This is a genomic window from Rhodococcus sp. IEGM 1372, assembly GCF_030056835.1.
Classification (GTDB): Bacteria; Actinomycetota; Actinomycetes; order Mycobacteriales; family Mycobacteriaceae; genus Rhodococcoides.
Genome location: NZ_JASHKS010000025.1, coordinates 1 through 56,467, shown reverse-complemented (window position 1 = coordinate 56,467; position 56,467 = coordinate 1). Strand labels below are relative to the sequence as shown.

The 56,467-nt window shown below is 66.1% G+C and carries 59 protein-coding genes and 1 riboswitch (1 of these 60 cut by a window edge); of the genes, 39 read left to right on the top strand and 20 right to left on the bottom strand.

What is annotated here, in order from left to right:
- On the bottom strand, nt 1-594 hold the 5' end (the start) of the coding sequence (locus QM590_RS18455) for a Pls/PosA family non-ribosomal peptide synthetase (protein WP_269595921.1). It extends 3,339 nt beyond the left edge of the window; 594 of the gene's 3,933 nt are visible here — the first part of the coding sequence; the start codon lies at nt 592-594; the stop codon falls past the left edge of the window.
- A 208-nt stretch (nt 595-802) separates the two neighbouring features.
- Nucleotides 803-918: riboswitch (SAM riboswitch) on the top strand.
- 54 nt (nt 919-972) lie between these two features.
- On the opposite strand from QM590_RS18455, the gene QM590_RS18450 reads away from it, so the two are divergent.
- The gene (locus tag QM590_RS18450; protein WP_269595915.1) at nt 973-2,304 is read left to right on the top strand and encodes an aminotransferase class V-fold PLP-dependent enzyme; all 1,332 of its coding nucleotides are present in this window, start codon (nt 973-975) and stop codon (nt 2,302-2,304) included.
- A gap of 151 nt (nt 2,305-2,455) precedes the next feature.
- Nucleotides 2,456-2,956 carry a hypothetical protein gene (locus QM590_RS18445; protein ID WP_269595914.1) on the top strand — a complete coding sequence of 167 codons (501 nt, stop codon included), beginning with the start codon at nt 2,456-2,458 and terminating at the stop codon, nt 2,954-2,956.
- Nucleotides 2,957-2,986: 30 nt separating this feature from the next.
- Here QM590_RS18445 and QM590_RS18440 read toward each other — a convergent pair whose 3' ends face one another.
- From QM590_RS18440 to QM590_RS18430, 3 genes are read right to left on the bottom strand one after another with little or no spacing between them, the layout of a single operon-like run.
- Nucleotides 2,987-3,460, bottom strand: a complete 474-nt coding sequence (locus tag QM590_RS18440) for a YbaK/EbsC family protein (RefSeq protein WP_068053615.1) — start codon at nt 3,458-3,460, stop codon at nt 2,987-2,989.
- 27 nt (nt 3,461-3,487) lie between these two features.
- Nucleotides 3,488-4,453, bottom strand: a complete 966-nt coding sequence (gene alc / locus QM590_RS18435) for an allantoicase (protein ID WP_269595913.1) — start codon at nt 4,451-4,453, stop codon at nt 3,488-3,490.
- 4 nt (nt 4,454-4,457) lie between these two features.
- Entirely contained in the window at nt 4,458-5,462 is a 1,005-nt protein-coding gene (locus QM590_RS18430) for an ABC transporter permease (RefSeq protein ID WP_269595912.1), read from the bottom strand.
- A 52-nt stretch (nt 5,463-5,514) separates the two neighbouring features.
- Between QM590_RS18430 and QM590_RS18425 the strand changes: the two genes are divergently transcribed.
- Complete coding sequence (locus tag QM590_RS18425; RefSeq protein WP_179271959.1) at nt 5,515-6,159, top strand: TetR/AcrR family transcriptional regulator; 645 nt, start codon at nt 5,515-5,517, stop codon at nt 6,157-6,159.
- Nucleotides 6,160-6,187: 28 nt separating this feature from the next.
- The gene (locus tag QM590_RS18420) at nt 6,188-6,412 is read left to right on the top strand and encodes a DUF6480 family protein (protein WP_068283967.1); all 225 of its coding nucleotides are present in this window, start codon (nt 6,188-6,190) and stop codon (nt 6,410-6,412) included.
- Between the two features lie 36 nt (nt 6,413-6,448).
- Here the strand turns inward: QM590_RS18420 and QM590_RS18415 are convergent, their stop codons facing one another.
- On the bottom strand, nt 6,449-6,946 hold the full coding sequence (locus QM590_RS18415) for a 2-oxo-4-hydroxy-4-carboxy-5-ureidoimidazoline decarboxylase (protein ID WP_269595911.1): 498 nt from the start codon (nt 6,944-6,946) through the stop codon (nt 6,449-6,451).
- 119 nt (nt 6,947-7,065) lie between these two features.
- Between QM590_RS18415 and QM590_RS18410 the strand changes: the two genes are divergently transcribed.
- From QM590_RS18410 to QM590_RS18400, 3 genes are all read left to right on the top strand, one after another.
- Complete coding sequence (locus QM590_RS18410; RefSeq protein WP_269595910.1) at nt 7,066-7,893, top strand: crotonase/enoyl-CoA hydratase family protein; 828 nt, start codon at nt 7,066-7,068, stop codon at nt 7,891-7,893.
- Nucleotide 7,894: 1 nt separating this feature from the next.
- Nucleotides 7,895-8,359 (top strand): MarR family winged helix-turn-helix transcriptional regulator, encoded by a 465-nt coding sequence (locus tag QM590_RS18405; RefSeq protein WP_269595909.1) that lies wholly within the window; start codon nt 7,895-7,897, stop codon nt 8,357-8,359.
- A gap of 78 nt (nt 8,360-8,437) precedes the next feature.
- A complete protein-coding gene (locus tag QM590_RS18400) occupies nt 8,438-9,514 on the top strand; it encodes a GGDEF domain-containing protein (protein WP_269595908.1) in 1,077 nt (358 codons plus the stop codon).
- A 49-nt stretch (nt 9,515-9,563) separates the two neighbouring features.
- On the opposite strand, the gene QM590_RS18395 is transcribed toward QM590_RS18400, so the two are convergent.
- Nucleotides 9,564-10,013 (bottom strand): PAS domain-containing protein, encoded by a 450-nt coding sequence (locus QM590_RS18395; protein ID WP_032395173.1) that lies wholly within the window; start codon nt 10,011-10,013, stop codon nt 9,564-9,566.
- Nucleotides 10,014-10,076: 63 nt separating this feature from the next.
- Complete coding sequence (locus QM590_RS18390) at nt 10,077-10,568, bottom strand: inorganic diphosphatase (protein ID WP_068053642.1); 492 nt, start codon at nt 10,566-10,568, stop codon at nt 10,077-10,079.
- Nucleotides 10,569-10,710: 142 nt separating this feature from the next.
- Here QM590_RS18390 and dacB point away from each other — a divergent pair, with 142 nt between their 5' ends.
- The 19 genes from dacB to QM590_RS18295 all read left to right on the top strand — a co-directional run bounded on the left by dacB (nt 10,711) and on the right by QM590_RS18295 (nt 31,139).
- A complete protein-coding gene (gene dacB, locus QM590_RS18385) occupies nt 10,711-12,114 on the top strand; it encodes a D-alanyl-D-alanine carboxypeptidase/D-alanyl-D-alanine endopeptidase (RefSeq protein ID WP_411741361.1) in 1,404 nt (467 codons plus the stop codon).
- On the top strand, nt 12,099-13,196 hold the full coding sequence (locus tag QM590_RS18380; protein ID WP_269595907.1) for an Rv3626c family coenzyme F420 biosynthesis-associated protein: 1,098 nt from the start codon (nt 12,099-12,101) through the stop codon (nt 13,194-13,196). Before dacB ends, QM590_RS18380 begins: the two co-directional genes overlap by 16 nt.
- A 41-nt stretch (nt 13,197-13,237) precedes the next feature.
- Nucleotides 13,238-14,188 carry a tRNA lysidine(34) synthetase TilS gene (gene tilS / locus QM590_RS18375; RefSeq protein ID WP_269595906.1) on the top strand — a complete coding sequence of 317 codons (951 nt, stop codon included), beginning with the start codon at nt 13,238-13,240 and terminating at the stop codon, nt 14,186-14,188.
- Between the two features lie 11 nt (nt 14,189-14,199).
- Nucleotides 14,200-14,751, top strand: coding sequence for a hypoxanthine phosphoribosyltransferase (gene hpt / locus QM590_RS18370; RefSeq protein ID WP_032395535.1), 552 nt, complete (start codon nt 14,200-14,202; stop codon nt 14,749-14,751).
- A gap of 298 nt (nt 14,752-15,049) precedes the next feature.
- A complete protein-coding gene (gene ftsH, locus QM590_RS18365) occupies nt 15,050-17,941 on the top strand; it encodes an ATP-dependent zinc metalloprotease FtsH (protein WP_269595905.1) in 2,892 nt (963 codons plus the stop codon).
- 219 nt (nt 17,942-18,160) lie between these two features.
- A complete protein-coding gene (gene folE / locus QM590_RS18360) occupies nt 18,161-18,760 on the top strand; it encodes a GTP cyclohydrolase I FolE (protein WP_037195562.1) in 600 nt (199 codons plus the stop codon).
- A 19-nt stretch (nt 18,761-18,779) separates the two neighbouring features.
- A complete protein-coding gene (folP, locus tag QM590_RS18355) occupies nt 18,780-19,628 on the top strand; it encodes a dihydropteroate synthase (RefSeq protein WP_269595904.1) in 849 nt (282 codons plus the stop codon).
- Nucleotides 19,625-20,029, top strand: coding sequence for a dihydroneopterin aldolase (gene folB, locus QM590_RS18350; protein ID WP_068053664.1), 405 nt, complete (start codon nt 19,625-19,627; stop codon nt 20,027-20,029). The genes folP and folB overlap by 4 nt, the downstream gene beginning before the upstream one ends.
- Nucleotides 20,026-20,568 (top strand): 2-amino-4-hydroxy-6-hydroxymethyldihydropteridine diphosphokinase, encoded by a 543-nt coding sequence (gene folK, locus QM590_RS18345; RefSeq protein WP_269595903.1) that lies wholly within the window; start codon nt 20,026-20,028, stop codon nt 20,566-20,568. The genes folB and folK overlap by 4 nt, the downstream gene beginning before the upstream one ends.
- Nucleotides 20,565-21,035: a DUF3180 domain-containing protein gene (locus QM590_RS18340; RefSeq protein ID WP_149406707.1), complete on the top strand. Its 471-nt coding sequence runs from the start codon at nt 20,565-20,567 to the stop codon at nt 21,033-21,035. Before folK ends, QM590_RS18340 begins: the two co-directional genes overlap by 4 nt.
- Before the next feature lie 90 nt (nt 21,036-21,125).
- On the top strand, nt 21,126-22,451 hold the full coding sequence (locus tag QM590_RS18335; protein WP_269595902.1) for a DUF6779 domain-containing protein: 1,326 nt from the start codon (nt 21,126-21,128) through the stop codon (nt 22,449-22,451).
- Nucleotides 22,452-22,565: 114 nt separating this feature from the next.
- Nucleotides 22,566-23,477 carry a Rossmann-like and DUF2520 domain-containing protein gene (locus QM590_RS18330; protein ID WP_149406459.1) on the top strand — a complete coding sequence of 304 codons (912 nt, stop codon included), beginning with the start codon at nt 22,566-22,568 and terminating at the stop codon, nt 23,475-23,477.
- Entirely contained in the window at nt 23,474-24,376 is a 903-nt protein-coding gene (panC, locus tag QM590_RS18325) for a pantoate--beta-alanine ligase (RefSeq protein WP_269595901.1), read from the top strand. The genes QM590_RS18330 and panC overlap by 4 nt, the downstream gene beginning before the upstream one ends.
- Before the next feature lie 9 nt (nt 24,377-24,385).
- Entirely contained in the window at nt 24,386-24,817 is a 432-nt protein-coding gene (panD, locus tag QM590_RS18320; protein ID WP_068053679.1) for an aspartate 1-decarboxylase, read from the top strand.
- A gap of 4 nt (nt 24,818-24,821) precedes the next feature.
- Nucleotides 24,822-25,622, top strand: a complete 801-nt coding sequence (locus tag QM590_RS18315; protein WP_269595900.1) for a type III pantothenate kinase — start codon at nt 24,822-24,824, stop codon at nt 25,620-25,622.
- 137 nt (nt 25,623-25,759) lie between these two features.
- Nucleotides 25,760-26,329 (top strand): cysteine dioxygenase, encoded by a 570-nt coding sequence (locus QM590_RS18310; protein WP_269595899.1) that lies wholly within the window; start codon nt 25,760-25,762, stop codon nt 26,327-26,329.
- 11 nt (nt 26,330-26,340) lie between these two features.
- Nucleotides 26,341-26,763 carry a rhodanese-like domain-containing protein gene (locus tag QM590_RS18305; protein WP_149406462.1) on the top strand — a complete coding sequence of 141 codons (423 nt, stop codon included), beginning with the start codon at nt 26,341-26,343 and terminating at the stop codon, nt 26,761-26,763.
- A 36-nt stretch (nt 26,764-26,799) separates the two neighbouring features.
- Nucleotides 26,800-28,323, top strand: a complete 1,524-nt coding sequence (gene lysS, locus QM590_RS18300) for a lysine--tRNA ligase (RefSeq protein ID WP_269595898.1) — start codon at nt 26,800-26,802, stop codon at nt 28,321-28,323.
- A gap of 275 nt (nt 28,324-28,598) precedes the next feature.
- A complete protein-coding gene (locus QM590_RS18295; protein ID WP_094640916.1) occupies nt 28,599-31,139 on the top strand; it encodes an ATP-dependent Clp protease ATP-binding subunit in 2,541 nt (846 codons plus the stop codon).
- A gap of 189 nt (nt 31,140-31,328) precedes the next feature.
- On the opposite strand, the gene QM590_RS18290 is transcribed toward QM590_RS18295, so the two are convergent.
- Together QM590_RS18290 and QM590_RS18285 are read right to left on the bottom strand one after the other, a co-directional pair.
- Nucleotides 31,329-32,654 (bottom strand): serine hydrolase domain-containing protein, encoded by a 1,326-nt coding sequence (locus tag QM590_RS18290; RefSeq protein WP_269595897.1) that lies wholly within the window; start codon nt 32,652-32,654, stop codon nt 31,329-31,331.
- A gap of 175 nt (nt 32,655-32,829) precedes the next feature.
- Nucleotides 32,830-34,044 carry a lipase family protein gene (locus QM590_RS18285; protein WP_269595896.1) on the bottom strand — a complete coding sequence of 405 codons (1,215 nt, stop codon included), beginning with the start codon at nt 34,042-34,044 and terminating at the stop codon, nt 32,830-32,832.
- Nucleotides 34,045-34,145: 101 nt separating this feature from the next.
- On the opposite strand from QM590_RS18285, the gene QM590_RS18280 reads away from it, so the two are divergent.
- Nucleotides 34,146-34,583: an OsmC family protein gene (locus QM590_RS18280; protein WP_269595895.1), complete on the top strand. Its 438-nt coding sequence runs from the start codon at nt 34,146-34,148 to the stop codon at nt 34,581-34,583.
- Nucleotides 34,584-34,758: 175 nt separating this feature from the next.
- A complete protein-coding gene (locus QM590_RS18275; RefSeq protein WP_269595894.1) occupies nt 34,759-37,071 on the top strand; it encodes a putative bifunctional diguanylate cyclase/phosphodiesterase in 2,313 nt (770 codons plus the stop codon).
- 6 nt (nt 37,072-37,077) lie between these two features.
- Here the strand turns inward: QM590_RS18275 and QM590_RS18270 are convergent, their stop codons facing one another.
- Nucleotides 37,078-37,389, bottom strand: coding sequence for an antibiotic biosynthesis monooxygenase family protein (locus QM590_RS18270; protein WP_149406467.1), 312 nt, complete (start codon nt 37,387-37,389; stop codon nt 37,078-37,080).
- 36 nt (nt 37,390-37,425) lie between these two features.
- Here QM590_RS18270 and QM590_RS18265 point away from each other — a divergent pair, with 36 nt between their 5' ends.
- Together QM590_RS18265 and QM590_RS18260 are read left to right on the top strand one after the other, a co-directional pair.
- On the top strand, nt 37,426-38,163 hold the full coding sequence (locus tag QM590_RS18265; protein WP_269595893.1) for an alpha/beta fold hydrolase: 738 nt from the start codon (nt 37,426-37,428) through the stop codon (nt 38,161-38,163).
- Nucleotides 38,164-38,168: 5 nt separating this feature from the next.
- Nucleotides 38,169-38,978, top strand: a complete 810-nt coding sequence (locus tag QM590_RS18260) for an alpha/beta fold hydrolase (RefSeq protein WP_269595892.1) — start codon at nt 38,169-38,171, stop codon at nt 38,976-38,978.
- Between the two features lie 7 nt (nt 38,979-38,985).
- Here QM590_RS18260 and QM590_RS18255 read toward each other — a convergent pair whose 3' ends face one another.
- On the bottom strand, nt 38,986-39,870 hold the full coding sequence (locus tag QM590_RS18255; protein WP_269595891.1) for an HhH-GPD family protein: 885 nt from the start codon (nt 39,868-39,870) through the stop codon (nt 38,986-38,988).
- A gap of 90 nt (nt 39,871-39,960) precedes the next feature.
- On the opposite strand from QM590_RS18255, the gene QM590_RS18250 reads away from it, so the two are divergent.
- The 3 genes from QM590_RS18250 to QM590_RS18240 all read left to right on the top strand — a co-directional run bounded on the left by QM590_RS18250 (nt 39,961) and on the right by QM590_RS18240 (nt 42,313).
- Nucleotides 39,961-40,587, top strand: coding sequence for a carbonic anhydrase (locus QM590_RS18250; RefSeq protein ID WP_068053727.1), 627 nt, complete (start codon nt 39,961-39,963; stop codon nt 40,585-40,587).
- A 91-nt stretch (nt 40,588-40,678) separates the two neighbouring features.
- The gene (locus QM590_RS18245; protein ID WP_269595890.1) at nt 40,679-41,425 is read left to right on the top strand and encodes a hypothetical protein; all 747 of its coding nucleotides are present in this window, start codon (nt 40,679-40,681) and stop codon (nt 41,423-41,425) included.
- Between the two features lie 15 nt (nt 41,426-41,440).
- Nucleotides 41,441-42,313, top strand: a complete 873-nt coding sequence (locus QM590_RS18240) for an SCO6745 family protein (protein WP_269595889.1) — start codon at nt 41,441-41,443, stop codon at nt 42,311-42,313.
- On the opposite strand, the gene disA is transcribed toward QM590_RS18240, so the two are convergent.
- The 3 genes from disA to QM590_RS18225 all read right to left on the bottom strand — a co-directional run bounded on the left by disA (nt 42,310) and on the right by QM590_RS18225 (nt 45,600).
- Nucleotides 42,310-43,395, bottom strand: coding sequence for a DNA integrity scanning diadenylate cyclase DisA (gene disA / locus QM590_RS18235; protein ID WP_068053740.1), 1,086 nt, complete (start codon nt 43,393-43,395; stop codon nt 42,310-42,312). The genes QM590_RS18240 and disA overlap by 4 nt on opposite strands.
- A 155-nt stretch (nt 43,396-43,550) precedes the next feature.
- The gene (gene radA / locus QM590_RS18230; RefSeq protein WP_269595888.1) at nt 43,551-44,948 is read right to left on the bottom strand and encodes a DNA repair protein RadA; all 1,398 of its coding nucleotides are present in this window, start codon (nt 44,946-44,948) and stop codon (nt 43,551-43,553) included.
- Between the two features lie 43 nt (nt 44,949-44,991).
- On the bottom strand, nt 44,992-45,600 hold the full coding sequence (locus tag QM590_RS18225) for a copper chaperone PCu(A)C domain-containing protein (RefSeq protein ID WP_068053749.1): 609 nt from the start codon (nt 45,598-45,600) through the stop codon (nt 44,992-44,994).
- A gap of 288 nt (nt 45,601-45,888) precedes the next feature.
- Here QM590_RS18225 and QM590_RS18220 point away from each other — a divergent pair, with 288 nt between their 5' ends.
- From QM590_RS18220 to rlmB, 5 genes are read left to right on the top strand one after another with little or no spacing between them, the layout of a single operon-like run.
- Nucleotides 45,889-46,377 (top strand): CarD family transcriptional regulator, encoded by a 489-nt coding sequence (locus tag QM590_RS18220; RefSeq protein WP_027494344.1) that lies wholly within the window; start codon nt 45,889-45,891, stop codon nt 46,375-46,377.
- A 1-nt stretch (nt 46,378) separates the two neighbouring features.
- Nucleotides 46,379-47,056 carry a 2-C-methyl-D-erythritol 4-phosphate cytidylyltransferase gene (gene ispD / locus QM590_RS18215; RefSeq protein ID WP_094670027.1) on the top strand — a complete coding sequence of 226 codons (678 nt, stop codon included), beginning with the start codon at nt 46,379-46,381 and terminating at the stop codon, nt 47,054-47,056.
- Nucleotides 47,053-47,517 carry a 2-C-methyl-D-erythritol 2,4-cyclodiphosphate synthase gene (gene ispF, locus QM590_RS18210; RefSeq protein ID WP_094640924.1) on the top strand — a complete coding sequence of 155 codons (465 nt, stop codon included), beginning with the start codon at nt 47,053-47,055 and terminating at the stop codon, nt 47,515-47,517. The genes ispD and ispF overlap by 4 nt, the downstream gene beginning before the upstream one ends.
- A 23-nt stretch (nt 47,518-47,540) precedes the next feature.
- On the top strand, nt 47,541-48,956 hold the full coding sequence (gene cysS, locus QM590_RS18205) for a cysteine--tRNA ligase (RefSeq protein ID WP_269595887.1): 1,416 nt from the start codon (nt 47,541-47,543) through the stop codon (nt 48,954-48,956).
- The gene (rlmB, locus tag QM590_RS18200) at nt 48,956-49,939 is read left to right on the top strand and encodes a 23S rRNA (guanosine(2251)-2'-O)-methyltransferase RlmB (RefSeq protein ID WP_149406477.1); all 984 of its coding nucleotides are present in this window, start codon (nt 48,956-48,958) and stop codon (nt 49,937-49,939) included. The genes cysS and rlmB overlap by 1 nt, the downstream gene beginning before the upstream one ends.
- Nucleotides 49,940-50,041: 102 nt before the next feature.
- Here the strand turns inward: rlmB and QM590_RS18195 are convergent, their stop codons facing one another.
- Genes QM590_RS18195 through QM590_RS18170 form a run of 6 tightly spaced genes read right to left on the bottom strand, consistent with a single transcriptional unit; the run spans nt 50,042 to nt 55,017 of the window.
- Nucleotides 50,042-50,896 (bottom strand): 5-oxoprolinase subunit C family protein, encoded by an 855-nt coding sequence (locus tag QM590_RS18195; RefSeq protein ID WP_269595886.1) that lies wholly within the window; start codon nt 50,894-50,896, stop codon nt 50,042-50,044.
- Entirely contained in the window at nt 50,893-51,495 is a 603-nt protein-coding gene (gene pxpB, locus QM590_RS18190; RefSeq protein WP_269595885.1) for a 5-oxoprolinase subunit PxpB, read from the bottom strand. Before pxpB ends, QM590_RS18195 begins: the two co-directional genes overlap by 4 nt.
- The gene (locus QM590_RS18185) at nt 51,495-52,253 is read right to left on the bottom strand and encodes a LamB/YcsF family protein (RefSeq protein ID WP_269595884.1); all 759 of its coding nucleotides are present in this window, start codon (nt 52,251-52,253) and stop codon (nt 51,495-51,497) included. The genes pxpB and QM590_RS18185 overlap by 1 nt, the downstream gene beginning before the upstream one ends.
- A gap of 10 nt (nt 52,254-52,263) precedes the next feature.
- Nucleotides 52,264-53,142: a metal ABC transporter permease gene (locus QM590_RS18180; RefSeq protein WP_068053774.1), complete on the bottom strand. Its 879-nt coding sequence runs from the start codon at nt 53,140-53,142 to the stop codon at nt 52,264-52,266.
- Complete coding sequence (locus QM590_RS18175; RefSeq protein WP_094640928.1) at nt 53,139-53,972, bottom strand: metal ABC transporter ATP-binding protein; 834 nt, start codon at nt 53,970-53,972, stop codon at nt 53,139-53,141. Before QM590_RS18175 ends, QM590_RS18180 begins: the two co-directional genes overlap by 4 nt.
- A gap of 31 nt (nt 53,973-54,003) precedes the next feature.
- On the bottom strand, nt 54,004-55,017 hold the full coding sequence (locus tag QM590_RS18170; protein WP_269595883.1) for a metal ABC transporter solute-binding protein, Zn/Mn family: 1,014 nt from the start codon (nt 55,015-55,017) through the stop codon (nt 54,004-54,006).
- Nucleotides 55,018-55,159: 142 nt separating this feature from the next.
- On the opposite strand from QM590_RS18170, the gene QM590_RS18165 reads away from it, so the two are divergent.
- Nucleotides 55,160-56,266 (top strand): LacI family DNA-binding transcriptional regulator, encoded by a 1,107-nt coding sequence (locus QM590_RS18165; RefSeq protein ID WP_068053785.1) that lies wholly within the window; start codon nt 55,160-55,162, stop codon nt 56,264-56,266.
- The last annotated feature ends 201 nt before the right edge of the window (nt 56,267-56,467 follow it).

The following is a 56,467-nucleotide window of genomic DNA, read 5'->3' as shown; positions in this document are numbered from 1 at the left end:
CAAAAACATGCGGGCCTCGGCGTCGACGAACGCCGCCGCATTGCGGTGACTGACCGCCACACCCTTGGGTGTGCCCGTCGAACCCGAGGTGAAGATGACCCACGCGTCGTCCTCGGGAGTGGGCGGCAGTGGGTCGGTCTCGGGAAGGCCGTCTTGTTTGGGAGCAGTACCGGCGGCGATGCCGCCCGCCGTGACGATGGCCGTCACCTTCGCCTCACCGAAGACCAACTCGGCCCGTTCTTCCGGGTCGTCCGCGTCCACCGGCACGTACGCGGCACCGACCGCGAGGATGGACAGGATCGCGACATAAAGGGAGAAGGAACCCGACGGCATGCGGATGCCGACGCGATCGCCGCGCCTGACGCCGGCATCGGCGAGCCACTGCGCGCCCTCGGCGATGTCGTCCAACAACTCGGAGTAGCTGACCGAGACAGCACCGTCGTCGATGGCGGGGGCGTCGGGAAAACGATGAGCGGTATCACGGAGAACGTCGATGAGCGTCCGGGCAGGAGGGGCGAGCGACGAGCGAAGAAACGCCGCCGGTGCAGGCGCGGTGTCCGCGCTCGAACCCGGCAGATCGTTCTCTTGATGCACAGACAACCGGGCGTCCTTCTCGTTCGTTGGCAAGTGACTCTGTGGTGCTGGGACTCTGTGCCGCTGGGGAGCAGCGCCGTTGGTTATCTCACGTTCTGTTTGCCAGCAGGTGAACGAGCGCTCCTTCCCACCGCGGGAATCCTACTGCTGCCCACGCGTGAGTTCCGGCTTGACAAAACCGCAGCGGGTTTGCCAGTGTCTTCTTCACGGTCACGAGTACCAGCGTCAAGCCCCGGCTCGCTGGTCGGCAACCCTCCTCCGCGGTGGGGTGCTCCGGGTGACGACCAGGCTGATGCCGGAAAACCGGCGCGGCAAGCGCGGACTCGTTCACCACATCCTTCGGTTGCGGGTCCCTCGAACGTGAGGGCTTGATCTGTCATGACATCTGTACTTTCCCGCCCCTGTGCTCCTTTTGCCCCTGTTTCGGGCACGGATCTGCAGGTACCCCTGGTGCAGGGCGGCACCTGCACCTACGCCAATTTCGACTACGCTGCCAGCGCACCGGCTTTGACGGCGGTGACCGATCGGATCGCGGAACTGCTGCCGTTCTACTCCAGTGTTCATCGCGGTGCCGGCTACGCCTCACGGGTCTGCACGGCAGCGTACGAGAAGGCGCGGGTGACCGTCGCCGATTTCATTGGTGCGCAGTCGGATTCGGTGGTGGTGTTCACCCGGAACACCACCGATTCGCTGAACCTGTTGGCCGCATGCGTGCCGGGTGAGACCGTGGTGCTCGACATCGAACACCACGCGAACCTGCTGCCGTGGCGTGACCGACGAGTGGTGGTGGCTGCGTCGACCCTGGCCGAGACCATCGACCGCCTCGACGCCGAACTCGCCGCGAAACCTGCTGCTCTGCTTGCGATCACGGGCGCATCGAACGTCACCGGAGAAGTTCTGCCGATCGCGGAACTCGCGGCACTGGCGCATCGGCACGGCGCACGCATCGCGGTGGACGGTGCCCAGCTGGTTCCACATCGGCGGGTCGACATCGCCGCACTCGGGGTGGACTACCTCGCCTTCTCCGGGCACAAGCTCTACGCCCCGTTCGGCGCGGGAGTGCTTGTGGGCAGGCGTGATTGGCTCGACCTCGGTGAGCCACACCTGGCCGGCGGTGGCGCGGTACGTAGCGTGCGCATCGACCACACCGATTGGGCTCCGGCACCGCAGCGGCACGAGGCGGGCACCCCCAACGTGCTCGGGGTTGCCGCATTGGCTGCGGCCTGCGAGGCCATTGCCGGATTCGACGATGCCGAGCTGCAGGCGCACGAGCGCGAACTGTCGTCCCGCCTGCGCGACGGGCTGGCCGCACTGGACGGCGTCGAGCAGCTCGAGGTGTGGGCCGACGCGACCGACAGCGTCGGCATCGTCACCTTCACCGTCGCCGGACGCGACCCCGGTGAGGTCGCCGCGTACCTCTCCGCCGAACACGGAATCGGCGTGCGGGACGGGAAGTTCTGCGCGCACCCACTGCTGAGCAGGCTGGGGCATGCGGCCGGAGCGGTTCGGGCCAGCATCGGCCTCGGCAGCTCGTTCGCCGATGTGGACCGACTCGTCGACGCACTCGCCGCCCTGGTCGAATCGGGACCGAACTGGCACTACGCAGAGGATGCAGGCTGGTGGAACCCCGTACCCGACCCGCGACCCTTCCCCGAGGTGGCCGATGGCGCCGCCGGGGTTGGATCCCCGTGCACCCCCGCAGACAGTTAGCATGGCGTCATGACCGTGAGTGTCGTATGGGCGGGCAACCGCCACTGGTGCAACAGATATGTGGATCTGTGCCGCACTGCGTCCGGGTCGTGTTCGAGTTCGGCTCCGCTCCGACCGAATGCCACCGACTGAAGAATCAGGACCACCACTCATGTCGCACAACTTCACCCGCGTCGCCGTCGAATTCTCTGCGGGTTGGACCGAACTGACCGCCGCTCCCGAGACGGATGTAGTCCGAATCCAGGCCTCCGACCTGCGGGAATCCCAGCAGCATCGCGCGCGGCTCCGCGCCGAGGCAGTCGACCGCGGCGAATCTGCCGACAGCACAGCAGTGTTTCTCGACCTCGAGATCCACATCGCGGCCGATGCCCGGACGGCCCGTCGGGAATTTGCCGCACTGGATGCACCGAGCAGCCCGTCATCGATCCGCTACGTGGGAACACCGGCGGGACTGGCCAGTTTGATCTCCGACGTCACCGCGGCCGATGTGGCCGACGGCGTGACATTGACAGTGCTCGGCGACGTCGCTCGCCAGTCGGTTCTCATCAACAACGGAGTACTGCCGCTGCTGGAATCCCGCGGGACCCGACTCGATATCGACGTCGTCGACGCGGTCCTCGGCGCACCGATCGCCCCGACTCTCGCGTCCTGAGAATTCGCGTCCTCGGGACGTGCGCGGCGGTCAGGTGACGTCGATCGCCAGACCCGCAGTGATGCGCACCAACTCGGTGAACGTGGACCTGAAGATCGTGTTGGTGTGACCGGCGGCCGCCCACACCTCGGAGTAGCCGGCGAGATCCTGGTCGACGAACGTGTCGAGGTTGGTGGGGTGGCCGACCGGGGCGATCCCACCGATCGGCTGGCCGGTGGCATGCTTGGCCGTGTCCAGAGGCGCACGCGTCAACACGCCGCCGAGACGCTCGCCGGTGTGCTCGAGATGAACGTTGTGGGCACCGGAGACGAGCAGCAGCACCGGCTCGTCGCCCAGCAGAAACACCATCGACTTCACGATCGCGCCCACGTCGACACCGAGGGCGGCAGCAGCATCGGCGGCAGTGTGCGTGCCCTCCGGACTGCTGACCACCACCCCGTGATGACCACGTGAAATCAGCGTGTCGGCAACATGGGCTGCATTCGGATGAAGTAGCCGGGACATGAACCAACCCTATTGCCCCAGTCTCATTTACGCAGATATGTCGAGATCACCGAACAGTCTCAATCGCGCCATGCCGCCGTCCGGGAAGATGTCCATCCGAACCTCCGAGACCGGGGTCTCGTGGTCGAGTACGAAGCGATGGCGGGTGTCGGGCTGCAACGTCGTTCGCGGCAACAGCTCGATCCACTCGCCCTCACCGAGCCGTCCGCGCAGTGACGCCGCGCCAGGGGCGTTGCCGAGGAAGCAGGTGGTGTCGAGCTCGGCGAGGCGAACGAGCCCGCTGCCTGCCAGCTGAACCTGAACCCAGTCGTTCGCGTCGTTGCGTCGACGCGAGGTCTCCCAACCCTCACCCATCGACCGCGGCGGGCCGGGGAACAACAGATTGTTGGGGGAGCTGTAGAACATGTTGGAACACGCCGAGACGTAGGCACCGTTCTCGAGCGCAGCCAGGTCGACCGGCCCGGCCGCGAGGAACTCGGGATCGGGCTTGCCGCGGCCCAGTACCCGCAACCGCGCCACTCCGCCGTCCGGGTAGATCGACAGTTTCACGTGCGTCCACCGCGCGTCGGAGGCGACGGCGAACCTGTTCTCACTGTCGCCGTCGACCGGGCTGCGCGCGACGATGGTGGTCCACTCGGTCTGCGTGCGCAGCTCGTCCGGGGACGGGAAGCCCTGCACCTCGGCGGCCTCGACCGAAATCTCCGGCGGATAGTTTCCGGTGAACCACGAGGTGTCGACGACGATTGCCGAGACGACACCCGGTGCGCCGAGACGCACGATGGCCTCGTCGTAGCCGGCCTCGCGTCGCCGACGCGTCTCCCACCCGTCGTAGATCTGACCCTTGTGCCCGAACGTCGCGGTCGAGTAGTCGGCCTTGCCGGGACTGACGAGATTCTCCTTCTCCGCGAACGTCTCGTCGTTCGCCCACACGACTGCGCCTCCGAGAGTGCGGACAGCGAGATCGGGCAGAGGCAGCGGGAAGGTGGAGGTCATGGGATCACACTTTACTGGTCTCGCGTGAGCTCATCGGGTTGTGTGCAGACCGACGCCGCAGAGCTGCCGCGACCATCAGTAGCGCGCCGATCACGATGTAGAGCGTCAGGCCGAGTGCGGGTTGCCCCAGTCCGGTGCCGGAGAAGTACACGATGCTGCGTACGCCCTCGGTGCCGATGCCGGGGGTGATCCACCGACCGATCGAGGCGTAGAGCGACGGCAGTACATCGGACCCGAAAGCGCCCCCTGCACTGGGGTTTCCGAGGATGACGAACAGCACGATGGCGGCGGGCACCGCCGCGACACCGATCAGGGCGCGCAGGCCCATGGTGAACAGTCCGGTGGCGAAGACGACCCCGGTTCCCAGCAGGGTCAGCGGAAACCAATGGCCGGCAAAGGTTTCCAGTACATGGGTGGTGAGGAATGCTCCGAGAGCGCCGGAAGCGAGGGAGTACACCGCGAGAATGCCGACGTGCATCCAGGTTTCGCGGCGCGAGGTCGGGGCCCCGATCAGCAGTCCGAATGCGGCAGCCAGAAGGTAGCCGCCGACGACCCATCCGACCGAGAGGTAGAAACCGGACAACCCTCGGTTGTCGTGCACACCGACCGGGATCTCGTCGCGCACCACGAACTGGCGGCCCTGGGCGGCGTCGACCTCGGTGAATATCGATTCCAGTGCGGTGGCTTCGGAACTGCCTGCTGCGCTCGCGGTGATGAGCGTGTCCGTTCCGTTCGCGCCGACGACATAGGCCCCGATGATGTCCCTGTCGCGGAGCAACGAACGGACCTCGGCGGTATCGGCCGCGGTGCGTGCCTCGAGTGGGGCACCGTCGATGGCGTTCAGGCGATCGGTCGTCTGCTGGTCCAGCCCCTCGGGGAGGCCGGCTTCGGTCACCACCGCGATGGGGATCGAATGCGGAGTCGGCTGATGAAACGCCGAGACGTAGCTGAGGATGAAGCCGAGCTGAAGTATCAGCACCGCGGCGGCGAGCAGTGACATCTTGCGCATGGGTGACTCCTGAATCTTGTCGATACCCGAGGTATTCAATACTCTAGGTATCGTGAATGCCGACGAGCAAGAAAAGTGGGGGTCGACACAGTCGCAGCGACGACCGCAGCGTGCCGACGTTCGAGATCGACTGCTCGCCGCCGCAGCGGACGAGTTCACCGAAAACGGCTATGCCGCAGCCAAACTCACCGACATCGCAGACCGTGCCGGCTTCACCAAGGGAGCCGTCTACTCCAATTTCGAGTCCAAGCAAGCGCTGTTCGCCGAGCTGCTGGCCAGGCGGTCCCTCGACCTCGCGGCCCGCGTACTGGCTCACATTTCCGATCTGGACCCCGGCGCGGCGGCCGGAGCGGGCGGCGGAGAGATCGCGTCGTGGGTGGTCGCCGAACCCCGCTGGCCGCTGCTGACCGTCGAATTCGGGATTCTCGCCGGACGCGACCCGGCCGTCGCGGAGCGCTATCGCACCGACCGTCGAGCACTCCGGCGCGAGCTCGAACGCCTCATCGCCGAGCGAGCGGACGACTGGGGAGTCGGCGAGAAGTTCGATGCCCGACGCCTCGCGACGTCACTGGCGGCCTTGATCTCCGGATTGGCCGTCGAACATTCGGTGGATCCGGAGGAAATCGACGAGGGAGTCATCGCCGACGCGGTCTCCGAACTGTTCGCGGGAGCGATAGCTAGGGCACATCTCGATTGAGGGACACGGCACCGGGTAACCGGGACAGATGAATGCTCAGAATCCCGATCCCGACGTCACCGCAGGACTCGAAGCGGGTGGCAGCGTCACGCCAGGAGACACCCCGCCCGCCGAAACGGGAGTCGGCGGCCCCAATCACGAACCGCCGCAGCGCAGCCGTGTCATGCCGATCCTCATCATCGGTGTGGTGGCCTTGCTGGCGATCCTGATCGCCGGTGGACTGATCGGTCGCGTCGTCGGTCTGTTCGGCTGATCCCGGGTCGGCGGCCCGTCCGTACTCGGCGAACAGTCAGTACTGCGGCCAGCCGCCCTCGGGCCCGAGCAGGCGATCCAATCGGATGTGGTTGATCTTCGCCAGCTCGTCGCGCATGATCTTGCGTTCGGTTCGATCGTCGTTGTCGAGTCGATGGCCCAGATCCACCAGGATGTCGCGCGGCTCGAAGCCCTCGGGCTCGAACAATGCGCTCCAGATGTACGGATAGCCGAATCGCTCGCAGTACGCGCGCGCCGCGGTCACCAGAGCGCCTCGCGTATCGGCGTTGATGGCTGCGCACACCTTGCTCGGCTCGGGACGCGTTGCGGCCAACATGTCCATGTCGCCGTCCGACAGCTCCGCCAGTTCCGCGTCGGCTGCCGAGAACAGCTCTGCCCGCGAGCGATACCTGCGGCCGTCCGCCACCCTGGACGCCCACGCCACCGAGCAACAACACTCGTACAACGCATGCACCGCCTTGCGGCGCGGCAGATCGTTGAACGTCTCCAGGCCGAGTCCCTGATGCATCAGCATGGGTAGATGGTGAGCCTCATTCGACGTATGCACCAGAGCTGAGCAGGGACTTAGCGCAGACGTTACGCGCCGTAACATGCGGTGCGGAGATGGGCGACTCTGCCGCTAGGCTCGCAGGCATGACGGAACGAACCTGGAAAGCCTTCTCCGTGGAGATCGCCGACCACATCGCGCAAGTGACCCTCCTCGGACCGGGCAAGGGCAATGCCATGGGCCCGGACTTCTGGAGCGAGAGCCCCGCGCTGTTCGCTCAGCTCGACGCCGATCCCGAGGTTCGTGCAGTCGTGCTCGCGGGCTCGGGCAAGAACTTCACCTACGGACTCGACCTCGCCGCGATGGCAGGAACCTTCGGTCCGCTCATGGCGGACAAGGCACTTGCCGGTCCCCGAACGACGTTCCACGACACCATCAAGACGATGCAGAAGGCCATCAACGCCGTGGCGGACTGCCGCAAGCCCGTCGTCGCGGCCGTGCAGGGCTGGTGCATCGGCGGTGGCGTCGACCTCATCACCGCCGCGGACGTGCGCTACGCCAGTGCCGACGCGAAGTTCAGCGTGCGCGAGGTGCGGGTCGCGATCGTCGCGGACATGGGGTCGTTGGCTCGACTGCCCGCGATCATCGGCGACGGGCACATGCGTGAGCTGGCACTGACGGGCAAGGACATCGACGCCGCCCGCGCCGAGAAGATCGGCCTGGTCAACGACGTGTTCGAGGACCACGACGCCGCCCTGGCCGCTGCTCGCGAATGCGCCGCCGCCATCGCCGCCAATCCGCCCCTGGTGGTGCAGGGCATCAAGACCGTGCTGGATCATTCCCGATCCTCCGGCGTCGACGATTCCCTGCGCTACGTCGCGGCCTGGAACGCCGCCTTCCTCGCCTCGCACGACCTCACCGAGGCGATCACCTCGGTGTTCGAGAAGCGACCGGCGCAGTTCACCGGTAACTGACGTGGTCGAGTTCGCCGAGGAGCTGGGCACGCAGCTGGTTCGTCTGCAACGCCTGCGTGAGCGGAACATCGCCGCGATCTCGTCCTCGGGCGGTGTCGACGGTGCCGCGTACGTATGCTTGTTCCGGCTCCTGCGCGACGGACCGATGCGGTCGAGTGAACTCGCCGCCATGGTGAATTCCGATCCGTCGACGGTGAGCAGGCAGGTGGCTCAGCTGGTCGAACGGGGGCACGTCGAGCGGCTGCCCGACAAACGTGACGGTCGAGCGTTCGTGCTCGCGGTGACCGAGTCGGGTCAGGAAGCGGCGGCGGCGATCCAGCAACGACGAACCGACAATCTCGGACGGGTGATCGAGGGGTGGACACGGCAGGACCGGGAATCGCTCGTGACGTTGCTCGATCGTTTCTTGACCGATTACGAAACCATCAGGCCGGACCTGCCCGACCGTCGCGCAGGTAGCGTCTGATCGGCGGGCGATCCACGATCGGGGCGATCGAGGCAGTGCGCAGTCGCTCGTAGAGCAAGCGCGGACGGAGGGGATGCTGTGCCGATCGGTCGTGACAAGCCGTTGCTCGCGTCCGATGCCGGGACCCGTCGGAACTCGGTGCGGCTCGAACGCCGCGTTGCCCTGGGAATTGCCGCCTTCGTACCCTCGTTCGGTCTGATCGGGGTCGTCGCGATGCTTTCGGTAGATGGACCCGAAGGCCCGTTCGCCAAGATTGCCTGTTCACTCGTGCTGGTTTCCACCGTGCCGGTGGGGGTGTGGTGGTTTCGTCGTTCGGCGGATTCGTCGCACATGCCCGGGTGGTTCGTGGTGTACGCCGATGTGGGCGTCGCAGCGATGCTGCTCACTTTCGCCGGACGCGACCTGGCTCTGAACGGGGCGATTCTGTTCACGGTGATCGGGATCTACATCGTCTACTTCTCCCGGAGACGAGTGCTCGAATTCCACATGCTGTTCGTCAACGCGGTGGTCGTCGTGCTGGCAGCGCTATTGTTCGCCGCGGACACGCACGATGCTGCGTCTACGGTCACCAGGACGCTGGCGACTCTGCTGGTGGTGAACTCGGTGCTCGCGTTCCGGGCGGTGATTCAGCGCCAGCTCGATCTGGCCAACACGGACTCGCTGACCGGTCTTCTCAACAGACGCGGCCTGGAATTGCGGCTCCAACGCATGATGAATTCGATGGATGCGGAGTGCTCGGTCGCTCTCATGGTTCTCGATCTCGATCAGTTCAAACGAGTCAACGACACGTACGGCCATGCGGTGGGGGACCGAGTGTTGCGCCGGACGGCCCGCAGGCTGACCGCGGTCACGGGCACGAGGCCGTGCGTGGCACGCACCGGCGGTGAGGAGTTCACCATCGCGCTACCGGTCGACGATGCCGCCGCGCACCGGATCGCCCACGAGATCCTGGAGTCGATTCACGACCCAGCCGACGACGTGCCGGTGACGGTCAGTGTCGGGGTGGCCCTGCTCGACGGCAGCCGATGGTTCACCGCCAGCGAGTCCGGTGACAGTGCCGGTCTGGTCCACAACGTGCTGCTCGACGCCGACACGGCGATGTACGAGTCCAAGCACGCGGGCGGAAACAGAGCAACGGTGTACGCCGGCGAATGATCCGCCGGCATACACCGTTCGTCGTTCGGGGAAGAACGTGCTCCGTGCGTCAGCGCAAGGCGCTCTTGGGGTCGTTCCACAGCTGATCGGTGAAGTCCTCCAACGCGACGAGAACGATGGTGTCCTCGGTACGGCGCAGGATCGACTTGCTGGCGCGCACCTGCACGATATCGCCGGTCTTGTCGGTCATCCGCCACAGAGAATCCGCGCGGGTGGCCACCGTCGTGAGGAACATGTCAGCGACGTTCACACCCTCCGGAGCCCGGTCGGGGAAGATGTCGTGCAGGTGGAAGTCCTCCCGCTCGGTGCGGTCGAGACCGAACAGATCGTCGAAGGCCTCGTTCGCGAACACGATGGCACCGGTGGGGTCGACCGCGAGGATCGGCACCGGGATCCGGTCGAGGACGACCGTCACCGGCAGATCGGGAAACTGAGTCGGATCCGAAATCGGTCGCGAATCGAGATTGCGCCGATCACCGTTGGAAGTGCTGTCGGTCATACGTCTCCCCAAACTATGTTTCGTCGGCCCACGGCCGAGACGAGGTGTGTGGTGCCGAAACGATCAGTGACCCGGATTGTCCGCCAAGCGCTTGAATGATGCAGCGATTTCGGCCTCTGCCTCTGCGCGCCCCACCCAGTCTGCCCCGGTGACGTGCTTGTTGGGTTCGAGATCCTTGTAATGGACGAAGAAATGCTTGATCGCATCGAGCTCGAACGTCGAGACGTCGCTCAGGTCCTGGATGTGATCCCAGCGGGTGTCACCGGCCGGAACGCACAGCACCTTGTCGTCGCCGCCGGCCTCGTCGACCATCTTGAACATCGCCACGGGGCGGGCCTCGACGATGACGCCGGGGAACACCGACTCGGGCAGCAGCACCAGTGCGTCGAGCGGGTCGCCGTCCTCGCCGAGCGTGTTCTCGATGAAGCCGTAATCGGCTGGATACGCCATCGCGGTGTAGAGGTAGCGATCGAGGCGAACACGTCCGGTGACGTGGTCTACCTCGTATTTGTTGCGCTGCCCCTTGGGGATCTCGATGGTGACGTCGAACGGCACGTGCAGTCCTCACTGTCGTCGTCGAGCCGGAACGGCTCGAGTCGTTGGGAATGTGTCGATGGTGGCGGCGCAAGGCTACCGGACCCGAGGATACTGTTGACTGGACGATCATGGGTACGACCACGGCAGTTACGGAGGAACGGTGGCGGGGCTGACACGGCGGTTCCTCGGCCCCACAGCGGGTCGACGGCGCAGGAAGAAGCGCGTGATCCTGACGCTGTGTGCGCTGTTCGTGGTGATCCTCGCTGCGACGACCGCCGCGCTGGTGCTGCCGTCGGTGTCCGACGGTGCCGAGACCGCAATCGAACCTCCGCCCGAGACGGTGCTGCCCAACCCGCTGATCACCCCGTTCCCGGAATCGGCACCGATGCCGAACGCTGCAGGTCTGGCAGCGGCGCTGGCCCAGGTGGTCGACGATCCAGCCCTCGGCACGTTCACCGGAACCGTCGCCGACGCGCAGACCGGGCAGGTGCTCTGGTCCCAGAACCCCGACACCCCGATGACCCCTGCCTCGACCACCAAGGTGCTCACCGCGGCGGCAGCGATGCTCGGGCTCCCGGCGGATCATCGCGTCACCACTCGCGTGGTCCAGGGCAGTGGCGAGGGCGACATCGTGCTGATCGCGGGCGGCGACCCCACCCTCACCGCGCTGCCGGTCGGCACCGACGGGTTCTATCCAGGGGCGGCGCGCATCGACGACCTGGTGGAACAGATTCGGCGCAGCGGAACGGTGGTGCGCAGCATCGGCGTCGACACCTCGATCTACTCCGGTGACACGATGGCGCAGGGCTGGTTTCCCGCCGACATCGCCGCCGGTTCGATCACTCCGATCGAACCGATCATGCTCGACGGCGGACGATCGGACCCACTGGTCGACGAGTCCCCGCGCAGCACCACCCCGGCACTCGACGCGGGCCGCGCGCTGGCCGCCGGGCTGGGCGTCGACCCGGCGGCGGTGACGACCGGCAGGGCGGCCGACGGGGCCGATCAGATCGCATCCGTCGAATCCGCGCCGCTGCGAAACCGCCTGCAGCAGATGATCTATCGCTCCGACAACGTCCTCGCCGAGGCCATCGGACGCGAACTGTCACTCGAGATGAACACGGCCGCAAGTTTTTCCGGTGCAACGGCGGCGATCGGGCAGACCCTGTACTCCGCAGGTTTCGACATGACCGGACTCACGCTGGAGGACGCCAGCGGGCTGTCGGTCGACGGCAGGATTCCGGCCAGGCTGCTCGATCAGGTGTTGACGTCGGCAGCCGGAACCGGGCAGCCGGCGCTGCGTCCGATGCTCGATTACCTTCCCGTCGCCGGTGCCACCGGAACCCTGACGGATCGATACGCCTCGGGGAACCGAACCGGAGCGGGGTGGGTTCGAGCCAAGACCGGAACCCTGTCTGCTGCAAGCGCTTTGGCAGGGTATGTCGTCGACGTCGACGGCCGAATCCTGACCTTCGCCCTGATGTCCAACGACCGGCCGCCCGACGTCAGTCGCCCCGCCCTCGATGCCGTCGCATCGACCCTGAGATTGTGTGGTTGCCAGTGAACACGGATGCAGCAACGAAGGCCGACGACAGTGCGGCCACCTCCGGTTTCGCCGGAGCCGTCGACTGGTCCGTCGCGGCCAAGACCGGAGCGAAGCTGACCCGCAAGGGCCCGGCCACCTCTCGCTACACCGCCGCTGCAGCCGTGGAAGAGCTTGCCGCCGCGTCCATTCGGGCCGAGGGGCCGGTTCGCGAGACCACCGGCCTGGCCGACGGACTCCCCGTGCCCGACGCCCAGGTGGTCGATCGCGCCGGCTGGATCGCGGCGGCCGCGTCGTCGATGAAGCACCTGACCGGAGACGACGACGGCACGCCGCCGTCGGGTCTGCTCGGCGGAAAGCCGGCCGGACTGCAGGCCGGAGCGATGCTGGCGTTTCTCTCCAGCGCCATTCTCGGACAGTACGACCCGTTCACCGGCGAGAACGGAACGCTGCTTCTGGTCGCGCCCAACGTGATTGCCGTCGAGCGGGCGCTTCGCGTGTCGCCGAGCGACTTCCGACTGTGGGTGTGCCTGCACGAGGTCACACACCGAGTGCAGTTCTCCTCCGCTCCCTGGCTCGGCGGCTACATGCGCGAGAACGTGGGGGTGCTCTCCGACGGCACCGACGAGCCGCTCACCGATGTCGCCAACCGGCTGACCGGCGCGCTGAAGGCCCGCAAGAATCCGAGCGGGGCGTCGAAGTCCGAGGACGCAGGCATCGTCGGATTGCTGCGCGCCACCCAACCGCAGCCCCAGCGCGACGCCATCGACCGGCTCCTCGTGCTGGGCACCCTGCTCGAGGGTCACGCCGACCACGTGATGGACGCCGTCGGACCGGCCGTCGTGCCGACCGTGACGCAGATTCGCGGCGCCTTCGATCAGCGCAGGCAACGCAAGGTGAACCCGCTCCAACGCGTCATCCGGGCCCTGCTCGGCATGGACGCGAAGATGGCGCAGTACGTGCGCGGCAAGGCGTTCGTCGATCACGTCGTCGCCGCGGTGGGAATGGAACGCTTCAACACCGTGTGGACCGGGCCCGACACGCTGCCGTTGCTGTCGGAGATCGAGGACCCGGACGCCTGGATCGCCCGAGTTCTGGGCTAGTGCTCCTGCCTGAGGGAGTGGAGCCTGCGGAACGACCCAAAATGCCTGAGGGGCCTGCCCTGCTGGAGATTCGGCACGCGGTTCGGGCGTGGCTCGCAGTTCATCCGGGACCGGTTGCCGTCGCGCTGTCCGGTGGCGCGGATTCGCTCGCTTTGACGGCCGCCACCGTGGCCGAGGCCCCGAACGTGCGCGCCTTGATCGTCGATCACGGTCTGCAGTCCGGCTCGGCTGAGGTTGCGGCGACGGCGGCGGCTCGGGCGTCGGAGCTGGGAGTGGTCGAGGCGCGCGTGCTGCCGGTGCAGGTGACCGGCTCGGGTGGGACGGAGGCCGCCGCCCGCCGGGTCAGGTACGACGCGTTGGATCGCGAGCGCGGCGACGCGTCGGTGCTGGTGGCGCACACCCTCGACGATCAGGCCGAAACGGTGCTGCTCGGGCTGGGCCGCGGATCGGGACCGCGGTCGATCGCGGGCATGGCGGCGTTCGATGCGCCGTGGGGTCGGCCGCTGCTAGGAATTCGACGCAGTGTGACCAGGGCTGCCTGCGTCGAGTTGGGGATGGAGCCGTTCGAGGATCCGCACAACATCGACCCCGATTTCACTCGGGTGCGGTTGCGTCACGAGGTGCTGCCCCTGCTCGAGGACGTGCTCGGCGGTGGTGTCGCCGCTGCACTCGCCCGGACCGCCGAGCAGTTGCGCGAGGACGGCCGGGTGCTCGACGCGCTCGCCGAATCGGTCGTCGGGTTGGGTGCGTCGGAACTCGAGGTGTCCTCGATCGACTCGCTCGACACCGCGATTCGTCGCCGCGTACTGCGCCGATGGTTGCTCGGCCGAGGTGTGACGTCGCTGACCGACCGGCAGATCCGGGCCGTCGACGCCCTCGTCGGACGGTGGACCGGCCAGGGCGGGGTTGCGCTGCCGGGAGGAACGCCCGACGCCAGGTTGGTGTGCTCGCGTCGGCATGGCAGGCTGAGCGTCGGCCTGGAGAACGAATGAAGGGAAACCCCGTGTACGAGGGCGACATCGAATCGGTTCTCATTTCCGAGGAACAGATCAAAGCGCGCACTGCGGAACTCGCAGAAGAGATCGCCCAGCGGTATCCCGAAGGCTCACCGGAAGGTGACCTGCTCCTGGTCGGTGTCCTCAAGGGCGCGATCATGTTCATGACCGACTTCGCCCGGGCCCTGCCCATCCCGGCGCAGCTCGAGTTCATGGCGGTCAGCTCCTACGGCTCGTCCACCTCGTCGTCGGGAGTCGTTCGAATCCTCAAGGACCTCGACCGCGACATCACCGGACGCCACGTGCTGATCGTCGAGGACATCATCGACTCCGGTCTGACGCTGAGCTGGCTCAAGCGCAACCTCGCGACCCGTTCGCCTGCCTCGCTGTCGGTGGTGACGTTGCTGCGCAAGCCCGACGCCATCAAGGTCGACGTGGAGGTCGCGAACGTGGGCTTCGACATCCCCAACGAGTTCGTCGTCGGCTACGGCCTCGACTACAACGAGCGCTACCGAGATCTGCCCTACATCGGTCTGCTCGATCCCAAGGTCTACAGCTGAGCTGGTGTCTTCGGTTCGTCCGGTCCACCCCGTTCGCGTGAATGGACCATTGCCGCGCCGAGACGTGTGCAAGGGTCCATCGATGCGGATAGTGTGCCCGACAGGTGGGGAACTGCCGGGGGAGTGCAGTCGTTGGAGGGGAAGAAGCGTCGACGCAAACAGGTGCGTGGACGCACAGCGCCAGGTATGAGCGAGTCAGATGTCCGAGTCTCGCGCTAGCCTGGAGTATCCGGCGGGCAGGGAGCAGCCAGCGCGCGGGAGCGGACTGAAAGGACACGGCCGACTCGGCTGAAGCTGTATGAATCGGAAGACAGTAATACGAAATCTTGCCATCGTTTTCGGCATTCTGTTGGTGATCTATGCCTTCAGTTACTTCGGTAACGACACGCGGGACTGGAAGACGGTCGACACCTCGGTGGCGATCGCCCAGCTCGACGATCGCAATGTCGAGTCCGCGCAGATCGACGACCGCGAGCAGCAGATCCGGCTGACTCTGCGGGAGGCGTCGGACGCCACCGACAACGAGACGCAGATCATCGCCAAGTACCCGGACTCGGCGTCGGAGCAGATCTTCGACAAGGTCGACTCGCAGGGCCTGGCGAGCTACAACACCACCGTCACCCAGGAGAGCTGGTTCAGCTCGTTCCTGCTGCTGATTCTTCCGATGGTGCTGATCCTCGGCGTGATCATCTTCGTCATGAGCCGCATGCAGGGTGGCGGCCGCGGCGGGGTCATGGGCTTCGGCAAGTCCAAGGCCAAGCAGCTGACGAAAGACATGCCCAAGACCACGTTCGCCGATGTCGCAGGCGCGGACGAGGCCGTCGAAGAGCTCTACGAGATCAAGGACTTCCTGCAGAACCCGGCGCGCTACCAGGCGCTCGGTGCCAAGATTCCGCGCGGCGTGCTGCTGTACGGCCCTCCCGGAACCGGCAAGACGCTGCTCGCGCGCGCCGTCGCAGGCGAGGCCGGCGTCCCGTTCTTCACCATCTCCGGCTCGGACTTCGTCGAGATGTTCGTCGGCGTCGGTGCATCCCGTGTGCGCGACCTCTTCGAGCAGGCCAAGCAGAACAGCCCCTGCATCATCTTCGTCGACGAGATCGACGCCGTCGGTCGCCAGCGCGGCGCGGGCATGGGCGGCGGCCACGACGAGCGCGAGCAGACACTCAACCAGCTGCTCGTCGAGATGGACGGCTTCGGTGAGCGCACCGGCGTCATCCTCATCGCCGCCACCAACCGCCCCGACATCCTCGACCCCGCCCTGCTGCGTCCGGGCCGCTTCGACCGCCAGATCCCGGTCGGTGCCCCCGACCTGGCCGGCCGTCGAGCAATCCTGAAGGTGCACTCGGCAGGCAAGCCCGTTGCTCAGGACGCCGACCTCGAAGGTCTCGCCAAGCGAACCGTCGGGATGTCCGGTGCCGACCTGGCCAACGTCATCAACGAAGCAGCACTGCTCACCGCTCGCGAGAACGGCACCGTCATCACCGAGGCGTCGCTCGAGGAGTCGGTCGACCGCGTCGTCGGTGGCCCGCGCCGCAAGAGCCGCATCATCAGCGAGCACGAGCGCAAGATCACCGCGTACCACGAGGGTGGTCACACTCTCGCCGCGTGGGCGATGCCCGATATCGAGCCCGTCTACAAGGTCACCATCCTTGCTCGCGGTCGCACCGGCGGCCACGCGATGACGGTGCCCGAGGACGACAAGGGCCTGATGACGCGGTCGGAGATGATCGCTCGACTCGTCATGGCCATGGGTGGCCGCGCAGCGGAGGAGCTCGTCTTCCACGAGCCGACAACCGGTGCGTCCTCGGACATCGACCAGGCGACCAAGATCGCCCGCGCGATGGTCACCGAGTACGGCATGAGCAGCAAGCTCGGAGCCGTTCGGTACGGGCAGGAACAGGGCGATCCGTTCCTCGGCCGTTCGATGGGCCAGCAGTCCGACTTCTCGCACGAGGTCGCCCGCGAGATCGACGAGGAGGTGCGCAAACTCATCGAGGCGGCGCACACCGAGGCGTGGGCCATCCTCAACGAGTACCGCGACCTGCTCGACACCCTTGCCTCGGAGCTGCTCGAACGTGAGACGCTCACCCGCAAGGACCTCGAGAAGATCTTCCACAGCGTCACCAAGCGTCCGCGCATCACCCTGTTCAACGACTTCGGTGATCGCAAGCCCTCGGACAAGCCACCGGTCAAGACGCCCCGCGAACTCGCCGCCGAGCGCGGCGAGCCGTGGCCTCCGGTACCGCCGGCCCCGAAGCAGCTTCCGCCGCAACAGTTTCCGCAGCCCAGCTACGCCGGTTCTCCGCAGCTGACCAAGGGTGGTTACCCGAACGGAAGCAACGGATACAACGGCGGACCGACCAACGGCGTGCCCACCAACGGCACCCCGTCGAACGGTGCTCCGACCAACGGTGGCCCGGTCAACGGATCACCGAGCACCGGGGACGTCGATGCGCCGAACACCGGCGGTGGCCGACGCAGCGCCCCCGCACCCGGCGGATACAACGGCGGTGGCTACAACGGTGGTTACGGCGGCCCGACCAACGGAGGCGCTCCCAACGGGGGCGGATACTCCGAAGGCCAGCGTCGGCAGGAACCTCGCTCGAGCGGCCCCGGCCAGGGCTCGCGTCCCGATTACGGTGCCCCGGCCGGATGGTCGGCTCCGGGTTGGCCCCCGCGCGACCAGCCTGCGGTTCCCCGGTACCAGGGACCGACCACGCCGCCGGTTCACGATCAGCCGAACCGCGAGCAGTCGGGATCGGACCAGAATCGGTACGAGCCGCCGCAGGGTCAGCCTCCGACGTACCGACAGCACCCGACCTACCAGCAGCCGCAGGCGTACCAGCCGCCGACCGCTGCGCCGTCGAACCAACCGCCGACGAATCAACAGCCGGGATATCAGCCGCCGCAGTATCAGCCGGATCCGTTCCGGCCGGACACTCGGGACCAGGGTCGTACCTCTCGGCACGAGCCCCCGTACGGCCAGCACGAGGACAATGCCGGACCGGCCGAAGCGTCGCCACCCACGTGGGAGGTTCCGACTCCATCGCAGAGCTATCCGCTGCCCGGAGACGATCGTCCCTCGCACAACCCGTCCGAGGACTCGCGCCGAGACGAGCGAGCAGAGGACGACGGCGACGAAGGTCCACGCACCCAACGCTGGGAAGGGCCGGGCGGTTCGTACCGCTAGGTCGGTCATTAGGCTGGCTGGGTCGACCGTTTCGGTCGGCCCAGTCCGTCGTTCGAACCGTGCTGCAGGTCGGCGCAGCTGCTCCGTGAGGAACAGGTGCGGTTCGGCCCAGCTGTCACATTCGCGGAGCCCAACCGGAGGTACGTTCTCGTGTCAGTCAACCGGACCGACGAGTCGATAATCGACTCGGCAGAAGTCCCAGCAGCGCAGCAGCGGGCAGTGGAACAGACAGTGGCCTACGCCACCGGTGCGGTCTTCGACCAGCCTCGTGCCGAGGCCGCAGTGCGTGAGCTGTTGATCGCCGTCGGCGAGGATCCGGACCGTCCGGGTCTGCTCGACACGCCGGCCCGCGTGGCGCGTTCCTACCGTGAAATCTTCGCCGGGCTCTACACCGACCCTGACACGGCGCTGAACACGACGTTCGACGAGGGGCACCAGGAACTGGTGCTCGTCCGCGACATCCCCATGTTCTCCACGTGCGAGCATCACCTGGTCTCGTTCCACGGCGTCGCACACGTCGGGTACATCCCGGGCAAGAGCGGCAAGGTCACCGGCCTGTCGAAGCTCGCGCGCGTGGTGGACATGTACGCCAAGCGCCCGCAGGTTCAGGAACGGCTGACCAGCCAGATCGCCGACGCGTTGATGCGCAAGCTCGACCCGCGCGGTGCGATCGTCGTGATCGAGGCCGAGCACCTGTGCATGGCCATGCGCGGCATTCGCAAGCCGGGAGCCAGCACCACCACGTCGGCGGTGCGGGGTCTGTTGCAGTCCAGCGCGGCATCGCGTTCGGAAGCTCTGGACCTGATCCTGCGGAAATGACGCGACCGGTCGAGTCCCGATGAACCCGGCGCGCAGTATCCCCCCGGCACCGGTCGTCATGGGTGTCCTCAACGTCACCGCCGATTCGTTCTCCGACGGCGGTAGGTACCTCGATGTCGATGCCGCCGTCGAACACGGACTGGCGATGCACCGTCGCGGAGTCGACATCGTCGACGTCGGTGGCGAGTCGACGCGTCCCGGAGCAGACCGGATCGACCCGACGCTCGAGGCGCAGCGCATCGTGCCGGTCATCGCCGCGCTGGCCGCAGCAGGGGTGACCACCAGCGTCGACACCATGCGTGCCTCGGTCGCCGAGGCGGCGATCGATGCCGGGGTCTCGATCGTCAACGACGTCTCGGGTGGTCGGGCGGATCCGGCCATGGCCGGGGTCGTTGCGGACGGCGGATTGCCGTGGATCCTGATGCACTGGCGGGCCGCCGGATCCGAGTATCGGCACGCCGGACCGGCCGATCGATACGACGACGTGGTCGCCGACGTCCGCGGTGAACTGCTCGAACAGGTCGATCACGCGGTGGCCGCGGGCGTGGACACGGCGATGCTCGTGCTCGATCCCGGCCTCGGATTCGCCAAGAACGCCGAGCACAACTGGCAACTGCTGCGGGGCCTGCCGGACTTGGTGTCGGCCGGCTTCCCAGTACTCGTCGGTGCTTCCAGGAAGCGTTTTCTCGGCTCGCTGTTGGCGGACGACGACGGTACTCCGCGGCCGCCGGACGGGCGAGAGATCGCCACGGCCGTGGTGTCGGCGCTCTCGGTCGCTGCGGGTGCATGGGGTGTCCGGGTACACGACGTGCAGGCGTCACTCGACGCGGTCGCCGTCGTTCGGGCATGGCAGGGTGATCGGGCATGAGCGAGATCAGCAGCCGCGTCGGCGCGGGGACGCGTCGCGGCGACCGCATCGAACTGCGGGGCCTGACGGTGCGCGGCAATCACGGCGTCTTCGACTTCGAGAAGCGAGACGGGCAGGACTTCGTCGTCGACATCACCGTGTGGATGGACCTGCGGCCCGCGGCCGAGACCGACGACCTGACCCGAACGCTGCACTACGGAGAACTGGCCGAGCACGCTGCGGCCGTCGTCGCGGGCCCGTCCAGGGACCTGATCGAGACGGTCTCGGCCGAGATCGCCGAGGTCGTGTTGGCGTACGACTCACGCGTCGACGCGGTGGAAGTGGTGCTGCACAAGCCGTCGGCCCCGATCCCTTTGACGTTCGGGGACGTTGCCGTGGTGGCGTACCGGGAGCGGGCGTGACCCGCGCGGTGCTGTCCATCGGCAGCAACATCGGCGACTCCCTCGCCCACTTACGTTCTGTCACAACCGGATTGGGCTCCCGCCTGGTGTCCTGCTCACCGGTGTACCGTTCGGCTCCCTGGGGCGGCGTCGAGCAGCAGGACTTCCTCAATGCCGTCGTGGTGGTCGAGGACGATGCCTTCGACGCCTGGGATTGGTTGCGTTTCGGTCAGCGTCTGGAGGAGGCGGCCGATCGCGTTCGAGTACAGCGGTGGGGGCCACGGAGCCTCGACGTCGACGTGGTGACGTGCGAGAACACGATCAGCGAGGACCCTCGTTTGATCCTTCCGCACCCGCGCGCGCACGAACGAGCGTTCGTACTGCTGCCGTGGCTGGACGTCGAACCGGACGCCACCCTGCGTGTCGGCGACGACGACATTTCGGTGTCCGAGTTGCTCGCGCGACTGAGTCCGGAGGAGCGGGCCGGGGTCACGAAGCAGGAGTGGAGCCTGCAGGAACGACCCGTGGAGCACGACGGTGTCGGTGATGGGTCGTGGTGACCAATCCCACCAAGGTCTGGGATGTCTTGGGTCTTTTCCTGGTGGCCGCAATCGGTACGTGGCTGTTGGTTCGGGTCTTCTACGGCTCGTTGCCGCCGATTCCGGTGTACGCCGGGGCGTCGTTGTATCTGGTGGCGGTGGTGCAAGTGGTGACTGCGGTGATCGTGCGCAATCGCATCGCCGAGCACCGGGTGGGCACCGGTCTGCACGATCTGCATCCGCTGACGGTGTTCAGGGCGTTGGTGTTGGCGAAGGCATCGATGCTGGTGGGGACTGCCGTCGTCGGCGTGTGCGTCGGATTTCTGGTGTACGTGCTGCCGCGTGCGGCGACGATACGGGCAGCCTCTTCGGATCGGGCCGGAGCCGTCGTTGCGCTCGTGGCCGGACTGGCCGTCGTCGCTGCCGCGGTGTGGCTCGAACAGTGCTGCCGTGCCCCGAAAGACCGTGACGACGAGCGTTCTCGGTAACCCCCGAAACATTTGATTGTTACCGCGGTTGTGTAAGTGATCGGTCGAGGATGACTATTTGCGAACGATTTGCCAGTTACCCTTGTGGACATGACAGATCAGACTCGCGCAAAGAAGGGACGCCGTAAGAGGCGTAGTGCGAGCCAGCTGTTCCTCGCGGCGCTCGTCGTGTTCGGCATCATCGCCAGTGTGTTGTTGCTCTTCACCGAGAGCGTGCAGTGGATGAGAGTCGGTGTTCTCTCGGCGCTGTGGGCTGCGGTGATCGGTGCGTTCGCGATGACCAAGTACCGGCGTGAGGCGGCCGCAGATCAAACCAAGGCCAAGGACCTGCAGACGGTCTACGAGCTGCAGTTGGCTCGGGAGATCTCGGCGCGACGCGAGTACGAGATGAGCGTCGAAGCGCGGGTTCGTGGCGAATCGCAGCTCGAGATCGACGAGGTCGCAGCTCTGCGCAACGAACTCGCTGCCCTTCGCCAGAATCTCCAGGTGCTCTTCGACGGCAATCTGCCCACCGAACGTGTCGCACTGCGGGCCGAAGCGATGAGGATGCAAGAACTCGGCGGACGCGGATACGACAGCTACCAGCCTGCGCCGTCCGGCCTGTACGTCCCCGGTCGCGGGAACGGCAACGGTGCGATGGCACCGGGAACCGGCCTCAACGGTGTCGGAACGCCCTACGACGAGCCGGTCACGGCCGAGACCTCGGTGGTGTACCCCGAGGATCCGGACGAGATGCCGCAGGCCACAGCCTCCGCACCGGCGGCGGCCGCCGAAGCGGATCAGGATCGGTACGCCGAGGATTCGTTCGCGGAAACGAGCTACGACACCGAGTCCTCCGATGCGGACTCGTTCGAGCGAACCGGGGCGCAGGCACGTCCTTACGGCGCACCGAGGCCTGCGGGGCGCGTCACTCCGCCCAGCTCGCCTTTCACCGCATACGACTTCGAGCAGACGCGTCGACCCGTTGCCGAGCCGGAACCGGCGGCGGAGCCCGAGCCACAGGTCGAGGAAGAGACGTACGAGACCGGACACGCGGACGTCGATGCGGCCGGTTCGTATTCCACGGAGTCGTTTTCCACGCAGTCGTTTGCCGCGGAGCCGGCCCAGCAGTACGAGACCGAGCCTGCAGCGGAACCGAGCGACGACGCCTTCTCTGCCTCGCGCGCCTCGTTGCGTGAATCGGCCGACGCGTTCTTCACGGCCGATCAGGACTACGAGACACCGGCCGAGGACACTGCCGTCTCGTCCCGGCGAGGTCGTAGGCGCGCGGAATCGGCCGACGACGAGGACGCGTCGGGCGCACACTCGAACGGTCGATCGGTTGCCGAGATCATGGCCGGTCTGCAAGGCGGTGGGTCCGGTGATGCGGCCGTGACCGATCCGGGTACACGTCGCCGTCGTCGTCGCGCAGACTGAGAACCAGATCACACAGCTCTCCCATGGCCTGCGAGTGGTCGCGGTCGCTATTGTTCCGTGCAGGACGTCTGGTACCCGCCGAGCGGGACTGGAACGAACGAGAGGAATTTTTCGGTGACCTTTTCCGGCACCGGTGGTCTGTCGCCGGCTCGCCTGACGGTTGGTGTCGTCTCGGCGGGACGGGTCGGTACCGCATTCGGTGAGGCGCTCGAACGCGTCGGGCATGTCGTCGTCGGTGCTGCCGCGGTGTCCGATGCGTCCCTCGCGCGAGTGCGTGAGCGACTTCCCGAGTCCCAGGTTCTGCCCGTCGACGAGGTTGCTCGTCGCGCAGAGCTGCTCGTTCTGGCCGTACCGGACAGCGAGTTGGCGTCGATCGTCGCGGGCCTGGCGTCCACCGGGGCGGTTGCACCGGGAAAGTTGGTGGTGCACACCTCCGGCGCGAACGGGATTTCGGTGCTCGAGCCCCTGGCTGCCCTCGGTGCCGTGCCGTTGGCCATCCATCCGGCGATGACGTTCAGCGGCGGAGTCGAGGACACCGACCGGATGACGGCGGCGTGTTTCGGCATCACTGCAGGCGACGAGATCGGCTATGCGGTGGCGCAGGCTCTCGTCCTCGAGATCGGCGGCGAGCCGGTGCACGTGCCCGAGAACAACCGAGCGCTCTACCACGCCGCGCTCGCTCATGGCAGCAATCACCTCGTCACTCTGGTGGTCGACGCGGTCGAAGCGCTCCGGGTTGCCTTGGCGGGACCAGGTTTTCCCGGTTCGGACTCCGAACGTGGTGTACCCGAGCGGGTTCTGGCTCCACTGCTCGAAGCTGCGCTGGACAACGCGTTGCGCAACGGCCAGTCGGCGCTCACCGGACCGGTGGCTCGCGGCGACACCGCTGCAGTCGGCAAGCATCTCGACGTACTCGAATCCGTGGATGCGCGGATCGCAGCCGGATACCGCGCCCTGTCGTTGCGCTCGGCGCAGCGCATCGGTGCCAAGGCAGACCTGATCGAACTTCTGGAAGGGAATCGATGACCCTCGCGGGCAGCTACACCAAGGGACAGTTGACGGTTCACCACGATCCCGCGGTGATCACGTCGGTGTCGAAAGCGCTGCGAGGCGTCGGGAAGCAGGTTGCTCTGGTCCCGACGATGGGCGCGCTGCACGCCGGGCACCTGCAGTTGGTGCGGCAGGCCAAGCTCACCGGTGCCGTGGTGATCGTGTCGATCTTCGTCAACCCGTTGCAGTTCGGTGTGGGTGAGGACCTCGATTCCTACCCACGGACTCTCGACGCCGATGTCGCGCTGCTGCGTGCGGAGGGCGTCGAACTGGTCTTCGCGCCGTCGGCTTCGGACATGTATCCGTCAGGTCCGCGCACCACGGTCAATCCCGGACCGCTCGGCGCTGAACTCGAAGGACGCAGCAGACCAACGCATTTCGCCGGAATGCTCACCGTCGTGGCCAAGCTGCTGCAGATCGCGGCTCCCCATCGCGCGTACTTCGGGGAGAAGGACTACCAGCAACTGACGTTGATCCGACAGATGGTGCGCGATCTGAACTTCGACGTCGCGGTCATCGGGGTGCCGACGGTTCGCGAGCAGGACGGCCTCGCACTGTCCTCGCGTAACCGATATCTCGATGCCGAGCAGCGCGACGCGGCGATGGCATTGTCGGCCGCGCTGGTGGCCGGGGCGCACGCTGCGGCGGGCGGTCCCGAGGCCATCATCGCCACCGCGCGTGCCGTCCTCGACGAGGCACCGCTGGTGCAGGTCGACTACCTGGAGGTACGCGACCCGCATCTCGGCCCCGCTCCCGAACGTGGAGACGGAAGACTGCTCGTGGCCGCCAAGGTGGGCACCACGAGATTGATCGACAACGTCGGTGTCGCCGTCGGCACCGGTTTCCTCGAGTACCCCGACGACCCGAAGAGCTGAGGGCACAGCATGTTTCGAACGATGATGAAGTCCAAGATCCATCGCGCCACCGTCACGCATGCAGATCTGCATTACGTGGGCTCGGTGACCGTCGACCAGGATCTGATGGAGGCAGCCGATCTGCTCGAAGGCGAGCAGGTCACCATCGTCGACATCGACAACGGTGCTCGTTTGGAAACCTACGTCATCACCGGCCAGCGCGGCAGCGGTGTCATCGGAATCAACGGAGCCGCAGCGCATCTGGTGAACCCGGGCGATCTGGTCATTCTGATCGCCTACGGGGTGATGAACGAGCAGGAGGTTGCCGACTATGCGCCGCGGGTGGTGTTCGTCGACGAGAAGAACCGTCCGGTCGAACTCGGCAGCGACCCGGCCCATGCGCCTGCGGGCTCGGGTCTGATCACGCCGCGCGATCTGCGGGCCGATTCCGTGCTGGTCTGATTCGATGCTCCTCGCGATCGATGTGCGCAACACCAGCACCGTGGTCGGTCTGTTCACCGGCACCGGTGACCACTCGAAGCTGCTGCGGGACTGGCGCATTCGAACCGACCCGCATGTGACGGCCGACGAGCTGGCTCTGATGTTGCGCGGTCTGCTGGGTGAGGACGCCGAACGGATCACCGGAGTCACTGCGCTGTCCACCGTGCCGTCGGTGCTGCGGGAGATGCGGACGATGCTCGCGCGCTACTGGGACCATGTGGTGCACGTGATGGTCGAACCCGGTGTGCGGACCGGCGTGCCGTTGCTGGTCGACAACCCCAAAGAGGTCGGTGCCGATCGCATCGTCAATACCCTTGCCGCACACGACCTGTACGGCTCGGCATGCATCGTGGTGGACTTCGGTACCACCACCTGCGTCGACGTCGTCTCGGCCAAGGGCGAATTCCTGGGCGGTGCCATCGCTCCCGGACTGGAGATGTCGGCGTCGGCCATGTCGACTCGCACGGCCACGTTGCGCGAGGTGGAGATGGTTCGGCCTCGTTCGGTGCTGGGCAAGAACACCGTCGAATGCATCCAGTCGGGCACCATCTTCGGGTTCGCGGGACTGGTGGACGGCCTCGTCGGGCGAATTCGACGCGAGGTTCCCGAGGTGACCGGAACGGATGTCGCGATCATCGGCACCGGCGACATCGCCGCGCTGATCCTGCCCGAGTCGACCACCATCGAGCACCACGAACCCGACCTGACCCTCGAGGGGCTCCGCTTGGTCTACGAACGCAACATGGCAAAACGACGTCCGCGCTGAGTGTTTCGGTGGTGTGGGGTAGCGCATCGGGCGGTCGTGTGTCAGAATCGTCGGCGTGATGACGTGCATGGCCACCCAGGAGTGTTGTCGAGGCTGAACCCTGCCTCGTTCGTAACACACCCCTGGAGTAGAGCTTCATGCTTTCCACACCTGTAATTTCTGCACCCTCCCGTACCCGATTGTCCTCGCGTTCGGTCTCGACGCTGCCGACTCGGTTGCGTCCACCCGACCTGCTGCGCATCACCGACCAGGGCGCATCCGACGTCCTCGAGGGCCGCTTCGACCACCTGCTTCCCGATGGCGGCCGCTGGCCGACCGACGAGCGCTGGGCCGCCAGGCTGCATTCCGACGACGATCTCGACGTCTGGCTGATCAGTTGGGTTCCCGATCGTTCCACCGAACTGCACGACCATGCGGGCTCGCTCGGCGCGCTGACCGTTCTGAGTGGCTCGCTACTCGAATATCGTTGGGCTGGAACAGGACTGAAGCAGCGTCGTCTCGACGCCGGTGATCAGGCGTCGTTCCCGCTCGGGTGGGTGCACGACGTGATGCACGATCCGACGTCGGCTACGACCGGGCCCACCCTCAGCGTGCACGCCTACTCGCCGCCGCTGACGGCGATGTCCTACTACGAAGTGACCGAACGGTCCACGCTGCGTCGTACCCGCAGCGAGCTCACCGACGCACCCGAAAAGGCCACGCTGTGACCATCCAGACCATGACCATCGTCGAAATGCTCGAATCCGCGCGCGAGACCATCGATCGCATGACCGTCTTCGAGCTGCGCGACGCCGTCGCCCGCGGAGCCGTCGTCGTCGACATCCGCCCGCAGGCGCAGCGCGCCGTCGAGGGGACCCTGCCCGGAGCGCTCGCGATCGAACGCAACGTCCTCGAATGGCGTCTGGACCCGACGAGCGATGCGCGCCTGGCGATCGCCGTCGATCACGACGTGGAGTGGGTCGTCATCTGCTCGGAGGGCTACACCTCCTCGCTCGCGGCCGCGTCGCTCAAGCTGCTGGGTCTGCACAAGGCCACCGATCTGGTCGGCGGCTACCAGGCCCTGAAAACGGCTGGATTGCTCGGGGTGTTGACGCAGGCCAAGCACTGCGTTCGTGAAGCCGAGGCCGTCGCAGCGCACTGATCGTCCTGACAGTCCTGGACTGTAAAGTGTCTGCGCGTGAGTGATACAGCTTCTACCCAGCCGGCCGACGACACCCCGGAGCAGCTACGGATTCGTCGCGCCAAGCGCGCTTCGTTGCTCGAGCGCGGGGTCGAGGCGTACCCGGTATCGGTTCCGCGGACCCATTCGCTGCTCGAGATCCGAACCGAATTCCCCGAGCTCGAACCCGATACGACGACCGGCTTGATCGTCGGAGTCGTCGGCCGCGTCATCTTCGTGCGCAACACCGGCAAGCTGTGCTTCGCGACGCTGCAGGAGGGTGACGGCACTCAACTGCAGGCGATGATCAGCCTGGCCGGCGTCGGCGAGGACGCTCTGGCGCAGTGGAAGTCCGATGTCGATCTCGGGGACTTCGTCTTCGTGCACGGCGAGGTCATCAGCTCCCGTCGCGGCGAGCTGTCCGTCATGGCCGACGCCTGGCAGATCGCGTCGAAGTCGTTGCGGCCGTTGCCCGTCGCGCACAAGGAGCTCAACGAGGAGACGCGCATCCGGCAGCGTTACCTGGACCTGATCACCAACCCGGTCTCACGAGTGACCGCCCGCAAGCGCATCGCCGTCGTTCGTGAACTGCGCAACGCACTCGAACGTCGTGGCTTTCTCGAGGTCGAGACGCCGATGCTGCAGACGCTGCACGGCGGCGCGGCTGCCCGACCGTTCGTCACCCACTCGAACGCGATGGACACCGACCTCTACCTCCGCATCGCACCGGAGCTGTTCCTCAAGCGCTGCGTCGTCGGCGGCATCGAGAAGGTCTTCGAGATCAACCGCAACTTCCGCAACGAAGGTGCCGACTCCTCCCACTCGCCGGAATTCGCGATGCTCGAGACGTACGAGGCCTACGGCACGTACGACGATTCGGCGAAGATGACCCGTGAGCTGGTCCAGGAAGTGGCCATGGCCGCCCTCGGATCCACGGTCGTGACGCTGCCCGACGGCACCACCTACGACCTCGGCGGCGACTGGGAGACGCTCGAGATGTACCCGTCGCTGTCGGAATCGCTCGGATTCGACGTCACTCCCGACACCACCGTCGACGAACTGCTCGCGATCGCCGACAAGGTGGGCGTCGAGGTGCCGCGCAAGGACGGCGTCCCGATCTACGGCCACGGCAAGCTCGTCGAGGAGCTGTGGGAACACCAGGTGGGCGACGCGTTGACCGAGCCCACGTTCGTCCGCGATTTCCCGGTCGAGACGTCCCCGCTGACGCGTCAGCACCGCAGCAAGCCCGGCGTCACCGAGAAGTGGGACCTGTACGTCCGTGGGTTCGAGCTGGCCACCGGCTACTCCGAGCTGGTCGATCCGATCATTCAGCGCGAGCGTTTCGAGGATCAGGCGCGTCAGGCCGCCGCCGGCGACGACGAGGCCATGGTGCTCGACGAGGACTTCCTCGCCGCGATGGAGCAGGGCATGCCGCCGACCACCGGAACCGGCATGGGCATCGACCGTTTGCTGATGGCGCTGACCGGCCTCGGCATCCGCGAAACGATCCTGTTTCCGATCGTCAAGCCGTCCCAGACCTGATCGGACGGTAAAGGACTGTTCGCCAGCAGCGGACAGCCGATGGGAAACGTTTTGCATAGTGCCTGCGTTATGAACAGTAAGCAGCCACGGAAGTCCGTTCGAGTGGGCGGTTGCGCAGCATTTCAGGGGTGGAGGGTCGGCGTTCGTAACGTCGGCCAACTACAGTGAGAAGCAGTCTTACCTTCGAATGCACAAGCGACCGCAGTGTTATGGACACTGCAGCGCTAGAAGAACTGGCGGGCGAGCAACCACCCGCCAAGAAGTGAGGGAGAGCGATGTTCGAGAGGTTCACCGATCGCGCGCGGCGTGTTGTCGTCCTGGCTCAAGAAGAAGCCCGGATGCTCAACCACAACTACATCGGCACGGAGCACATTCTGCTCGGCCTCATCCACGAGGGCGAAGGCGTCGCAGCCAAGTCTCTCGAGTCGCTGGGCATCTCCCTCGAAGGAGTACGCAGCCAGGTAGAGGAAATCATCGGCCAGGGCCAGCAGGCTCCGTCCGGTCACATTCCGTTCACCCCGCGCGCCAAGAAAGTACTCGAGCTCAGCCTGCGTGAAGCACTGCAGCTCGGCCACAACTACATCGGCACCGAGCACATTCTGCTGGGACTGATCCGCGAAGGCGAAGGCGTCGCAGCTCAGGTCCTGGTCAAGCTCGGAGCCGACCTCAACCGCGTGCGCCAGCAGGTCATCCAGCTGCTCTCGGGCTACCAGGGCAAGGAGCCCAGCGAGTCCGGCAGTGGCCGCGGCGAGGCGGGCACCCCGTCGACGTCGCTGGTCCTCGACCAGTTCGGTCGCAACCTGACGCAGGCCGCGCTCGAGGGCAAGCTCGACCCGGTCATCGGTCGCGCGAAGGAAATCGAGCGCGTCATGCAGGTGCTCTCGCGTCGTACCAAGAACAACCCCGTCCTCATCGGTGAGCCCGGTGTCGGTAAGACCGCAGTCGTCGAGGGCCTCGCGCAGGCCATCGTCAACGGCGAGGTTCCCGAAACGCTCAAGGACAAGCAGCTCTACACCCTCGACCTCGGCTCGCTCGTGGCCGGCAGCCGTTACCGCGGTGACTTCGAGGAGCGCCTGAAGAAGGTGCTCAAGGAGATCAACACCCGCGGCGACATCATCCTGTTCATCGACGAGCTGCACACGCTCGTCGGCGCAGGTGCCGCCGAAGGTGCCATCGACGCAGCGTCGATCCTCAAGCCGAAGCTGGCTCGTGGCGAACTGCAGACCATCGGTGCCACCACCCTCGACGAGTACCGCAAGTACATCGAGAAGGACGCCGCCCTCGAGCGTCGTTTCCAGCCCGTCCAGGTGGGCGAGCCGACCGTCGAGCACACGATCGAGATCCTCAAGGGTCTGCGCGATCGCTACGAGGCGCACCACCGCGTCTCGATCACCGACGGTGCCCTCGTCGCGGCCGCCACGTTGGCCGACCGGTACATCAACGATCGGTTCCTGCCCGACAAGGCAATCGACCTCATCGACGAGGCGGGCGCGCGGATGCGCATCCGCCGGATGACCGCGCCGCCAGACCTGCGTGAGTTCGACGACAAGATCGCCGACGCACGCCGGGAGAAGGAATCGGCCATCGACGCACAGGACTTCGAGAAGGCTGCGAACCTGCGCGACAAGGAGAAGACCCTCGTCGGTCAGCGTGCCGAGCGCGAGAAGCAGTGGCGCTCGGGCGACCTCGACGTCATTGCCGAGGTGGACGACGAGCAGATCGCCGAGGTTCTGGGCAACTGGACCGGCATCCCCGTCTTCAAGCTCACCGAGGAGGAGACCACTCGTCTGCTTCGCATGGAAGACGAGCTGCACAAGCGGATCATCGGCCAGGTCGAGGCAGTCAAGGCCGTCTCCAAGGCGATCCGTCGTACCCGTGCAGGTCTGAAGGACCCGAAGCGTCCGTCGGGCTCGTTCATCTTCGCCGGCCCGTCCGGTGTCGGTAAGACCGAGCTGTCGAAGGCTCTCGCGAACTTCCTCTTCGGCGAGGACGATGCACTGATCCAGATCGACATGGGCGAGTTCCACGACCGCTTCACCGCGTCGCGTCTGTTCGGTGCTCCTCCCGGATACGTCGGCTACGAAGAGGGTGGCCAGCTCACCGAGAAGGTCCGCCGCAAGCCGTTCTCCGTCGTGCTCTTCGACGAGATCGAGAAGGCCCACTCGGAGATCTACAACACGCTGCTCCAGGTCCTGGAAGACGGTCGTTTGACCGACGGACAGGGACGCACGGTCGACTTCAAGAACACCGTGCTGATCTTCACCTCGAACCTCGGTACCGCAGACATCTCGAAGGCAGTGGGCCTCGGCTTCTCCTCGGGTGAAGGCACCGGCTCGAACTACGAGCGGATGAAGCTCAAGGTCAACGACGAGCTGAAGAAGCATTTCCGCCCCGAGTTCCTGAACCGTATCGACGACATCGTCGTGTTCCACCAGCTCACGCGAGACGAGATCATCCAGATGGTCGATCTCATGCTCAACCGTGTCGAAGGTGCGCTCAAGAACAAGGACATGGCGATCGAGGTCACCGAGAAGGCCAAGTCGTTGCTGGCCAAGCGCGGATTCGACCCCGTCCTGGGTGCGCGGCCACTGCGTCGCACCATCCAGCGCGAGATCGAGGACGCGTTGTCGGAGAAGATCCTCTTCGGCGAGATCGAAGCCGGCCAGATCATCCTGGTCGACGTCGAGAACTGGGACGGCGAAGGCGCAGGCGAGGACGCGAAGTTCACGTTCCGCGGCGAGAAGAAAGCCATCATCGTCCCCGACGAGGTCCCGGTCGACCTGGCCAAGGCTACCGGAGACAGCGACAGCGAGTAAGTTTCACCAATCCCAACCAACGGGCGATCCTCTTCGGAGGGTCGCCCGTTGTCGTGTGCCCGCCCGTCGCGTGTTCGCTCACCGTTCGCGCGTCCCCCGTTCGCGTCAATGGACCCTTGCACTGCCCAGACGTATGCAACGGTCCATTCACGCAGGTAGTGGTCGGGCGTGAATGGACCGTTGCACCGCTCAGACGTGTGCAGTGGTCCATTGACGGAAGACCCGAGCGCCGAGGGCAACAGCGATCACAGCAAGTTCGGCGAGCAGGATCCAGAACAGCAGCGCGATGTCAGGAGCCCAGCGGGCCAGGGTCGAGATCGGTGCTCCGGCGAGTGCGGGCAGTGAGTAGTACAGCAGTCCGCCTGCGCCGAGGGCAGTCAGAACACGCGCGAGTGCCCATCGTCCGGGAGCGGCTCCGAATCCGAGCAGGGTTCTCGCGGCACATATCGCCAACAACATCGCGAGTGCAGTCGATCCGATCAGGGCTATCTCGTAGAGACCGAGTCCGGCGGCGCGGGGTTCGTCGATACCGAGTCGGGTGAGTACGAGGGAGCGGGCCGCGGAGGCAAGGTTGTCGGCATCGAGTTCGCCGTATCGGTTGGTCGCGAACACCACAGCCAGGTGTCGTTCCGGAACGAGTGCGACGTGAGTGAAATAGCCAGGGACCGCGCCGGAATGCCATCGCATCTCGGTACCGTCGGGCAGCGTTTCGACGTACCACCCGTATCCGTACGCCGTGCCCGAACCCGTCGGCACCGTATCCGAACTGTTCGACGCCGGAGCGGCCAGTTGCCTGGATGCATAGCGGGAGAGCTCGTCGATGGATCCGCTCAGATAGCCGTAGCCCAATCCCGCGGAGTCGATGCCGGTGTCGATGCTGCGGGGGAAGGTGAAGAACGGTACGTGGCCGGGTGTGACGGCACCGGCAGTGTGCATTCCGGTCTCGCGGGCGACGACGTCGGCGAAGGGTTCGGCGGTGACCTTCTCGACGATCGCCTGCAGCAGTTGGTAATTGAGGCTCGAGTAGCGGAAGGTGCCGCGGTCGCCGACGGTGACGTCCAGGGTGGGGACGACGTCGAGCGCTCGCTCGAAACGTCCCCACACGTCCAGTTCGGATACCTCGTGGGGGAGTCCACTGGTGTGGTGGATCAGGTCGTCGATCGTGACATCGCCGGGGACGATCGAATCGACCTCCGGGAGAATCGAATTCACGGTTCTACTCAGATCGAGACGATGTTGCGAGGCGAGGGAGTACACCGTCGCCGCCGTCACCGACTTCGATACCGAACCCCACACGAACGGCGTGCTCTCGTCGATCGGCACCCCGTCCCCGTCCACCCCGTACTCGACGTCCTCCAACACCTCGTCCTCGGAGACGACGCGGAACGCAACCCCCGGCAACCCGAGTTCCTCGGCGACAACCTGGATGTCCGACGCCATGCCGGGATCCGGTGGGGTGGGGGAGCCCGCAGTAAGGACTGCTGCAACGGTGAGCAGGGCGTGGACGATGCGCATGGTTGGAGTGAACCAACCTCATCGTGGCCGACGCCTCGGTGATCACCCTGATTTCACACCTGAGATCAGCTCCTGCCCATCGGGTCGTTCCTGCAGGCTCCACTCCTGGCTATCGGGTCGTTCCTGCAGGCTCCACTCCTGCCTATCGGGTCGTTCCCGCAGGCTCCACTCCTGCCTACCGGGTCGTTCCTGCAGGCTCCACTCCTGCGTGAATCAGCCCGGCGATCCAGGGCATCACGTCGGAGTAGGCCGCGAGAGCTCCGGGCAGGTGGTTCGCGCCCTCGACCGGTATGGCCGGGAGGTCGTATTCGCGGTAGGTGATGTCGGCACCCAGATCGCTCCAGCGTCGAAGCAGGGTGCGGCTCTGCTCGATCGGCACGGTGTCGTCCTCGACTGCGTGCGAGAGGTACACCGGCATGACAGGGGCGATGCGCCCGACGGTGTTGGTCTCGATGATGTCGGCCAGAACCGGGTTGCTCAGTTGATCGTCGAGGGGTCGTCCGTCGCGGGTCAGTTCGGTCGTGCGCACTGTCGCGGCGGCCGCGGGGTCGGTGGTACACCAGTTCTGTGCGGCGTCGAGTGCGGCGATTCCGTCGGAGTCGAAGAGGCTGCGGATGCTGTCCGCCCGATCCGGGTAGGCATTGATCATTCCATCGACGGCGAAGAGCACGGCGCTGCCGAGGCCGGTGTTGTCGAGTGTGTCGATGTTGAGCGTCGGATCTGCCGGTGGCGCACCGACATACGCTGCCCGGATGCTGAGCTCCGGGGCATAGGTGGCGGCGAGTTCGGCAGCGGCCCCCGACGCGAATCCGCCTTCCGAGTAACCGAACAACACCACGGGGGCGTCATCGTCTGCGGTTCTGGCGGCGTCGAGCAGAGCTCGGCCCGAGGCGATTCGGTTGAGGTACGTGTGTCCGCCTGGGGTGCCCAGGCCCTGGTAATCGGTTGCGACGACGCGATATCCGGCGAGCAGAAGCGGCAGGATGGCCGGTGACGAGCCGACTGTCCCGAGAACTACCGAACCGGCGCAGCGGTCCGCCATCCCGGAAGTGCCGGGCGCATAGGCGATCACCGGCCGCGGTCCGGGGCCGGTCCACGGAGCCGTGGGTGTCATCGAATAGCCGGAGACGACCATGGGGTCATCGTGGGTGTCGGTGGAGCTATAGAGAATGCGTTCGATGTCGAATCCGAGTCCGAACCCCTTGGGTGAGTTGACCGGCCGGGTTCGGAGCACCTCGCCGGGCGGCGCGGTGCCGACCGTCGCCACCGGCGCGTCGTAGAAGTCCGTCAGAGGGCCTGCCTCGGCCGTCGGCGTCGAGAATCCGACGATCGACAGCATCGCGATTGCCGCGATCGTCGCCGTGCGTGAGAACTTTTTCGTTTGTCGCACCCGTCGTGTCGACATCCTCGCACTCGGTAGCCCGGTCACCCCGCTGACGTTAGCCTGAGAAACAGGCCTACACAGGGTCGACAACGAAAGGATTCGGTTCGATGCCAACTCGCACCTCACGCACAGCTTGGAACGGAACGCTGGAACAGGGTTCCGGTCAGGTGGAGCTGTCCAGTTCCGGCGCAGCGACTTTCGATGTGTCGTTTCCCAAGCGCGCCGCCGAGAACTCAGACGGCACCACCAGTCCCGAGGAACTGATCGCCGCGGCTCATTCGAGCTGCTACGCGATGCAGTTGTCGGCTTTGATAGCGGAGGCGGGCGGCACCCCGCAGAGCCTCGAGGTCACCGCCGATGTCTCGCTGGGGCCCGACGAGCCGGGTTTCAAGCTGACCGGCATCAAGCTGACCGTGCGGGGCGAGGTCGAGGGTCTCGACGCCGACGGCTTCGCGAAAGCAGCTCAGGCGGCAAAAGAAACTTGTCCTGTCAGCAAGGCTCTCACCGGCGTGGACATCACACTGGACGCGGCTCTCGAGGGCTGAACGGACAAATCGCCCGAAGTGAGACTGGCGAACAATCGTCAGGTTTGAAATAGTTCGTTTCTCGACCCATCTGCAGGGTGGGTCAGCAACGAATCGTGATCAAACGTCGGGTTCGATCGGCTGATGCGTACGTTCGGGGTATGCACCGACCGGCCTAGGAAGGATCAGCCCCACCATGTTGTGGACGCGCTTCCTGGGCCTCGGTGTTCTCGCAGTCGCGGCGTACGCGATAGCCCCCGCGGGGATACCCCAGAGTGCGTTGTACGCAATCGTGCTCCTGGCCACAGTCGCTGCGTTCGTGTACCGCTACCGTCGGGAACCGGGTCCGGACAAGCGGACCTGGAAGTACATGGCCGTCGGTGTCGGCTCCTGGGGCATCGGCGACGCGTTGGTGTCGATGGCGCAGGTCGGCGGCGGGCGAGTACCGACGTTCTCCTCGTCCGACGTCTTCTACCTGATCGGCTATCTGGTGATCGCCATCGGCTTCGCCCGAGCCGCCGACGAGAACGGGCTCGTGTTCGGGATCGAGGAGCTTCTCGAATGTCTGGTGGTTGCAGTCGGCTTCGGCCTCGCCACCTGGGTCTTCGTCATCTCCGACGGTTCGTCGTGGTCGTTCTCGTCGGCGCTGGAACTGTGGCCGGCCACGATCTACCTCACCGTCGACGCATTTCTGCTGACGCTCGTCGGCAGTCTGTACCTGCTGACCCGTGCGACCACGGTGCCGTTCCTGGCAGCCACGGCGGGAGTGGTGTTGCTCGTGGCAGCCGATTTCGCGTCCTATGCGGCGGTCGGCAGCCACGAGCTCTACCGTTCGACTCTCCTGAACACGCTGTGGCTGGCGGCCTACGTGTGTTTCGGGGTGATCGCCCTGCACATTCCGGAAAGAACGGTCTCGCGTGTGGACCGGTCCAGCCCGTTCAGATTCGGGCGCGTGAGATTTCTCGGACTCAGTGTCGCGGTCGCTGTGACGCCCTTCGTGATGGCTGTTCAGTTGGCCCGAGGGATACCCGTCGATCAGTGGGGTTGGGTGATCGTGGCCTCGTCGGCCTTGGTCATCGCCCTCGTCGGGTGCCGCATGGCGTGCTTCCTGACCACGCTGCGCCTGCAGGCCGCAGTGCTCGAGGACGTGGCTCGCACGGACGCGGTCACGGGACTGGCCAGTCGGCGGCTGCTCCGAGAGCGGTTGGACACGATGCTCGCCACGCGTGGTGAGTCGGAAGTCTTCACGCTCGTGGTGGACATCGATCGCTTCGCCCAGATCAACGAGACCTTCGGGTACAGCGTGGGAGACAGTGTGCTGCGCGAGATCGGTCACCGTCTGGTCGCATCGGTGCGATCCGATGACCTGGTGGGTCGGCTCGGTGGAGATCAGTTCGTCGTCGCCATGCGTCGGCGTCCCGCCCAGATCGACGTGTCGGATACCGCTGAGCGGCTCCAATTCGCAGTCAGCAGAACGATGTTCGTGCACGACATCAACGTTGCGCTCGACGCGGTCGTCGGAATCGCGTCGACCGAGGAGCCGGACGTGAGTCGAAGCGGCATCGAGAATCCGGAGGCCAATCCGGTCGACGGTGAGGCGATGCTTCAGCGCGCCCACGTGGCGTTGACGGCCGCGAAGGCCGGCCACACTCGAGTCGGCCGCTACGAGCCCGACATGGATCGCGACCGCCACGATCAGATGCGGTTGCTGGGTGAACTCGACACAGCCATTCGTGACCACCAGCTTCGAGTGTTCTTTCAGCCGTGCCTGGATCTGGAATCCGGCAGCGTGGACCGCGTCGAGGCGTTGCTGCGGTGGCAGCACCCGCGTGAGGGCCTGATCGGACCCTCGATGTTTCTGCCCGACGCCGAGCGCACCGGCATGTTGCCCGCCATCACCGCGCTCGTGCTGGACGAGGCGTTGGCGCAGTGCAGCGAATTGCGTCGACGCGGTGTCGATCTGTCTGTGTCGGTGAATCTTTCGGTGAGAAACCTGCTCGACGAGACACTCACCGAGCAGGTCGCAGCAGCGCTGGCGAAATACGCGGTTCCCGCTCATGCCTTGGAATTCGAGGTCACCGAGACGACTGCGATGACCGATCCGGTGCGTTCGGTGAATGCGCTGACGTCTCTGCGTGGCCTCGGCGTCACCATCGCGATCGACGACTACGGCACCGGCTACAGCTCGCTGGCCTATCTGCAGAGTCTGCCGGTGCAGACTCTCAAGATCGACCGCTCGTTCGTGTCGAAGATGAATACCGACGACACCGACGCGTCGATCGTGCGCTCGACCATCGACCTGGCTCGAAGCCTCGGGGTACGGGTCATGGCAGAGGGGGTCGAGGACGCGGGCACACTGGATGCGCTTCGCGAACTCGGCTGCGACGGTGCCCAGGGCTACTTCCTGGGAAGACCGATGCCCGCTGAGTTCCTGGCCGATGCCGTGGCAAAACTGGATTCGGAGATGCCGACGAAACTCGAGTGGAAGCTCGCGCGCCAACACATCTGAGCGGCTTCACGAAGAAGCAGGCACGTCCAATACGACCTCGAACTCGAGCAGCGACGCTCCGGACGACACCGGCTTCGGGGAACGGGCACCGGCATGAGCCTCCCGCGACGGTCCTGCCGACCACGCCTGGAACGACTCCTCGTCCTCCCACTGGGTGACGACGAAGTAGCGCGTTTCGCCCTTGACCGGCCGCAGCAGTTGGAACCCGAGGAAGCCGGGGGAGCCGTCGACCGACCCGGCGCGCGCGGCGAAGCGCTTCTCGAGTTCGGGGCCTGCGCCCTCGGGTACGTCGATCGCATTGATCTTCACAATGGCCATGCTCGCGAGATTACTCCGCCGTTATGCTCGGCGGTGATGCTCTACGACGAGGGTGGATCCGGCCGTTCGATTCTGCTGCTGCACGGGCTGATGGGCAGTGCTGCCACGTGGCGTAGACAGGTTCCTTGGCTTCGAGAATTCGGGCACGTGCACTCCTACGACGCACCGGGGCATCGTCGGCCTCCGCCGCCGGAGCCCAGCACCGAGTACTTCGTGGCCGACCTGCTCGAGCATCTCGACCGGCTGGGTCCCAGCGTGCTGATCGGTCATTCGATGGGCGCGCTGCACGGGTGGTGTGCAGCCGCGCAGCGACCGGACCTGGTGACTGGGCTCGTGGTCGAGGACATCGCCCCGGATTTTCGGGGCCGCACCGCAGACGACTGGGCCACCATGATGCGGGCCTGGCCCCAGCCCTTTCCCGACGCCGACGCAGTACTCGCATTCTTCGGAGATGTTGCGGGACAGTATTTTCTGGACTCTTTCGTTCGCAGCGAAGACGGCTGGCGATTGCACGGCGAGGTGGACTTCTTCGAGTCGATCTCGCAGGAATGGGGGACGCGGCACTTCTGGGACGAGTGGGAGGCCGTCACCGCTCCGGTGTTGCTGATCGAAGGTGAGCACACCATCACCCCGGTCGGTCAGATGCGGCAGATGCACTCGGACAAGCCCGGATCGACTCACATTCGGATCGAGAAGGCGGCCCACCTGATTCACGACGAGGCTCCCCAGCGGTATCGCACGGCGGTCGAGGAGTTCCTGCGCGCACTAAGATGATCCGAATGCCGCTCGCGAAGCTCAACGGAATCGACCTCAACTACGACGTCACCGGCGACGGCCCGCTCGTGGTGTTGGTGATGGGCACCGGTAGCCCGGGACGAGTCTGGCGAACCCATCAGGTCCCCGTCCTGGTGAAGCAGGGGTACCGGGTCGTCACGTTCGACAATCGCGGTATCGCACCGTCTTCCGAGTGTGCGAGCGGGATGACACTCGACGACCTGGTCGCAGACACCGCTGCCCTCGTCGAGCACCTCGGTGGCGGCGCAGCACGCGTCGTCGGCACCTCCATGGGTGCCCGCGTCACCCAGGAATTGGCCTTGGCCAGGCCGGATCTGGTGTCGCATGCAGTGATGATGGCCACGTTCGGCAAGACCACCACCTTTCGTGCGCAGATGTCGAAGGGCGAGAAGGACCTTCACGACGCCGGGGTCGAACTACCCGCGTCGTACCGGGCTGCGATGACTGCAATGCAGAACTTCTCGCCCAAGACGCTGGCCGACGACAGCGCGATCGGTGACTGGCTGGCGATCCTCGAATACTCGGGCGGCAAGAAGACGGCGGGCATGCGAGCGCAGATCGGACTCGAAATGCGAGCGGGGACAGACCGATTGGTTGCATACCGGGCAATCAGGGCGAAATCTCTGGTGATCGGATTCGCCGACGACCGCATGATCCCCGTGCAGCAGTGCCGCGACGTCGCCGACGCTATACCTGGTGCTCGATACGTCGAAATCGCCGATACCGGTCATTTCGGCTACCTCGAACGCCCCGACGCCGTCAACGCGACTCTCGTCGAATTTCTCGCTCAGTAGGAAAGATTCAGCCGTCCGAACCCTCACCTGCGAGGGCGAACAATCCCGACTCCGTTTGTTCGATCAAGCCGTCGGTCAGCAGTGAATCGAGAGCTCGGTCGCGTTGAGTCGGGTCGGTGGGCCAGACGATGTCGAGTTGTGCCCGCTCGACGGGGCCGGTGCTCTCGCGTAGCACCGACATGAGCTTGCCTCGAACCTGACGATCCGTGCCTGCGAACTTCTGGACCTTCTTGGCCGGCCCGGTGTGCGCGGGCCTGCCGGCCTCGATCCAGGCGCACTCGGGGAGCGGGCACAGCAGGCAAGCCGGATTCTTGGCCGTGCAGATCAGTGCGCCCAGTTCCATCAACGCCGCCGAGTAGCGGGCGGCCCGCGGGACGCTCTCCGGGAGCAGCTGTTCGACGTCGGCGAGATCCCTTGTCTTGGAGGGATTTCCAGGCTCGGCGTTGCCGTGCAACGCACGCGCGACGACGCGTCGAACATTGGTGTCGACCACCGGAACTCGCTGCCCGTAGGCGAAACACGCCACTGCGCGCGCGGTGTAGGCCCCGATGCCCGGCAGGCCCAACAGTGTTTCGACGTCTCCGGGCACCTCGTCGCCGTACTCCTCGGCGAGCACGCGGGAGCACTCGTGCAACCGCAGTGCTCGACGCGGATAGCCCAACTTGCCCCACGCGCGGAGCACCTCGGCCTGAGAGGACGCGGCCATCGCAGACGGGACCGGCCAACGCTGCACCCACTGCTCCCAGATGGGCGCGACCCGCACCACCGGCGTCTGCTGCAGCATGATCTCGCTCATCAGGATCTGCCATGCGCTGACACCGGGTCGTCGCCACGGCAGGTCGCGTCCGTCGGTGTCGAACCACCCGAGCAGAGCGTCGGCATCGATCGGCACCTGGTCGCCCTTCTCGTCGTGTCTGTGATCGGTCCCAACAGTAGTCAACCCGACTCGCCGGTAACTCGATCCACGTGCACAATGAGACTCATGCCTGCTTCGAATCCGATCGCTGCCTGGAAGTCCCTCAAGGAAGGCAACCAACGGTTTGTCTCCGGAGAGGTCCTGCACCCGTCGCAGGGCATCGAGGATCGTGCCCGCCTCGAGAGTGCTCAGCACCCCAGTGCCATCCTCTTCGGCTGCGCCGACTCGCGTGTTGCTGCCGAGATCATCTTCGACCAGGGCCTCGGCGACATGTTCGTCGTGCGCACCGCCGGTCATGTGGTGGACTCCGCGGTGCTCGGCTCCATCGAGTACGGCGTTGCTGTGCTGAACGCGCCGCTGATCGTGGTGCTCGGCCACGATCACTGCGGTGCAGTCAAGGCGACCGTCGACGCCCTCGAGAGTGGTGACGTGCCCGGCGGCTACATCCGCGACGTCGTCGAACGCGTCACCCCGTCGGTGCTCTCGGCCCGCCGCGACGGCTACCAGGCCGTCGACGAGTTCGAGGCACGCCACGTCGAGGAGACCGGCAATCTGCTGATGCAGCGCTCGCGGATCGTCGCCGAGAAGGTCGAAGCCGGGGAACTCGCGATCGTCGGCCTCACCTACCAGCTGTCGAAGGGTCATGCGCAGTTGCGTGAGGTCATCGGCGACATCGGCGAAATGCCCGCCTGAACCGGCTCGAACCCAACATCGGTGAGGTCGCCCACGCGACACGCCGCGTGGGCTCAGGGATAGCGTGGCTCCGGCCGCATACGGTTGATTCGTGTTGGAACCGACCGGGCCTTTGCCTCCCGAAATCTACTGGCGACGCCGCGCTCTCGCCATCGGTGCGGCCGTTGTCGTCCTCGGACTGATTGTGTGGTTCATCGCCTCGCTCAGTGGCGGTTCCGACGACACCGAGGCTGCTCCCGCGGGCGTCGTTGCGGCTCCGGCAACGACTTCGGCCCTGCCGTCACCCAGCTCGTCTGCCGCCGACGCCGATTCCGGCGGTTCGGGCGGCTCCGGCGACGGTGCTGGCGGATCCGGCGACTCCGGTGGCTCCGGTGGGGCGACCGACTCCGCTGCCGGTGGCGGAGCGGCTGCAACGACCAGCGGCGCTCCGGCCCCGGTGATCTCCAACCAGTGCCCGGATCAATCGCTCGCAATCAAGGTGACGCCGGAGAAGGCCACGTACCGTCTGGGTGAAGAGCCCGTGTTCACCGTGGTCATCACCAACATCGGCTCCACCGAATGCCAGCGTGACGTCGGTGCCGGGTTGCAGCAGGCGCTCGTCTACACCCTCGACAACCAGCGCATCTGGTCCAACGTCGATTGCTTCCCCAACGCCGCGTCGGACCTTCGTACCTTCAAGCCCGGCGAGCAGGCCGGCTTCACCGTCAAGTGGTCCGGCACCAACTCGGTACCCGGCTGCGGCGAAGAGCGCATTCCCGTCGGCGTCGGTGCTTACCAGGCGATCGCCCAGCTCGGCGAGCTCAAGAGCGTGCCGGAGCCCTTCAACATCACCGGCTGAGTACGGTCGAATCTCATGACCACCTCGACCGCACTCGCCCGCTCCGCCTACAAGACATTCGAGCCCTTCCACGTCACCGCGTACTTCAACCCTGAACTGGGTGCGGCATACGAGGACACCGGCCTCGACGGTCATGCCTGGTACGTCGGGGCTCGGGCAGCCCCGATGGGTCCGTGTGCGCCGAGTGTCGTAGCAGCGGCGTTCTACAACTTCAACCCGGTGCTCATCGAACGCGCCTGGCCGGCCGCTGTTGCCGTCGGTTTGGACTCGGTGTCGAATCGCCGGTGGACGCTGCTCGACTCCGTCCTCGGCACCGCGCTGGGTTCACTTGCCGCCGACCCCGGACTGGCCACGCTCGCAGATCGTCTCCGCGTCATCGGCGACGCAGCCTCGTTCGCCGGTCGGCCACTCGCCGCAGCGTGGCATGCGGCCGAGCACCCCGACGTGCCGCATCTCGCGCTCTGGCACTCGATCACCGTCCTACGCGAGTGGCGCGGCGACGGTCACCTCGCCGCCTTGATCGACGCAGAACTCGACCCGACGGAAGCCGCCGTCTTCCACGAGGCCGACCGCACGACCCCGCAGCCCGGCCGTCGGGCACTCGGCAAGCGCATCACGCAGCTGACCAGGCAGTGGTCCGAGAGCGAATGGGGCTCTGCTGCAGAACGACTCGCCACTCGCGGATTGCTCACCATCTCGGCGGAGGGCGAGACGTTGACCGAGGACGGACTCGCTCTCGATCGGCACATCGAGGATAGGACCGACGTCATGGCGTCGGCCGTATGGCGAGACGTCGAGGACGCCGATCAGTTGATCACCAGCGCACGACCGTACGTGAAGGCCGTGATCGACGCAGGCTTCCTCCCCGGAACGAAGAAGGCGTCCTAGTCGTAGGGTCCCGAGATCGAGGCCTCGGCGAGTCTGGACAGGCCTTCGCGGATGTGGCGAGCCCAGAGTCCACCGATACCGTCGACGGACTGCAGGTCGGCTGCGGTGGCCGCGAGCAACCCCTGCAGAGTGCCGAACGCGCCGACCAGTCGGTGAATCTGGCTGAACTGCAACCGCGGAACTCGGGTGAGTACCCGGTACCCACGGGGGCTCATCGGGGTGTCGAGGGCCTCTATGGTCGCGGGATATCCGAACGCGCGGGCTAGCGTCGTCAGATCCAGCAGATCGACGTCGGTCAGCTTGTCCAGTGCGGCGAGCGCCTTCTCCACTCCGGTGGTGCTCGACGGTTCGTTGCCGGCCAGGTAGTCACGCACGATCAGTTGGCGATCGACGTCGTTGTCGCCCAACAACTCTTCGAGCTGAAGGGCGAGCTGGCGGCCGTCCGTGCCGAGTTCGAGGACGTTCTGCTCGATCTCCACCGAGACTCGCCGCACCATCTCGAGGCGCTGCGCGACGGTCAGGGCGTCGCGCAGGGTCACGAAATCCTCGATCTCCACCACCGAGAGTTGACGGGTGTTGTCGTCGAGCCGGGCCTTGTAGCGTTCGAGAGTCGCGACGGCCTGATTGGCGCGCGAGAGGATGGTCGCCGAGCCTTCCACGACGTGCCTGATGCCACCGATGTAGACACTGACGATGCTCATCGACTGGCTCACCGAGACGACGGGATAGCCGGTCTGCATGGCGGTTCGCTCGGCGGCGCGGTGCCGGGTACCGGATTCGACGGTGGGAATCTTGTGGTCGGGGACCAGCTGGACGTTGGATCGGACGATGCGCTTGCCGTCGGTCGAAAGCACCACTGCGCCATCCATTTTCGACAATTCGCGAAGCCTGGTGGGGGCGAACTCGACATCGAGCTCGAACCCGCCGTCGCAGATTGCCTCGACCTCGTCGTCGTATCCGAGGACGATCAACCCGCCGGTGCGGCCGCGCAGAATTCGCTCGAGACCGTCGCGCAGTGCGGTTCCCGGTGCGAGCCGGGCGATGGTCTCGCGCAACGCTGGGGACGGCGTGGTGCCCTCCATCGGCCAACCCCCTCGTGTCTTGGCAGCGGCTACGGCTCGGGCTGCGGATTTCTGTGCGTGCGAACAAAGAGTACTGCGCTGCCACGTGCAGGCAGGCAGACAAAGGATACTGCGCTGCTACACGCGGGCGGTCGGACGAAGAATACCGCCCGGTGTCATACGGGGCGCATACGCGTGTAGGTCAACGCCTCGCCGACGTTGGTGACGGTCTTGACCTTGATGCCGTCGGGTATGGGACCGGCGTCCTCGGGGACGATGGCGTAGTTGAACCCCAATCGGGCGGCCTCGGCGAGACGGCGACCCAGCCCGGCGACGCGGCGCACCTCTCCGGCCAGGCCGACCTCGCCCAGAATCACCATGCCCGCGGGAAGTGGTTGATCGCGAACCGCCGAGGCCACCGCCGCGGCCAGTGCGAGATCGGCGGACGGTTCGCTGGTGCGCATACCACCGACCGTCGCCGCGTAGACCTCCGCCTTGGACACCTTGACGCCGCATCGACGTTCCAGCACGGCCAGGATCATCGCCACGCGGGCGTGATCGAGCCCGCTCACCGCGCGCCGGGGCGACGGCATCGTGGTGTCGACGATCAACGCTTGCAGCTCGGCCAACAGCGGCCGTTTGCCGTCCATCGTGACGGTGACGGCAGTGCCGGGCACGGCGTCGTTTCGATGATGCAGGAACAATCCGGACGGATCGCTGATGCCGACGATGCCGGTCTCGCGGAGCTCGAAACAACCCACCTCGTCGGAGGCTCCGAACCGGTTCTTGACGCCCCGAATCATCCGCAGGGTGGAGTGCTTGTCGCCCTCGAAGTTGAGCACCACGTCGACGAGATGCTCGAGAGATCGCGGACCGGCCACCGCGCCGTCCTTGGTGACGTGCCCGACGAGCAGTACCGCGACGCCGGTGGTCTTGGCCAGCGTGGTCAACGCGCTGGTGATGGCGCGAACCTGGGTGACGCCGCCGATGACGCCGTCGACGTCCGCGGCCAGCATCGTCTGGACCGAATCGACGATCAGCAGGCTGGGCTTGACCTGCTCAACGTGGCCGAAGACGGTGGCGAGATCGGATTCGGCGGCGAGGAAGACGCGTTCGTGTACCGCGCCGGTGCGATCGGCACGCAACCGCACCTGCCCCGCCGACTCCTCGCCCGTGACGTAGAGCGCGCGTCGATCCGGTGCCGAGCGGGCCCATCGGTGCACCACCTCGAGCAGCAGCGTCGATTTGCCGACTCCGGGTTCGCCGGCAAGGAGGACGACCGAACCGGGAACGAGGCCGCCACCGAGCACGCGATCGAACTCGTCGATCCCGGTGGTGTTGGCCTGCGAGGTGGCACTGCTGATGGTCGTCAGAGCCGCAGCGGGCGTGCTGGGAATCATGGCTCCGCCGCCCGAGCGGAGGGACGATGCGCCTGCCCGCGTCGCGAGCGGAGCCGCAGTGGCCTGGACCTCTTCCATCGAGCCCCAGTCACCGCATTCGGGACAGCGACCGACCCACTTCGAGACCGAGTGACGGCACGCGGAGCAGCGGTAGCTCGACTTCAGTTTGACCACGTCGGCAGCCTAACGATGGGCACCGACAGGATCGGGGAGGCGGTTATTCGCCTTCGCTGTGCTCGGTGACCGCGGACGGGTCGCGCTCGAGTTCGATACCGGCATCGACCGGAACGTTGACGACGACCTCGCCCGCGTTCGCGAACTCGAACGTGACCGGCAGCGTCAGGCCCGGTCGAACGTTCTCGGAGATGTCGGCCATCTCGACCTTGATCAGCTGGATCGGCAGCAGCGGATCGTCGAGCTGCACGTCCGCGGGCGAACCTGCGCCGAGCGCGGTCTGCGGAGCGATCTCGTTGCTGCCCGCTTCCGCCTCGTCGACGATGGTGACCTGTGCCTCGGGGGAGGAGATGCCGGTCAGCTCGTCGGCCACACTCGTGTTGGCGTTGATGGCCGTGAAGCCGAGCTCGACGGTGCCGCCGGGCTCGATGCTGTATTCCTCGGAGGTGGGGTACACCACGTGCACGTTGCGGAGCTGGATGTCTCCGACGTCGGCGGAGTTACCGTTGACCGCGGCGACCTGAGTGGCCGTCTGGGAGATCTGACCTGCGCCGCACGCGGTGAGGGCGAGCGCGCCACCGGCGAGAAGAGCGAGGGCGGCGGCCGTCCTGCGATGGCGGCCAAGCGGTGTCGCAGCGTCGATTGCAGTCACTTCGGTCGTCCTCCATGTGGTGCCGGGCCGGCTCGGTCCTTCTCGTCCACTAGGCAGAGTAGTAGTTCTGGTCCACCGGCCGCTCGTGGGGTCTGCCGACGGCCCGATGACGCCAGGTGAGGGTGCCTGTCGGGAGTGGAGACAGTGGAACGAACCGACCGAAAATGTGGCGTCGGATACACGTCGAATCCTCTGTGTCAACCCCTGATTCGGCACCGCTATGCCCCTGACCTGCACCGTTGATATGGGCCGTGGTATTCTGGATAAATCGAAAGGGGCACTTGTCACATGATTTTCAAGGTCGGAGACACCGTCGTTTACCCCCATCACGGAGCGGCGCTGATCGAAGCGATAGAGACACGCACCATCAAGGGTGAACCGAGAGAGTATCTGGTTCTCAAGGTCGCGCAAGGCGACCTCACCGTTCGAGTTCCCGCGGACAACGCAGAGTACGTAGGCGTTCGCGACGTCGTCGGGCAAGAAGGTCTCGACAAAGTCTTTCAGGTGCTCCGCGCGCCGCACACCGAAGAGCCCACCAACTGGTCGCGCCGGTACAAGGCCAACCTGGAGAAGCTCGCTTCCGGTGATGTGAACAAGGTTGCCGAGGTCGTCCGTGATCTCTGGCGACGCGAGCAGGACCGCGGACTGTCGGCAGGCGAGAAGCGCATGCTCGCCAAGGCACGGCAGATTCTGGTCGGCGAGTTGGCACTGGCCGAAGGAACCGACCAGGCCAAGGCCGACACCATGCTCGACGAAGTTCTCGCTACAGCTTCTTAGAGTGAACGGTACTTCCGGCGACGTGGTCGCCCTGGTACCCGCAGCAGGCAAAGGCCTTCGGCTCGGATACGACGAGCCGAAGGCATTCGTCTGTCTGGGTACGGACTCTCTCCTGACGCGGTCCGTCGACGGCCTCCGGGCGTCGGGTGCCGTAGACCGCATCGTCGTCATCGTGCCGGCCGAGTTGCTCGACGCGGCCCGCCGTCATGTCGGCGACGACGTCACCGTCGTGGCCGGTGGCCTCGAACGCACCGATTCGGTGCGCGCCGGTCTCGCCGCCGTCGGCGACGCAGCCGTCGTTCTCGTCCACGATGCCGCCCGCGCCCTCACCCCACCGACGCTGATCGCCCGCGTCGTGGCCGAGGTGCGCGCCGGCCGCTCTGCCGTCATCCCGGTTCTCCCGGTCGTCGACACCATCAAGGAAGTCGACATCATGGGCGCAGTGGTGGGTACCCCGGACCGCGCGAGCCTGCGCTCGGTACAGACCCCGCAGGGCTTCGACGCCGACGTCCTGCGCCGCGCGTACGACGCGACCACCGACATCTCCACCGACGACGCGGGCCTGGTCGAGCGCATCGGCGAGACCGTGCACACCATCGTCGGTGACGCCCTCGCGTTCAAGATCACCACCCCCCTCGACCTGCTGCTGGCCGAGGCTCTGACGAGGGGCGATTCATGAGAGTCGGCATCGGTACCGATGTGCACCCCATCGCCCCCGGCCGGCCCTGTTGGCTGGCCGGACTGCTGTTCGACGACGCGGACGGACTCGACGGGCATTCCGACGGCGATGTCGCCTCCCACGCCCTGTGCGACGCGTTGCTCTCCGCGGCCGGACTGGGTGATCTCGGATCGGTGTTCGGGACGGGGCGTCCGGAATGGGACGGGGTCAGCGGAGCTGCCATGTTGACCGAGGTCAAACGCCTGCTCGACGCCGATGGATTCGCGATCGGCAACGCTGCGGTGCAGATCATCGGCAACAGGCCCAAGATCGGACCGCGCCGCGCCGAGGCCCAGGAAGTGCTCTCGCGGGTACTCGGTGCGCCGGTATCGGTGTCTGCGACCACCACCGACGGGCTCGGGCTGACCGGTCGGGGCGAAGGAATCGCGGCCATCGCGACCGCACTTGTCATGACGAGGTAAAACCACCGGTAGCATTGCTGGTCGTGACCCTTCACCTACACGACACCGAGACGAGGGCCCTGCGGGAATTCACCCCCTTGGTCCCTGGCCATGCATCGGTGTACCTGTGTGGGGCGACGGTGCAGGGCGAACCGCACATCGGTCACGTGCGCAGCGGTGTCGCGTTCGACGTACTGCGTCGCTGGTTGCTCGCCCACGACTACGACGTCGCCTTCGTTCGCAACGTCACCGACATCGACGACAAGATCCTCAACAAGGCACGCGACGCGGGCCGGCCGTGGTGGGAATGGGCTGCGACGTACGAGCGGTCCTTCACCTGGGCGTACGACCGACTCGGAGTGCTTCCACCGTCGGCCGAGCCACGCGCCACCGGGCACATCACCCAGATGGTCCAGATGATCGAGCGACTGATCGAACGCGGCCATGCCTACGCCGACGAGTGCGGTGACGTCTACTTCGACGTGCAGAGCTTCCCGAGCTACGGCGCGCTGTCCGGCCACAAGCTCGACGACGTGCACCAGGGCGAGAGCGTCGCCGAGGGCAAACGCGACCCTCGCGATTTCACGCTCTGGAAGGGCGCGAAACCGGGCGAGCCGTCGTGGCCGACGCCGTGGGGCCCCGGTCGGCCCGGCTGGCACCTCGAATGCTCCGCGATGGCGGAGAACTACCTCGGTTCGGATTTCGACATCCACTGCGGTGGACTGGATCTGGTGTTCCCGCACCACGAGAACGAGCGGGCCCAGTCCATGGCGGCCGGTGACGGCTTCTCTCGGTACTGGCTGCACAACGGCTGGGTGACGATGGGCGGCGAGAAGATGTCGAAGTCTCTCGGCAACGTGCTCTCGGTACCCAATGTGTTGAAAAAGGTTCGGCCGCAAGAACTTCGGTTCTATCTCGGTGGAGCGCACTATCGTTCGATGCTGGAGTACTCCGACACTGCGCTCGAAACGGCGGCCGTGACCTACCGGGGTATCGAAGGGTTCGTTCGACGAGCCGTCGAACGTGCAGGCGAGGTGCCGCTGGGTAAGTGGACCGCCGGATTTGCCGAAGCTCTCGACGACGACCTCGGAGTTCCCAAGGCGTTGGCCGAGATTCACGCGACCGTCACTCTCGGCAACACCGCACTCGAATCCGGAGACCTACCGGCCGCGGTGGAGTACGCAGGTAGCGTCCGGGCGATGCTCGACATCCTCGGTGTCGACCCACTCGATCCGCACTGGGCCAGCGACAGTGGTTCCAACGCGGCAGCTCTCGGTGCGCTCGGCGTCCTCGTCGAGGCCGAGCTGGAGCGTCGGGCAACGGCGAAGGCGACCAAGGACTGGGCCGCCGCAGACGAGATACGGACGAGACTGGCCAAGGCCGGAGTAGACGTGACAGATACACCCAACGGGCCCGAATGGTCGCTGGGTACGAGCAAGACCGACGAAGCAGGTTCGTGATGGCAGGCAATTCGAGTAGGCGCGGCGCGATCCGCAAGGACGGCACCAAGAAGGGGCAGGTCGCCGGATCGGGCGGCAAGCGCCGGAAGGGTCTCGAAGGCCGCGGCGCGACGCCTCCCGCCTCCGAGCGCACCAAGCATCCCGCCGCGCGTCGGGCCAAGCTCGCCGAGAAGTCTGCGCAGAACCGCGGCGGCACCACCGGTGGCCGCGCGGGTGGACGACCGGCCGGACGTAAGGCCGAAGACGGTCCCGAGGTAGTGCTCGGTCGCAACCCGGTCGTCGAGTGCCTGCGTGCGGGCGTCCCCGCAACGGCCCTGTGGGTTGCCGTCGGTACCGACAGCGACGATCGACTCAAGGAGGCCGTGCAGCGTGCAGGCGATGCGCGGATCTCCATCCTCGAAGTTCCCCGCTCCGATCTGGACAAGCTCAGCGCCAACGGATTGCACCAGGGCCTGGCTCTGCAGGTGCCGCCGTATCGCTACGCGCACCCCGACGACCTGATCTCGAACGCGCGCACGCACCAGGAACCCGCGCTGCTCGTCGCGCTCGACAACATCACCGACCCGCGCAACCTGGGTGCCGTCGTGCGATCGGTGGCGGCGTTCGGCGGCCACGGCGTCGTGATCCCGCAGCGACGCAGCGCGAGCGTGTCCGCAGTGGCATGGCGAACCAGTGCCGGTGCCGCAGCTCGGCTTCCGATTGCCCGCGCAGTCAATCTGACTCGCACACTGAAGGATTGGCAGTCCAAGGGCGTCACCGTCGTCGGCCTCGACGCAGGCGGCGACACCGAACTCGACACCTTCGACGGCAAGGGCCCAGTGGTCATCGTCGTCGGATCCGAGGGCAAGGGCCTCTCGCGTCTGGTCAGCGAGACCTGCGACCACATCCTGTCGATCCCGATGGCCGGACCGGTGGAATCGCTCAACGCATCCGTCGCGGCGGGCGTCGTATTGGCCGACATCGCCCGGCAGCGTCGGGGCTGAAGCGCGAACCTCACACCCTTTCTGCAAACCTCATATCCCTGCTATCGCTTGAATGGATGTGTGAGGTCGAGAAAAGGGGTGTGAGGTTGTGTGCGGCTGGAATCAACCGATAACGCGGAAGTGTATCTGCGTTCCCGGCGTCAGCTGCGCGGGTGCGGAGACGTCTGCCGCAGTGACAACCGCGATCACCGGATAACCGCCCGTGACGGGGTGGTCGGCGAGGAACAGCACCGGCTGCCCGGACGGCGGAACCTGAAGTGCACCCAGAACCATTCCCTCACTGGCCAATTCGTCGTCTCTCGTGCGGCGCAAGGGTTCGGCACCGTCCAGCCTGATCCCGACGCGATCGGAATCCTGCGTGACGGTCCACGACTGCTCGAGCAGAAGCGATCGGGCGCGTGCAGTGAACCAGTCTGCACGTGGACCGAAGGTGATGCGCAGTGTGTCGGGCCACGCGGGCGGTGGAACGAACTCTGCTGCAGGCCACTCGGCTTTGTCGTTCCCGACGGGCAGGGCGGTACCGGGGGAGACCACAGCCGGGCCGAGACCGGACATCGTGTCTGTCGACCGACTGCCGAGGACGGTAGGAACGTCGATCCCGCCCCGCACGGCCAGGTAGCTGCGCAGACCGCTTGTGGGCGCAGACAGTTCGAGTACCTGCCCGGCACGGAATGTGATGGTCGAGAACAGCCCCTGTTCTGTGCCGTCCACTCGGCAGGTCACCTGCGCCCCGGTGACGGCCACGATCGCGTCGAACTCGGCGCGGACCTTCAGTCCACCGAACGTCACTTCCAGCGTTGCGGCGTCGGAAGTGTTGCCCACCAGCCTGTTCGCTGCATCGTGCGAGAGCAGGTCTGCCGCGCCCGAGCGTCCGACCCCGATCGACGCATGCCCCGGGCGACCGCGATCCTGCACGGTGCACAGCGGTCCCGTCTGCAGAACGGTGAGGGCTCTCATGCCTGCTCGAATTGGACGGTGGTGCCGGGTCGGAGCAGTGCCGGTGGGTCGCGGTCGAGGTTCCAGAGTGGTGTGTCGGTGCGGCCGATCAGCTGCCAACCGCCCGGCGAGGACCGCGGGTAGATGCCCGAGAATTCGCCTGCCAGGCCCACCGAACCGGCAGGGACGCTGGTGCGCGGCGACGAGCGGCGCGGGACGTGTAGCCGCTCATCGGTGCCGACGAGGTAGCCGAAGCCGGGCGCGAAGCCGCCGAACGCAACGGTCCACGTCTGATCGATATGTGCCGCAACGACGTCCGTGGTGGACAGCCCGGTCAGACGGGCGACGTCGTCGAGATCCTCGCCGTCGTAGACCACCGGGATCGTGACGGTCTCCGAGTGATCTCCATCGGGCGTCGCGGCGGGTGTCACTGCCGCGATCCAGTCCAGTATCGGTTGCTTCGGCCCGTCGAACATCACCAGCACGGTCCGAGCAGCGGGAACCAGATCGACGACGCCGGCCGGTGGGTCCAGCGTGAGCGCACGGTAATACGCCATCGTCTCGTTCAGTCCGTCGAATTCGACGAGTGCTGCACCCTCGCCGGCTGAGAGAATGTGCATCAGACGAAAGCGGTGATATCGATGTCGTTGGCGCGGAGCAACTCCGAGACGGCAGTGGCCATCGCGACCGCGTCGGGGGAGTCGCCGTGCAGGCAGATCGATTCGGCCGCGACATCGATTCGCGAGCCGTCGATCGCCCGGGTCGTGCCGTCGGTGATCATGGTCAACACGCGCTGGGCGACGGCGTCGGGACCGGACAGTACTGCGCCGGGTTCCGAGCGCGAGACCAGCGTGCCTTGTGGGGTGTAGGCGCGGTCTGCGAAAGCCTCTGCGACGGTGCGTAGTCCGGCTCGCTCGGCTTCTTCGAGGAAGATCGAACCGGGGAGCCCCAGTACCGGCAGCGTGGGGTCGTAGGCGAGGACGGCGTCGACGACGGCCTTGGCCTGGCCGTGATGGTGCACGATCGCGTTGTACAGCGCCCCATGTGGTTTGACGTAGGCGATGGCCGATCCGGCGACCTGGGCGAGACCGTCGAGTGCACCCATCTGATAGATCACGTCCGCGGTGAGGTCGGCGGGGGAGACGTCGAGGAAGCGTCGGCCGAACCCGGCCAGGTCGTGGTAGCCCACCTGCGCCCCGATCCGCACGGCTGCGTTCGAGGCCGAACGGCACGTACTCAGCAGAGTGGTGGGATCACCGGCATGGAAGCCGCACGCAACGTTGGCGCTCGACACCAGGGCGAGCATCGCGTCGTCGTCGCCGAGAGTCCATGCACCGTAGCTTTCGCCGAGATCGGCGTTGAGATCGATGGACGTCACCCTCGACATCCTAGGCGGCGACGAGCCGTCCGGAATTGGCCTTGCGGGTTCCGCCGATCGCGCGGCAGACGAGATAGATGACGAAGGAGATGGTGGTGACGAACGTCGACACCGGCAGGCCCGGGGCGAGGGAGAGCAGGATGCCTCCGACGGCGGCGACCTCGGCGAACAGAATGGACAGCAGAGTCGCCTTGAGCGGGCTGGCCGTCACTCGCGCGGCAGCGGCAGCCGGGGTGATGAGCAGCGAGAGCACCAGCAGTGCGCCGACGATCTGGACGCCCAGTGCACAAGCGACGCCGACGAGTACGGCGAAGACCACCGAGAGGGCGCGGACGGGAACGCCGCGGGCCAGCGCCACCTCGGGGTCGGTGCTGGCGAACAGCAGCGGCCGGTAGACGACGGTCAGCACGATCAGTACCAACACCGCGCAGACCAGCAGCAGCTGGATACCGCTCTGTCCGACGCCGACGATCTGGCCGATGAGCAGCGAGAAGCTGGTGCCGGTTCGGCCGGGGTAGAGCCAGATGAACAGCACCGACAGGCCGAGGCCGAAGGACATGATGACGCCGATGACCGAGTCGCGGTCGCGGGCCTTGCTGCCGAGCAGCGCGAACATCACCGCTGCGACAACGGATCCGACGATGGCTCCGAGGCCTACCGTGATTCCGACGAGCAGGGCTGCGGACGCACCGGTGAGCGAGAGTTCGCTGGATCCGTGCACGGCGAACGCCCACTGGCGGCTGACGATCAACGGTCCGAGGGCACCGGCGAGCAGCCCGAGAATGGCGGCGGCGATGAGTGCCTGCTGGACGAAGTCGTATGTCAGCAGGTTGGCGGTGGTGTCGAAGTCGAGCATCTTCGAGAATGCGTCGAGAACCTTCTCGTTCATGCCTTGTCTTCTCTGTCGTGCGGCACGGGTGGGTGGTGTGCGCCGGCCGAGCCGAGCGCATCGATGGAATCGCCGGTTCCGACGACGATGAGCCGGCCGCGGACCTTCAGCACCTCGACCTCGGTGCCGTAGAGCTCCGAGAGGACCTCGGTGGTCATGACGTCCTCGGGAGTTCCGATGCGGAATCGGCCGTCGACGATGTAGACGATGCGGTCGACGAGGGGGAGGATCGGGTTGATCTCGTGGGTGACGAACAACACGGCGGTCTCGTGCTCCCGCCGTCGGCGATCGATGAGGCTCGAGACCAGGGATTGGTTGGCGAGATCGAGGCTGAGCAGGGGCTCGTCGCACAGCAGTACCGACGGATCGCCGACGAGTGCCTGGGCGATGCGCAGTCGCTGCTGCTCACCGCCGGACATGGAGCCGACCGGCGCACCCGCGAACGAATTGGCGTCGACCTGATCGATCGCTCGTTGCACCGTCTCCTTGCGCCTTCGTATGCCGCGCAGGCCCATGCCCCACCGATGGCCGTCCCAGCCGAGGCCCACGAGGTCGCGTCCGCGCAGCGGCAGATCGTCGTCGATGTTGCGCTGCTGGGGGATGTAACCGACGCCCGACTGGCCGCGACGGACGGGATTGCCGTCGATCGCGGCCGTGCCGGACGTGAGGTGATTCTGGCCGAGCAACACCTTGAGCAACGAGGTCTTACCCGAGCCGTTGGGGCCGAGAACGGCGACGAACTCACCCTTCTCGACCGTCAGGTCCAGGTTCTGCCACAGCGTGCGCTCGCCGAACGCCAGTCCGGCATCGCGCAGTTCTACAGCAGGCATGTACTACAGCTTTCCATCACGCCGGTTCGGGTCAGGAGGCGGTGGTGAGCGCGGCCTGCAGATCCGTTGCAGCCTTGGTCTGCCATTCGAGGTACGTCATGCCGGCAGGCAGCGTTTCGGTGACCTCGACGACGGGGATGCCGGCCGCCTCGCTGGTGGAACGGATGTCCTGGGTGACGGCATCCTCGGTCTGGATGTTGTAGATCAACGCGCGAACCGAGTTCGACGTGAACAGATCTCGCGTCGCAGCGATGGAAGCGGGCGAAGGATCGTTGCCTTCCTCGATGGAGTCCTTGAAGTCCTCGGGAGTGCGATCGTCGAGATCGGATTCCTCGATGAGGTAGTGCGCGATCGGCTCGGTCTGCGCCACCGGTGCGTTCGGGAAATCGGCGGCGATCTGCGCCGTCACATCGGTGATGGCGTGCACCTGCTCGTGGAAGGTCTCGGCGTTGGCGGTGTACTGCGCGGCGTTGTCGGGGTCGAGCTGACCGAGCTTCTCGGCGATCTCCTCGGCGGTGTGCGCGGCGACCTCGGCGTTGTACCAGACGTGCTCGTTGACCTCACCGTGTGAATGGCCGTCCTCGCTCGCCGGTTCGGCTGCTGCTTCCGAGGTGGGCTCGTCGGAGGAGTGATCATGGCTGTCGTCGAGCAGCGTGAAAGCGTCGACGGACGGTACGTTCTGGCCCTCGGAGGCGAGGATGTCCTCGATGAACTCGTCGTAGCCGCCACCGTTGTAGACCACCAGCGACGCCTCGGCGACGGCGGCCGCATCGGCCGGGCTGGCCTCGTAGGAGTGCGGGTCGGCAGAGGGATCGGAGATGATCGACGTCACTGTCGCCAGGTCGCCTGCGACTGCCTCGGCGACGCTTCCCCACACGTTCGTGGATGCAACGATCGTGATCGGTCCGTCGACGGCGGTGGCCGGTGCGGATTCGGTGCTGGCGGATTCGGTGGAGCTGCACGCGCTGAGCGTGAGCGCTGCGGCGCAGGTCAGGCCCAGTACGGCCGTGAACTTGGTCCGGGACGCGCGATGGATGGACGACATCGATGTACTCCTGATGAGCGGAACTTGACGCTAATGGAAACCGTTACCGTTGTACTCTAGCGCGCAGTGGGGTGGCGGATCGAATCGGATGAACGCGACCTCGAGTTTCTCTGCGCCGCGTTGTGGGACTAACGTCCCGGTTATGGCCAGGTCAAGCGAACCGCGACGTCAGGCGACGTTGGCGTCGATCGCTGCCGAGCTCAAGGTTTCTCGCACCACTGTCTCGAACGCCTACAACCGACCCGATCAGCTCTCCCCGGAGCTTCGCGAACGCGTGCTCCAGGCCGCGAAACGCCGCGGCTACGCCGGCCCCGACCCGGTCGCCCGATCGTTGCGCACCCGTAAAGCAGGCGCCATCGGGCTGCTCCTCACCGAAGCGCTCAGCTACTCCTTCCGCGACCCAGCCGCGATGAGCTTCCTCGCCGGACTCGCCGAATCCTGCGAAGCCGCCGGACAGGGCCTGCTGCTGATCCCCGCCGGAGCCGAACGCGACGACGTGCAAGCAGCTGCCGTGGTGCAACAAGCCGGAGTCGACGGATTCGTCGTCTACTCCGTCGCCGACGACGACCCCTACCTCGCTGCCGTGCGCGAGCGCCACCTACCGATCGTCGTGTGCGACCAGCCCCGCAACATCCCCGAAGCCGCCCTCGTCGCCATCGACGACCGCGGCGCGATGAAAATGCTTGCCGCACATCTGATCGCGCTCGGTCACGAACACCTCGCGGTACTGTGCATGCGGCTCGGACGCGACCGCCGCGATGGCGTCGTACCCCCGGGGCGGTTGGCGGACAGTCACTTCCACGTCCAACGCGAACGTATCGCCGGAGTTCAGGCCGCCATGATCGACGCCGGACTCGACCCCGACACCCTCACCGTCGTCGAACGCTTCGACCACACCGTTCGCTCCGGCCACTCCGCCGCCGCCCAAGCACTGCAGGCCAACCGCGAAACCACCGCACTGCTGTGCACCACCGACGTCATCGCCCTCGGTGCACTCAACTTCGCCCGGGTCTCCGGAATCGATGTGCCGAGCCAACTCTCGGTCACCGGATTCGACGGCATCTCCGACGCCATCCGCGAAAACCTCACCACCGTGCGCCAGGACGCCGAGGAAAAAGGCCGTCGAGCAGGAAAACTGGTGCTCTCGTCCTCGCACTCGGGCATCGTCGCCGCCGAAACCCTGCCGACCGAACTCTTCCGCGGACGAACCGCAGGACCGCCGCCGAAACAGCCGCCCGCTATCGCCTGAGCAGCTGTCGCCTACCCTCGCCGCCCGCCCGCCCGCTCCCCGTTCGCCCGCCCCAGTTCGCGTCAATGGACCATTGCACGGCTCAGACGTATGCAGGGTGCCATCCACGCAGCGGACCCCAGTGGGTGAATGAACCACTGCACCGGTCAGACGTATGTGCACCGCTCCCCGGAAGTTGGACTGAGTAATTCAGTTCCGACT

Bases quoted from the DNA above. Each gene is read 5' to 3' on its own strand.
- QM590_RS18450 (WP_269595915.1), top strand. From the start codon at position 973: ATGACATCTGTACTTTCCCGCCCCTGTGCTCCTTTTGCCCCTGTTTCG.
- QM590_RS18445 (WP_269595914.1), top strand. From the start codon at position 2,456: ATGTCGCACAACTTCACCCGCGTCGCCGTCGAATTCTCTGCGGGTTGG.
- QM590_RS18440 (WP_068053615.1), bottom strand. From the start codon at position 3,460: ATGTCCCGGCTACTTCATCCGAATGCAGCCCATGTTGCCGACACGCTG.
- alc (WP_269595913.1), bottom strand. From the start codon at position 4,453: ATGACCTCCACCTTCCCGCTGCCTCTGCCCGATCTCGCTGTCCGCACT.
- QM590_RS18430 (WP_269595912.1), bottom strand. From the start codon at position 5,462: ATGCGCAAGATGTCACTGCTCGCCGCCGCGGTGCTGATACTTCAGCTC.
- QM590_RS18420 (WP_068283967.1), top strand. From the start codon at position 6,188: ATGAATGCTCAGAATCCCGATCCCGACGTCACCGCAGGACTCGAAGCG.
- QM590_RS18415 (WP_269595911.1), bottom strand. From the start codon at position 6,946: ATGCTGATGCATCAGGGACTCGGCCTGGAGACGTTCAACGATCTGCCG.
- QM590_RS18410 (WP_269595910.1), top strand. From the start codon at position 7,066: ATGACGGAACGAACCTGGAAAGCCTTCTCCGTGGAGATCGCCGACCAC.
- QM590_RS18395 (WP_032395173.1), bottom strand. From the start codon at position 10,013: ATGACCGACAGCACTTCCAACGGTGATCGGCGCAATCTCGATTCGCGA.
- tilS (WP_269595906.1), top strand. From the start codon at position 13,238: ATGCCTGAGGGGCCTGCCCTGCTGGAGATTCGGCACGCGGTTCGGGCG.
- ftsH (WP_269595905.1), top strand. From the start codon at position 15,050: ATGAATCGGAAGACAGTAATACGAAATCTTGCCATCGTTTTCGGCATT.
- folP (WP_269595904.1), top strand. From the start codon at position 18,780: ATGAACCCGGCGCGCAGTATCCCCCCGGCACCGGTCGTCATGGGTGTC.
- folB (WP_068053664.1), top strand. From the start codon at position 19,625: ATGAGCGAGATCAGCAGCCGCGTCGGCGCGGGGACGCGTCGCGGCGAC.
- QM590_RS18335 (WP_269595902.1), top strand. From the start codon at position 21,126: ATGACAGATCAGACTCGCGCAAAGAAGGGACGCCGTAAGAGGCGTAGT.
- panC (WP_269595901.1), top strand. From the start codon at position 23,474: ATGACCCTCGCGGGCAGCTACACCAAGGGACAGTTGACGGTTCACCAC.
- panD (WP_068053679.1), top strand. From the start codon at position 24,386: ATGTTTCGAACGATGATGAAGTCCAAGATCCATCGCGCCACCGTCACG.
- QM590_RS18315 (WP_269595900.1), top strand. From the start codon at position 24,822: ATGCTCCTCGCGATCGATGTGCGCAACACCAGCACCGTGGTCGGTCTG.
- QM590_RS18310 (WP_269595899.1), top strand. From the start codon at position 25,760: ATGCTTTCCACACCTGTAATTTCTGCACCCTCCCGTACCCGATTGTCC.
- QM590_RS18305 (WP_149406462.1), top strand. From the start codon at position 26,341: ATGACCATCGTCGAAATGCTCGAATCCGCGCGCGAGACCATCGATCGC.
- QM590_RS18295 (WP_094640916.1), top strand. From the start codon at position 28,599: ATGTTCGAGAGGTTCACCGATCGCGCGCGGCGTGTTGTCGTCCTGGCT.
- QM590_RS18290 (WP_269595897.1), bottom strand. From the start codon at position 32,654: ATGCGCATCGTCCACGCCCTGCTCACCGTTGCAGCAGTCCTTACTGCG.
- QM590_RS18280 (WP_269595895.1), top strand. From the start codon at position 34,146: ATGCCAACTCGCACCTCACGCACAGCTTGGAACGGAACGCTGGAACAG.
- QM590_RS18275 (WP_269595894.1), top strand. From the start codon at position 34,759: ATGTTGTGGACGCGCTTCCTGGGCCTCGGTGTTCTCGCAGTCGCGGCG.
- QM590_RS18270 (WP_149406467.1), bottom strand. From the start codon at position 37,389: ATGGCCATTGTGAAGATCAATGCGATCGACGTACCCGAGGGCGCAGGC.
- QM590_RS18265 (WP_269595893.1), top strand. From the start codon at position 37,426: ATGCTCTACGACGAGGGTGGATCCGGCCGTTCGATTCTGCTGCTGCAC.
- QM590_RS18260 (WP_269595892.1), top strand. From the start codon at position 38,169: ATGCCGCTCGCGAAGCTCAACGGAATCGACCTCAACTACGACGTCACC.
- QM590_RS18250 (WP_068053727.1), top strand. From the start codon at position 39,961: ATGCCTGCTTCGAATCCGATCGCTGCCTGGAAGTCCCTCAAGGAAGGC.
- QM590_RS18240 (WP_269595889.1), top strand. From the start codon at position 41,441: ATGACCACCTCGACCGCACTCGCCCGCTCCGCCTACAAGACATTCGAG.
- disA (WP_068053740.1), bottom strand. From the start codon at position 43,395: ATGGAGGGCACCACGCCGTCCCCAGCGTTGCGCGAGACCATCGCCCGG.
- QM590_RS18220 (WP_027494344.1), top strand. From the start codon at position 45,889: ATGATTTTCAAGGTCGGAGACACCGTCGTTTACCCCCATCACGGAGCG.
- ispF (WP_094640924.1), top strand. From the start codon at position 47,053: ATGAGAGTCGGCATCGGTACCGATGTGCACCCCATCGCCCCCGGCCGG.
- rlmB (WP_149406477.1), top strand. From the start codon at position 48,956: ATGGCAGGCAATTCGAGTAGGCGCGGCGCGATCCGCAAGGACGGCACC.
- QM590_RS18195 (WP_269595886.1), bottom strand. From the start codon at position 50,896: ATGAGAGCCCTCACCGTTCTGCAGACGGGACCGCTGTGCACCGTGCAG.
- pxpB (WP_269595885.1), bottom strand. From the start codon at position 51,495: ATGCACATTCTCTCAGCCGGCGAGGGTGCAGCACTCGTCGAATTCGAC.
- QM590_RS18180 (WP_068053774.1), bottom strand. From the start codon at position 53,142: ATGAACGAGAAGGTTCTCGACGCATTCTCGAAGATGCTCGACTTCGAC.
- QM590_RS18175 (WP_094640928.1), bottom strand. From the start codon at position 53,972: ATGCCTGCTGTAGAACTGCGCGATGCCGGACTGGCGTTCGGCGAGCGC.
- QM590_RS18170 (WP_269595883.1), bottom strand. From the start codon at position 55,017: ATGTCGTCCATCCATCGCGCGTCCCGGACCAAGTTCACGGCCGTACTG.
- QM590_RS18165 (WP_068053785.1), top strand. From the start codon at position 55,160: ATGGCCAGGTCAAGCGAACCGCGACGTCAGGCGACGTTGGCGTCGATC.